The following is a 57,671-nucleotide window of genomic DNA, read 5'->3' on the forward strand; positions in this document are numbered from 1 at the left end:
AACCAAAAGTCTCTTTTTATAGCCGACGGTGCGAAAGCTCATAAAGACGAACTTTTTGATGCCAACAAATTAGTATTTAAAAAATTGCCGCCCGCTTGTCCTGAACTAAATCCTATTGAAAGATTTTTCAAGGAAGTGCGGAGGTATCTGAAAAACAAAGTTTTTGACAGCCTAGAACTCGCACAACAAAAAATTCAGAAAGTAGTAGAGAACATTTCAGAATCCATTGACAACGTGATTTCACTTACTTGTTTTCCCTATATCAGAAATACGTCTATTTAAATTGGATTTAGTATAACATCAATTTTAGTAATATTTCTGTCTTGTACAAAGACTGAACTGGGACCCGGGAATAACATCTACTTTGAAGGAGATTATATTTATAACCGACGTAATAATACAACTGAAAGAAAAATAGATCTTCAAATTACGGGAAGGTCGAACAACCGGGTAAATTTAAAACTGACGGGTTTTCCCGGGCCCTTTTCCGGAGATTCTACAATAAATGTAAATGACATAGAGCTGACATTTCTCAATGTCGAAGTGAAAAACAAATTTGTTTTGGAATTTGAGCAGACTCAGAACGCTTATAATAATGACAAATTTGTTTATAATGCGTGGTTTAAAGTCAAAGCCAGTAAAGTGGGAGAAGATATTACGTTGGATATTTATGTTGAAAGGAGAGATGTTGCCGGGCACATAATTAAATACATTTATCCGTTTGTAAAAAAGCTGTAAACCTCTGACATCACTTCTCATTCACCACACTAAAATTCACCCTCGTCTCCTCTGAGATTTTAGGAATCAGTTATAAAATAAGTTGTAACTCCGAAAATTGCAGCGAGGCCGTATAGGTCAAAGAATTTTGAAATAATATCTGTAAACCGAATTTAGAGATATTAGATTATTTTATTGCCTTAAGTTAACAATCTGATTTTAAACAAGAAAACGGGAAGAACTGCTTTTAAAAGCAATCCTTCCCGTTTTTCTATTCAGGCCAAACAAAGTAACGTTTGTTCAGCACCTATTTTAGTACAGCTGATTGAACAGCCATTTAAATGTTCCATGTGACTGGGCGCGGAAAGTGATTTCCGGACCGAAGGCGTACAATTTACCTTTACCCACATTGGCTTCAAATGCGGCTACTCCACCCTGCAGATAAGCCTGTCCCCATGCCCATCCACTGCGAAGCGGTGTGCTGTTCGGGAACCATGCAAGCGGTTTGATAACGCCTTTGGCAATTGCATCCGGTGAAACTGTGAAAACAGGGCTGTTATCAAAATAAACGTCCGTTTTTGAGCTCATACCCCAGCTTGCTTTTGCAGTCGTATCAACGCTTACATTGAGAAGACTTCCCGGAATAAAGAATTTCTCACCAGGAAGCGGTTCGCTGCTGCCATCCTTAGTAACCTCAGTAATTGCGTTGCGAATAGGCAAACCTAAGTGATAGGCAAGACCTGTGCTGCTTCCGATGGTAACGATCTTACCGCCTGCTTCCATGAATTTCTTCAATTGCGGAATAGATTTGGCAGCCGTGATGGATCCCATTGTAGAACGGAATTCCTCAGGAACTTCTTCTTCTTTTGGTCCTCTTCCTGCAAACATGGCATTCATAACAGAGTCACGTGCAGAAGGTGCAGAGATAGCGCGGGTTACAAATACGATCACATCATATTTACTTTTCAAATCACCGCCATCGATTTCTTTTGCAAAAATAACACTGAATGGAAAGCGATACTGTTCAAGCATCCAGCGTACCCAACCCGAGGGCATCGATCCACCGTAAGTATCCCAAAGCGCCACTTTCAAAGGAGCAACTTTTTCCATTGCTCCGGCTGGTTTTTTAGCAACCGCCCCGATCTGGATACCCAGTTCTTTTGTAGCTTTTTCAACGATTCCTTTTGACTTTGCACTCTGAGGAATGTAGAAAGTACCGTCAGCAAGACGACTAACTTCTGCTCCTGCTTTCAAAAGATCATTTACTACGATGAATGCATCGTTCACACTCGCCTTGATTTCGTAACCTGCTGAACCCGATGCAACTTTACCAACCGGTAACTGAAGCTGTCCGTATGGCATTTTTTCAAATGGTCCGTCGAATTTTTCCAGAATACGGTCAAACTTAACACTCATCTGGAAAGCAAGTGTCCATCCTGCTGCATCGTAAGGTCTGATCGGAGGTCCGCCCGGGTACTGGAAATCGTTAGGATAATCCTGCGGCTCGAACATATCGATTACGTGTGGACGGAAAGCCTGAGCAGTTTTAACCACATAAGAACCAGCAGGATAATTTTTACCGGCTACTGTAAATGCAGATGTTGCTTTTTCGATCTGGATACCTGTGCGAACCAATGCGTTGATAAATTTCACTGCTGTTGGAAAATCAGCCTGGTCTGCAGGAATGATGTATCCGCGCGGATCACGTTTGGCTGGTGCTTCAAAAACCGTGTTGTAATATTTAACAGGAACACCACCGCCTCCGCGGAACATACCTCCTCCGCCCGGGGTTGGTGCTTCTCCTCCGCGTGGTCTTGCTTTGGCCTGATCTGCTTTATAAGCTGAGTTGATCTCCTCCACTCTCTTTGGTGTTGGCGTCCAGTAATCACCGCTTCCACGTTTGATAGAGTTTTTACCCATCGTATAAATGTTGTAAAGCAAATGATCGCTGTTACGTGCCGCATAATCCAGAACCGAATAGTTCAATGACACCGAATAGTCAATAGACTGCTTGAAATGCCATGTCTTCTGAGGCGTTACAGGGAAAGGCGTATTGTTGTTCGGGATCAGACGTTCCGGAACCAAAGGTACGTCCTCTGGGGTTGGTCCGCCAATAATCTCTGTAAGCAAACCGATCATGTTGTGAAAATGCGTAGTTGTACGAAGACCGCCATTATACCAGGTCGAAAAGCTCGAACCAGTCAGACGTGTAAACCCTGGCTTGTTTTCGGCATTCAGACGGTTGTACATTGCTGCGCCCACTGCATCAATTCCTGTTACCATCATCGGATCAAAAACGTAGTTGAACGGATCACGGTAAGGAGGTCCTGCCAAAACGGAACCCGCAGGTCCTCTCTGATGGTGATTGTACATAATCTGAGGAATCCATTCAACAAAAAGCTGCTGCCCCATGTTACGGCTCTCCACCTGATTCTGAATAAAGAAATCGCGGTTGTTATCGTGACCGATGTATTTCTGATACAATCTCGGAAGCCCTTCGTTTTTACGCTTCAAAGGATCTTTTTCTCTCATATACCAGTTGGAAACCAACTCCTGTCCATCAGGATTAGCATGTGTGAAAAGAATAATCACATTATCAAGAATCCTTTTCGTCTCAGCATCATTGCGGCTAACTACGTTGTAAAGTGTTTCTATAAGCTGGTGAATACCTACAACTTCCGTAGCATGCAAACCACCATCGATCCATACGATTGATTTTCCTTCTGCTGCCATTGCCCGTGCCTGCTCTTCGCTAATACCATCGGCGTGCGCCATTTTCGTAGAAATTTCCTTATAGCGGTCAAGCTTTTTCAGGTTTTCAGGAGAAGAAACAATCAGCATGTGCTGGTCGCGATTCTCTGCGGTTTTACCAATCACAGTTAACTTAACACGATCCGAAGCTTTTGCAATTTTTTGAAAGTAAGCTTCTGTCTGTGTAAAATTGGCTAGCTGATAATCATCACCAATGCTAAACCCAAAGTGCTCTTTGGGTGTCGGAATCTGGGCCCAGGCCGACTGAATTCCTAAAAACAGGATCGCTAAAAACAGGCGATTAAATTTGTTTGTCATTTGGTCAGATTTGTTTTGTAAAGTTCATTAAACAATAACTTGAAAGTACCATGCGACTGTCCACGGAAAGTAATTTCAGGTCCGAAGGCATAAAGTTTCCCTTTACCAACTTTGGCCTGGAAGGCAACTACGCCATCTTTCAGATAAGTTTCTCCCCAAGCCCATCCACTCACAAGTGGTTTAGCAGTTGAGAACCATGCAAGCGGTGTAAGACCTTTCATAGCCGCATCCGGCCCGATGTGGAACACAGGACTATTGCTGAAAACAACATCTGCTTCGCTGGCCATACCCCAGTTTGCCGGTGCGTCTGTATCAAAAGCAACTTTAAGAATACTTCCGGGGATGTAATAGCGCTCTCCCGAAAGATTTTTGGTTTCTCCTTTTGCATTTACTTCTGTAAGTGCATTGGTTACAGGAAGCCCCAAATGATAAGCAAGTGCAGTGCTGCTGCCCACTGTAACAACCTGTCCGCCTGCTTCCATAAATTTTTTAAGTTCAGGAATTGATTTTGCAGGAGTAATGCTGCCCAGCCAAGGACGGAACTCTTCTGCTATTTCCTCTGGTTTAGGCTGTCTGCCAAAGCCGCCTCTGCCTTCACCACCACCGGTAGCAACCGCAGGAATACCTCCGCCAATGAACAGAATCACATCGTATTTTGAAGACAAATCGCCTTTGTCAATATCCTGAGGGTAAATCACTTTATAATCAAAATTGTATTGTTCCATCATCCAGCGAACCCAGCCTGATGGCATCGAGCCGCCGTAGTTGTCAAAAAGAGCGATACGCGCGGGCGTTACTTTAACCGATGTGGCCGGACGAGCCGAAACGGCTATTCCTTTTACACCATAACTTGCCGATGCTTTATCCAAAATCGATTTGCCTTTTGCAGGAACAAAAAACGATCCGGCAGGAGCAGTAGATGTGCTGTCGGTTGTACGATACACTTCAACACCTGCTTTCATCAGATCATTAACAGCTGTAAAAGCATTGTTTACTCTTGAATCAACAAGATATCCGCCTTTTGAAGATGGTGTTGAAACAACAGGCATCGCCTGAACCTGTCCGTAAGGAATACGTTCGAAAGGACCGTCAAATGCGTTTAAGATACGATCAAACTTAACACCCATCTGGAAAGCAAGTGTCCAGCCTGCTGCATCGTAAGGACGGATCGGAGGACCGCCCGGATATTCGAAATCATTCGGGTGATTTTGTGGCTCGAACATATCCATCACGTGCGGACGGAAAGCCTGTGCAGCTTTCACCACATAAGAACCAGCAGGATATTTTTTACCTTCCACAGTGAAAGGCGCTGATGCTTTGTGAATCAGAATACCTGATTTGATCAGCGCATTGATAAATTTCACAGCTGTTGGAAAATCCGCCTGATCAGCCGAAAGGATAAAACCTCTTGGATCTCTTAAAACAGGATTTGTATAAACACTATCAAAAAACTTCTGCGGAATTGTGTTTCCACCAAATCCGCCAAAGGCTGCGCCTGCTGCTGTGCTGTCCGGACGCGGACGGGCTGCCGGTGCTGCTTTTTTAGAAGCCTCAAAACCATCGGTTACAGCCTGAGAGTACTTTGGATAAAGTGTCCAGGTATCTTTGCTTCCTTTTTCGATAGAGCTTCTGCCCATTTTGTAAATATTGTACATCAGCTCGTCTCCGTTGCGAAGCGCATAATTCAGGATTCCGTAGTTAAGCGAAACTGAATAATCGATTGAACGGCGGTATGGCCATTTCTGAGGCATTACCGGGAATGGGTTTGCATTGTTTGGAATTAAACGGTCCGGTACCAGAGGAATGGTCATCGGTGTCGGATTTCCTGTAATCTCTGTCAGGATACCAATAATGTTATGGAAATAAGGTGTTGTACGAAGACCACCGTTCCACCAGGTGGAAAATACAGATCCTGCCAAACGTGTATACCCTGGTTTGCCTTCAACATGCAAACGGTTGATCATAGATGCAGCAACACCTTCAATACCCGTAATTATCTGCGGATCAAGAAGATGATTAAAAGGATCGCGGTAAGGAGGACCTGCCACAACAGCACCTGCAGGTGAAGTCTGGTGGTGATTATAAATGATCTGCGGAAGCCATTCAACATACTGCTGAGTAGAAGTGTTGGTGGTTTCTTTCATGTTCATCATGTAGAAATCACGGTTGTTATCGTGACCTACATATTTCTGATACAGACGCGGAATGTTCATGTTCCGTTTCTTAGGATCTTTTTCGTTCATATACCAGCTCGCAACGATTTCCTGTCCGTCAGGATTTACCTGCGAAAGCAAAATGATCACGTTGTCCAGGATTTTCATTGTTTCAGGATCTTTGCGGCTTACCAGTTGGTAATACGTTTCGATCAGCTGATGAGAACCCACGGTTTCAGTAGCGTGAAGACCACCGTCGATCCAAACAACCGGCTTGCCTTCACCAATTAAAGCACGTGCTTCTTCTTCGGTGATTTCGGCATGTGCCAGTTTCTGGGAGATTTCTTTGTAACGATCTAATTTTTTAAGGTTAGCGGGAGAGGAAACAATCATCATTGGCTGGCGCCGGCCTTCTTCTGTCGGACCAATGTCAACAAACTTTACCCTGTCCGAAACAGCGGCTACTTTTTTGAAGTAAGCCTCAGCCTGGGTGAAGGTAGCCAGGTTGTAATCATCACCGATGTTAAAACCAAAATGTTCCTTTGGCGTCGGGATGGTTTGGGCAAAGGATACCGATACTGAAAAAAATAACAGTACTATACATAAACGTATTCGTATCATATTTATAGGATTAACTTTTTGATCATTAAGTACAAATTTATAAACCATTAAGGAGTGAAGAAACATTAAGGAAAATGCTTAATAACCCTAACTCCTTAATGTTTCATTAAAAAATATTACTGGTTTTTGAACCTCACACCTACACGGCAGTCACAAGGCTCGCCACGTGACTCATCACAAGCATTTTCCTGATACTGAACGATCTTTCTGCCGTCACCCATCGTCAGGATAAACTTGAACAGGAAGTAGTCATTGGCAACCACAGTGCTCAGATTTGTACCTGTGAATGCAGCAAGCTGAGCCGGTGTAAGAGTAAAAGTTTTAGGAAAGGTTGTCACCTTTTCATACAACTTATCTGTTGCCAGGACGGTGCTCGGCAGCGGGAACTGACGGATACTTGGAAACTCACCGGCCAAAGAATAAACAATCGGGTACGCAGGCGGGCTGGATTCTTTTTTGTTGAAGCTAAGATATACGTCAATGGAGGTTACCGTGGTTCTCCCAAAATCGAAATAATCCAGCGTCCATTCAAATTGCTGCGTTGTTGCATAATTCGGATCCTTCAGGTTAAAGAAAGATACGTTTCCGGTTTGTACGGTTGGCAAAGCAGACTTCGCTATGTTCACCGTTACTTTTGGAGCAGCACCGGTTGTTGCCTTTTCCCAGTCGTACTCCACATCCTTGCACGAATCCATCCCAATAGCGATCAGCATCATGGCATATACAAAGAACTTTTTCATATCTGTTAATTTAAAATTGATATCAATATTTTTTTTGCCCGATCTTATTTATCCCAGAATACAGGTGTGGTCTGCTGAGCTCTCTGAATTGTTTCACGATCCTTAATCAAAGTTTCGTTCGATGTCAGTTCCGTTTCAGAATAGTAAAAACGCAAAGGGAACACGTCAAGCGGAGAAACAAGGTCGCCTAGTTTTGGAAGACCGGTTCTGCGGTAATCGTTGTAGGATTCTACGCCGTTACCAAACAGGGCAATCCATTTCTGCGTCATCAAAAGTTCCATTTTACCGGTTTCGCTGGCAGCTGTAAACTGTGTTTTAACCTTATTTACAAAACCTGTGATCGTTGCAGCAGGAATGGTAGTTCCTTTGTTGCTTCCTGCCAGCGTACTTACGGTAGTCAGCTGAGCAGTAACCGCATCAGCAAGAAGCTGTGCCGCATCCTCTCCTGTTCCCATTGTCAATGCAGCTTCCGCTCTGATGAATTTCACCATTGAGTTAGTAATCAAAGGAAGAATTCCCGCACCCGTTCCGTCTCCCGCAGTGGAGAGAGGAATTTTAAATGAATTTGAAGTAGAAGTTGAAACCGCACCTGTATTGTTCAAATACACGTTAGCAGCAGTCAAGGTTTTGATCGTTCCGTTGTCATACAAACCACCGGCCGGATAAATTCCGATCAATGCTCTTGTATTTGCATCTGCAGGAGAAGCAGCTCCATCACCCGGTTCACGGCCGTAGTAACCTTCACCGTTGTTTGAGTTTGCAAGACCTACTGTTGAGTTCTGGCGGAATACATAATAACGAAGACGCGGATCGTCACTGTCTTTCAGATTATTAACAAGTGGCATACTTACATAACCGCCTCTGCTGGATCCATACCAGCTCACGTACCATGGATGGCGTGCGTTTGGTGTTACGTTAGTTCCGTACTTAAAAGTAAAATCCTGAGCATTGTCTGCAATTAAAAGGGCACCGCTTGAAAGTAATGCTTTGATACCGGCACTGGCTTTTGCTGGATCTGAAAGGCGGATCTGATTAAACATTTTCAGTTTAAGCGAGTTGGCCATACGTGTCCAGTTAGTTTTGTTTCCCTGATAAAAAATATCGGAACCCGCAGCTACTGTAAAGCTTTTGTTCATATCAGCAAGCGCTTCATCGATCAGTGCAAAAAGACTGGTGTAGATATCAGCTCCTTTGTCAAGAGCCGGATCAGCAAATTCTCCCGCCGCCTGGGTGTAGGGTACGTCTCCCCACACATCAACCATAATGCTGTATAAATAAGCTTTTTCAAGCTTTGCGATTGCTACATATCCCCATGCTTCCTGAGCTGTACCTTCTCTTATTACCGTTTCAAGATCAGGAATGGTGGCAGTGTAGAAACCTGACCAGGGCGTAGAAAATGATGTTCCGCTTTGATTCCAACGGTTTAGAGCACCGGATGCAAAGTGTTGCATGGCAGAAGAACCTCCCGCATTAACTCCGTTGAAATAACCTGCCAAAGACATTTGGGTTGCAGGTAAAAGCAGACTCAGCGTAGGCTTTGTCGGGTTGTTTGGGTCACTGTTGATGTCCACAAAATCACTGCAGGAACTTGCCAGAAATAGCAGAACAAGTAACGCGGATATTTTAAATTTTCCTCTCATAATGTTTCCGGTTTTGACTGGATTAAAAGCTGATTCGTAAGTTTACACCATAGCGGCGGGTTGTTGGTACCCCGTAAGAATCCGCACCGGCATTGTTGGATGATCCTGTGCTAACTTCCGGATCATAATTCATGTATTTTGGAAAGTTTGGTGCATTGTACCAAAGGTTTCTTCCGCTGATCGAAAGCGAAGCAGATCCGAAAGGTGTTTTGGCAAGCAAACGTGCAGGCACTGAGTACCCAAGAGAAACTTCACGAAGACGGAATACAGTTGCATCGAATACTGATCCTTCTGCTACCCCACCCGGCCCGAAGCCGCTTGCGAAATAATAATCGATTACTGTAATGGCTGTATTGTTCGGGATTTTGTTACCCTCTCCATCCAGAAGTGGTTTCAGTGTATTTACATCACCCAGCACGCCTGGTCCGATAAGCATTCTGTAACGATCTTCTGTGTCTTTACTTACACCACGCGCCATGGCTTCACCAATGTTACTTGAATATATTGCTCCGCCTTGTTTCCAGTCAAAAAGAACACCCAAAGTGAATTTTTTGAAAGAGAAAGAATTGCTAAGTCCGGCCATAAAAGTTGGGTTTGGATTGCCGATCGGTCCGCTTGTTGAAGAAGATATTGGTTTGGCAGTCTGTGGATTAACTAAAATATTACCTTCTTCATCTCTTGCATAACGACTTCTGTAAATCTGTCCGTAAGGCTGTCCGGCAATGTGAACGTTGCTTCCGTAAACAAGCTGAGCATATCCCCCAAGGTCATCAACCATGTTCTTGTTTTTAGTAAAGTTGGCATCCACCTCCCATTTGAAACCGTTTTCAGTTTCGATAGGCGTTGCACCAAGGGTTACTTCAATACCTCTGTTGGATGTTTGTCCCAGGTTAATGATCCGGTCGGTGTAACCCGTTGAAGGAGCAGATTTTACAGTGAATATTTGAGAGGTACTTTTCTTGTGATAATAAGTTAAATCAAAAGAAAGACGTCCTTCAAAGAATTCAAGGTTTGTACCTGTTTCAAACTCTGTGATAAATTCCGGCTGAAGATTGGCATTGGTCAGTACATCCGACATGGTCAGCGTACTTACATTTGTAACCGTTCCGTTTGAGAAAGGCGCACCTAATCCACTTGCATCTGCATTGGCTGTGTACACATTGGCAGTTAAATAAGGACTGGCCTCGTTACCAACTTTTGTATAACCCAACCGCACTTTACCAGAGCTGAAAATTTTGTTTTGAATTTTTAAAGCTTCTGAGAATACAAACGACCCGTTTGCACCGCCGTAGAAGTAACTTCTGTTTGCCTTAGGTAACGTAGACGACACATCGTTCCGTGCTACCAGGTTCAAAGAAGCAAAGCTTTTATAGTCCAGTGTTACGTCCCCAAAAAATGCATAGTAACGCTGTTTGATCTTCGCACGGTTGTTAGGAAGACTTCCCAGAGTAATCGTTGAAGTATTGCTGATATCATTGATACCCGCTGTGATGATGTTGTCACCACTGAAAGCCGAACGCTCTGTTTTACGCTGGTTAATGTTATTTCCAAGAATGGCACGTAAAGAGAAATCTTTGTTAAAGCTTTTGGTGATGGTGAATAACAACGTGTTATCCAGTTCCTGACGGTAGATATTGTCGGTATTAATCGTTCCGTTTGCGTAAACAGAAGAACCTTTGCCTAAAACACTTACCCGGCGATCAGTGTAAGCATTAAAACCAGCTGTGTTCTGGATATTCAGCCATGGAGTCGGATCAAAACCCAACACGAAGTTACCGTAGTAACGATCTACGTTTGAAGTAGACGGGCTGTGTTTAACAGACCAATAAGGGTTATCAAGTCCGTCACGGTCATAGACGTTTGCACCTGTATTCGGATTTTCATACGGAAGACCGCTCAGATCGTAACTTGTTGGTAAATAATACAGGTTACTCATGATATCACCGCTTCCACCAATCGGAGGGCTTTTCTGATCAGTCATTACATAGTTTATCGTACCTCTTGCGTAAAATTTGTTATCCAGTTTAATATTACCGCCTACGTTAAAGGAAGTACGTGAAATTTCGTTTCCGGGGACAATACCCTTGTTACTTGTACGTCCAAGACCTAAGGTAAAGTTTCCTTTTTCGCTTCCGCTGTTGATCGTTAAACCGTTTTCAAATACAGAACCCGTTCTGAAAAAATCACGCTGCGCTTTTCCTGCATAAGACTTGTACGGAATTTGAGCAGCGGTAACGCCATCAGCCATATAAAACTGAGGAAAATCAGTTGAATTGTATCCCGGACGTGCAAGAGGATGGGGAATCGTTTCGCGGCTGCTGTATGCCGATCCGTTTGAACCATAAACCGCTGTACGAAAGTCAAAGTTGGTACCTTGCCCGTAAGTATGCTGATAATCAGGAAGTCCCGCAATTTCCTCTGCTGAGTAAGAAGTACTATAAGTAATCTCAGTACCTTTTTTGCCTTTTTTGGCAGATGCTTTGGTAGTAATGATAATCGCGCCGTTCGCTGCACGTGAACCATAAAGCGCAGCTGCCGCAGCACCTTTCAATACCGTTAAGCTTTGAATGTTATTAGGGTCAATGTCAAAAGCACGGCTTGCAGTAGACTGGCTGCTTTGCGTCTGACGGTCACCCGCAGGAGCGTAAGTAGAGTTGTCAAAAGGGACACCATCTACAACATACAAAGGCTGGTTGTTGTTTCCCAGCGAAGAATTCCCGCGGATTGTTACGTTGGTAGAACCACCCGCAACTCCACCACCACCCTGAATGTTAACACCTGCCATTTTACCTGTCAGTGCACGCATTGGATCCGGTTCGCTTTTTTGAGCCAGATCGTCTGATTTTAAAGTTGCCACAGAATATCCAAGTGTTCCTGCAGCTCTTTCGATACCAGCAGCTGTTACTACTACTTCGCTAAGCTGTCTGCTATCCGAAAACAACAAAACATCTATTACTGCTCTGTCTTTAACAGGCGTTTCATGCGTGGTAAAGCCCAAAAATGAAAAAACCAGAACCGACTCACCATTAGGTACCTGGATTGAATAATTTCCATCCTGATCCGTCGTAGTTCCGATCTGCGTTCCTTTTACGATGATGTTCACCCCGGCAAGTGCACTGGCGTCATCCTGAGCAGTTACTTTACCTTTTACACGAACATCCATCATGTTCGTTGACGTTGACACCGGAGCCTTTTTCACAGGGACGGTTTTAACGGGTTCAGCAATTACAAATGTTTTCTGAAATTTTTCAGCTGATAGGTTCAATGGTGTCAGAACCTCTTTTAAATAGGTTTCAATGTTCTCATTTTTCCCTAACGTACGCGATATACGTTTTCCTGTTACCTGGCCTTTCTGATAAGCAAAAGTAACATGATATTTATTCTCAATTTCCTGCAAAGCATCGGTTAGTGCGATAGGACGAGCCTTGGCGACCACCGGCTGCTTATCATCATTCCCACGTGCCCAAATGGCCCCCTGCCCGTTTACCTGGCAAACTGCACCCGGCAAAAGAAACATCAGCCACAGAAATTTCTTCCTGGATAACATTGATCTCATAAGTCTGAAAGTTTATTGTAGGTAAATTAGGTTAGATACTAATCTGCATGGCGGTAAACCTTTTCGGAATTTTCCATGATAATCTGATCTTTATGGTGCATGATATCAATGTTCAGCGTCCTGGACAGAATCTTAAGTACCATATCGATGTTGTTTCGGGAAATTTTCCCTGTAAAACGTAAACTTGCTAAAGACTCATTTTCGATGATTACATTTTTGTGGTAATAGTCTTCAAGCGTCTTGCCGATGTCCGAAAGTGTGGCATCGTCAAAGAAGAACATGTCGTTTTTCCAGGCAAGCCAAAGTTCCCCGTTAGCCTGCTGTACCGTTATCTGTCCGGTTTCTTTGTCATATTCGGCCAGTTCTCCGGGTTTTAAAACCGATTTCTGCCCATGCCGTTCTACTTTTACTTTGCCACTTTCCAGGTAAACTTTTGTTTGCCCGTTTTTGCTGGAAATATTAAATTCCGTCCCTAAAACATCAATTTTAAAATCATCCGGCGTGTGAACGATAAAGGACTGGTATTTTTTATTCTGCTTAATTTCAAAATAGGCTTCTCCCGACAGCAATTTTACATCTCTGGACTCACCACTCCATTTTTCAGGATAAGCAAATGCGCTGTTGCGGTTTAGAACAACCAGTGAGCCATCTGACAACCGGATTTGTTTTTCTTTAAACTGATCCGTCTGTACCTGAACATAATTCACCTCATTAATTCCCTTCAAAGCCCACATGGCCAGAAACCCTGTCAGGAGCAGTAAAGAAACAGAGGCTGCAATCATCATTAACTGGCCCCTTTTTGGCTGATGCTGAAATGACGCTTCCGGCTGAATTGCTTCCTCTTTTATTACACCTTCCAAATAATCGTTGAGTGCTTCGTCAAGTACTCCTTTTTTTTGAAGATCAATAAATACTTCCAGCTCCTCAGTTGTTGCCTGATTTGTATAATACCTTTCAACAAGCCGGCTAAGTAATTTAGGATCTGTCATAATTTTGCATTCTTAACTGTAAGACAACTCTGGATGACTGTAAGGATCCCCCCCAAAATATAATAAATTGAATATTTGCAAAAAGTTTATACTATTCTATCGATTAGTGCAATAACAAAGAATTATATTTTGATTTTCAATAAAAAGAAGAAATTTAAACAAATAACAACGACTCGAAGTCACCTAAAAAAAAGGTGATAGCAGAAAGTACATTAAAAGCAATGCCCAGATCCTTTTCCACTGCGACTTTAAAGATCTTCATGGATTTGATCATGTGCTTTTTGATGATATTGCGGGAAACACCCATCATCATGGCAGCCTCGTCATAAGACAAACCCTGCTGACGGCACAATTGAAATATTTTACGGCTTTGGGGAGTTAGCGTGATCAGTACTGAATTGATAAAATCCTGATATTCGTCCGATTGCATTTTTTCTTCCAGCTCGTTATTTACCTCATTGTAATTGCTGATAAAAGCAGAGAGTGTTTTTTCCTCAGAAAGGACTTTTTTTAAAACGTTCAGACTATGATTTTTACCAACCGTAAGCAGATAATACTTGAATGACATTACCTCATGAAGCCTGGTGCGGTCCTCCCAGATTTTGATAAAAATTTCCTGGCAGGAATCATTCGTCAAATCAGCCGATTTGAGAATGTTAAAAACAAAGCGGTAAAGCACCGGTTTGTAACGATCGTACATTTCCGAAAAGGCCTTTTGGTCTCCCTGAGAAATTTGCCTTATAAACGATCTTTCGTCATTATACGGACTCATGGTATCAAAAAAAGTAAAGTATAATCATTAAGAAGTCAATTTGATTATGAGTGTGGCTAACAAGAGATTCTTTTTAAAGTTATAATTAACAAATAAAATCTGCCTATAATTGAAATAAACAAATTTAAATCTTGTCAACTAATTTTAACTATAACAATTATATCGTTTTTTTTGATTTATGGCAAATATTATATAAAAGTTATAGTTTATTATTAGATAATCACCAAAACGCAAACTTTTGTCACTGGTTTACAGACTGTTCGCAATTTATGCCAGAATATTGAAAGTATATTCCAACTAACCTTGTAACTGATTTAACAATGTTTGTGACATAGTAAAAAACTTCAATAAACGTCGGCAGGAACATTGCCTTCAAAAATGAGAAAACGTGGAAGATTTCCGGGAAATTAACAGGTCAACCGCAATTGACTATCTGTTATACTTAGTGTTGCAAATTAGGTTTATCTAATTCAGATTTTCCAGGGAGATTTAAGCAGATAACTTTTTTCTTTCAGCTGTGTACAGAATTGCTGACAGGTTACAAACTCTCCCTTATTACTTTTTAAATACTGAATCAACCCGTCAAGGCGGTTTGTCAGTTTCTGACCATTATTGTTTTTCACAAATCCGGGAAGCTTAAAGCTGCTGATATCTGCAAACTCCCAGGGATGAAAGTAAAGCATCAGCGTTTTTCTCTTTCTTAGCGTTCGCAGGCACATAGACGAATAAATCGCAGGCGGAAGGTTTTTGAACGACAGCCAGAATAAAGGAAACCTCAAAAACGGCGTAGTTGAGCAGGGAAGCTCGATCAATCCTTTTTCAATATAAGGAAGCGGATTTTTATGGAGAAGATTGTATCGCCCGGGAAGATAAGTTGGATTTACAGAAGAATCATATTCAAAACCCCACTCCGTAAGTTTGCTTTCATCAAATGGTGCAAGCCTCGGCATACGAAATCCGGTTACCCTACTTTCGGAAACAGATTCCAGAATTTGTTTTGAAATCAAAATATCGTCCTGCTGAAAAATATGAGCGGGAGAATGATAAAGTGCATGAGAAGCGATTTCATGCTTTGCGGCAAGATTTCTTACCAGTTCCGGGTTTTTCCGGGCAAAATTACCGGTAGTAAAAAAGGTAACGGTTATGTCGTGTTTATCCAGCACTCGCATAAGCCTGTTCATACCTTCCAGCGTAACATCCATCTGGTTATTTTCAGATACTTTTTGCCCGTACTCCTCCGGTATGTCAAACTCCTCCAGATCGAAGGTTAAATTTATGAAATGTCGTTCCATATACTGCTCATCATAATAATACGCGCCAGGCTGACTGCCTCCCGGAATAAAACCTTCATACTAAAATCGCTGAACACAATGGCTGGGTTTGCTGAAACTTCAACAGATCTGATGCCTATTTTTTTACGGACCAGTTTACGTATTAGCTCAATTTCAAAAACAAAGGTATTGGTTTTTGTCTCCAGAACTTCCGGAAGGATTTCTCTTCTCAAACCTTTGATTCCAGCCTGTGTATCGGTAATATGTTTTGACAAAAAGATCCGGTTCAGGCGATGTAACGCCTTGGAAACAAGCTGTCTTTTGAAAGGTAATTTTTTGAAATATTCTACGTTTCTGTTTCCATAAACAAACCATGTTTGCGGATTTTCTTTAAATACATTTATCATTTCCACAATCGGTGCGGTACCGAAAGGAAAATCGATATCGGTGTAAATAATGATATCTCCGTCTGCACGGTTGGTTCCTTTCCTGATCGCCGAGCCTTTCCCTTCGTTAATCTCACTGTTCAGAAAAATCACATTGGGAGAAGCCATAAGCATATCAATTTTTTGCAGATCTAACCTGGTTGAACCATCATTGGAAATGATATACTGGATACTATAATCCGGTAATTTCCCGTTAAGCTCGGTCATATGATCCAGAAATGTCTGGCACCAGCCATCCAATGGATTATAACAGGGAAGAACAACGCTAATCATTTGATGATGAAGTATTAAATTATTTTTTTTCAACGCTAAACAATTGTATCAGTAATACGCACCACACCAGAAAACAAGGAATAACTTTAATCAGATTCGGCACGATAAAATCCCGTCTCCATGACAGGGGATAAATGTCCGTCGGAGCGAGAATACTGAAAAAGAACACCAGAAATATCAGAACCTTTGCCCAGGGATAAAGCTGCTCACGGCTGAAAAGATACCAGATCGCAACTCCCTGAATGGCTATAACATAAGTTGAAGACTCGGCCGCGTGATTGAACATGATTACCCACAGCGACGCGTAAGCAAGCAAAAGAAAACGATTTTCGATGGTTTTAAAATTCTGTTTTAATAAAGTCCATAACCAGGTAACAGCAAAAAGTAACAGCCCGGCATATTGCACTTTACTCACATCCTGATCGGTGAAAGCAGGATTCCAGACTTTGATTAATCCCATGATAGAAAAACCAAAATTCACCTTGTGGTCCTGAATCAGGCAGGTGTACCAATCTTTGTATAACTGACCGAAATGTTCTGAACCCACAACCGGTAAAGGCAGAAATCCCAGAACAGTCATCCATAATAATGAATAAAGGATGTAGTAGCCTTTTTTGGGATAAAACAAAAACAATGCAGCGAAAATAAGTCCGTAGCCCTTGATACAAAATGCAAGAATGGGAAATAGCGCAGCCCACTTAATTTTATCTTTTTCTAAAAACGAAAACGTAAGCAAACCCAAAGCTCCGATGATTGGATTTGTCTGCTGGTTGTGTAGTGAGGTCACCAGTTCAATTAGAATAAACCACCAGAAAAAAACCTTGTGATTGTCTTCCAAAGGCAAACTGCGGATTGCATAAAAGACCACCAGCGAACAGGTGATAAGCCAAAGAATGAGCCCCACAGAAACCGGCAAAAGACTGAAAGGACTAAATAAAATGCAGAAAGTGGGATGATAAAGAAACAGATCAAAATACTCGTTTGGATAACCAGTATGCAGATTGGATTTATCGAGCAAATGAAACAGCGACTGTCTGAAAATGATGTAGTTATTGTATTTACCAGGTCCGCCATGGTAGTGCTGCAGACCGATTACAATACTAACAATAATGTATACAATTAAAATCACCTTCTCCCGGGAGAAGAATGCAGTAAAACGCTTCATTAAATAATCACTGTTAGGGATAAGTATTTTATCTCAAATATAGTGACTACTCATGTGTACAAAACATTGGAAAGAGCTACAATCAATATTCTAATTTTTTCCTAATATAATGTTATTCAAACGAGGCCATTTATAGTTTAAAACTGAATGAAGTAACGCTGATCAGGTACAGTATTTTTATCTTTTTTTGTAAAAAGAACTAAAATTCCAAAACCATGTCTGACAACAAACTTGAACGGTACGCAACGGCTGCACTGGTGATCGGCAGCATCGTCGGCACTTATTTTTTCAGCCGCCCCCGCAAAAAGAATCCGGTTCAAACAGTTCTTGACCGAAAACAGCAAAAAAAGATCGATCGCAATTTGATGACTCCTGCGAATGAAACCTTCGGAATTGTATGGCCCGTTATTTACACCGGAACCATAGCGCTGGCAATACACCAGGCTTTGCCCTCACAACGTTTAAACCTAAGATATCAAAAAGCCCAGCCCTGGCTTCAGGCGAGTTATTTACTTACAGGTATTTTTAGTTATTTCTTTTCGAAGTCTGACAAAAAAAACCGCATAGGTGCTGCGGTTACTACCATCAACATGTTGCCAGCTGCCATCGGATTGCATCGGTCTCTGGAGATTGGCACCACGCGTGCACCAGAACCTGAAAACACCTTGCAAAAATCTATAAGCATTTATACAGGTTGGCTGACAGCAGCATCAGCAGTGAGTGCTACTACTCTTGTTCAGGAGGCAGGCTACTTTAAAAAAAACTCAGACGCAAAAAAATGGGCGACAGGATTAATACCGCTCACTTCTGCAATAGGTTTTCTGGTTTCCAAGAGATTAAACGACCCTTATTATCTGCTCCCTATTGTAGCCGCGCTGGCAGGAATTGCAGTAAAACAGAAGGATAAAAATCAGGAGTTAAGCGTTTTGTCGGCTTCACTGGCTACGGCACTATCAGGAATTGCTGTCGCAGAAATCAGGAAGCCGGATTTGTCCGGAATAAAACAATTATCTGCTCTTATTTAAAAAATTCTGAGCTTCCAAAAGCAGCGTATCGTCCTCTGTAATCCACTTATTTTCGCGGGCGGCATGCAGATAAACACTCATGGGATATTTGCCATCAAAAGCCGGATCAATTTCTACCATCGGCACTTTTAGCCGGGCATGTTTGATACTTTCCAAATCGTTGATTGACACGTAACTAAGTTCGGGTTTGCCCTGCCCAAGGTCGCAAAGCCCGAACGCAATGTTGTTGGCGGCATCAAGCTCAGATAACAGCCAGATCGCTCTGCCGTATTTTGAATGCAGTTTTACAACCGGTTCATGATCCTTGCCCAAATCGTTTTGCACTTCCATGGCATTATGGATCATGATTTCTGTAAGATTTTCAGGAATCATTTTTGACATGGGCCAAAGATAAGACATCGGGCTGTGTTTGCCAATGTCAGTACGTTATTGCGCACTTAGCTTTTTACGTACTTTACTTAAAAATTCAGGAGAAAAACCAAGATAAGAAGCGATATAATGCTGCGCAACGCGTTGTGGAATGGCGGGATAGCGGTTCAAAAAATCAAGATACTTTTCTACTGCGGTAGTGGAAATAGTCCTGAACAATCTTTCCTGCAATTGTGCGAGATTACGCTGCACCATCAACCGAAACATGCGCTCAAAACCAGGAACGGTGGCCAGCAGTTTTTCTTTGTTTTCAGGTGTCAGAATAAGTAGTTCGCAATCTTCAAGCGTTTCAATATAAACGAGACTCGGCGTCTGATTTTGAAAGCTCGTGATGTCACTTACCCACCAGTCTTCTATAGCAAATTGCAAAGTAACTTCTGCTCCTGACTGGTCAATGTGATAAGTGCGTATGCAGCCTTTCAAAATATATGCTTCAAACTGGCAAACTTCGCCTTCCTGCAAAAGAAATGTTTTACGCGGCTGTTTTTTGTATTGTAGTAACGTATCAAAATAGGCCAGATCATCGGGTTGAAAAGGCATACACCGAAGCGCGTAGGCATTTATTTTTTCAAACATAAATTTTATTGATTGTGGCGGCCTGCAAGCGCGTGCTGAATTTCTGAATAAAGCAGTCCGCTTCCACCACCAAAATGACGTATGCAGATCATATCCGGGTTTGTGCTTGTAAAACTGCTTCTAAGTACCAATTCGGTCTGATCATCCACACCCACACCTAACAGCACAAGATCAAATACATTTTCCTGAAAAACAGAAAGAGCGTCGGTAGCACTGGCTGCCCCTACCCCATTCCAAAGTTCGTTTTTATTAATTAGCCTTAATATGGTAGCCAGGATTTCCGGATGATCGGCCAGCACAAGAATGTTCGTTTTACCCATTATTAAATATAGTTGTAAAGTCTGCGATTGCCAAAAACATGTATGGGTGACAGCGATCCCCTAAGCTGTCTACCACTTTTGAGGCACTTCCATAACCAGTAATTTGGCCTCGTTCAGCACAGAAAAAACGAACGTTTCGGCATTCATGATACCAAATCCATCACGTTTGCCAAGTACCTGTTCACCGATTTGCAAATCACCTTCAATCACAAATATATAAATGCCGTTGTCTTTGTTTTTAAGATGATATTCTCCCTCAAAACCTTTGTCAAAGTCACCCAAATGAAACCAGGCATTTTGATAAATCCACACGCCTTCATCGCCGGCATCCGGAGAGAGGATTTGAAGCCATTTATTGTGTTTATCTTTTTTAGAAAAATCCTGCTGGTCGTAACGCGGGGTAACATTCAGCTGATTTGGGTAAAGCCATATCTGCAAAAAGCTCACCGGTTCGTCAGCATCCTTATTGTATTCAGTATGATAAATCCCTGTTCCGGCGCTCATTACCTGTATTTCTCCCGGCCTTATGAGCGCAAGATTGCCCATACTATCCTGGTGCTCCAAAGTACCTTCCAGCGGTATGGAGATAATTTCCATATTATCATGCGGATGTTCACCAAAGCCTTTTCCTCCGTTTACGGTGTCATCGTTAAGCACCCTTAGCGCACCGAACTGCAAACGTTCAGGATCATAATGTCCGTGAAAACTGAATGTCTGAGCGCTTTGCAGCCAGCCATGATCTGCTGAATGTCTTGTGTCCGCCTTGTGCAGAATGGTTTGTTCCATCTTTTATTACTGATTAACAGACTGTTATTAACTTAAAATTTCCTTATTAACGATTTCAATTTCCTCAGCTGAAATGGTGTGAGGACGGCCGGGATAAATCTCTGAGCTGACATTTGCTTTCAGGTTTTTGAAAATGTCAACACTTTCATTAACACGCGAAACAGGCACGTGGGGATCAGGATCTCCGGTAGAAATGAACACCGGCGTACCTTCAAAATCACCCTTATAATTACTTTCAACCAATTGCTTGCCAACCAGCCCGCCGGTAAGCGCAATAATACCTCCGTAGCGTTTGGCATGCCGGGCCGTATATTCCAGTGTCAGACAAGCGCCCTGAGAAAAGCCGGCAAAATAAATATTCTCAGAGCTGATACCCTCAGCCTCAATTTCCGCCACAAGGTCCTCAATTACGTTTAATGCGGAATCCAGCGCAGGCTGATTTTGGCCCACAGGTGCCATAAAACCATAAGGATACCAACTGTTATTTGTAGCCTCCGGTGCTAGGATCGCCATTTCATCCAGTTTGAGATAACGTTTCAATGAAATGATATCCCGCGCCGAACTACCTCTCCCATGCAGCATAATAATTGCCTTTTTTGCCTGACCAATTTCCTTCCCGCTTGTTGTTATTTGTTTTGTATGCGAATACATGATTTCGGAATTTAAGATCGTTTGGATCAATTAACTAAAATTACAAATCGGTCAAAGAAAACTCCCTGGCCGATTTGCCTTTAAAATTTAAACCAGTTTAGGCAACACTTTTACAATTTGTTCCCGGCGCGGTTCATATTGGGCTGGCAACATCAGGCCTGATCCCAACTGTTCAACCGTTTCATCTGTGGCAAATCCCGGGTTGTCACTTGCAATTTCAAAAAGAACACCACCCGGTTCACGGAAGTAAAGAGAATAGAAATAATTTCTATCAATTTTATCCGTAATCTGATGACCGGCCTCGATAACTTTTTTACGGAACTCCATCAAAATATCATCATTGGCTACCCGGAAAGCTACATGGTGAACAGAACCGCCTGCAACATGACCGGCTCTTTCTCCCGGCACTTCAACCAGATCCACTATTGCTGCATTTTCAACTGCGTCAGTCACAAACCGATAGCGGTTTACATGTTGTTCCAGCAATTTATAACCAAAAATATCGGTCAGTATTTTCGCAGTTTCCTCAATTTTATTGCTACTGATTGTAATATTATGAAAACCGCGTGTCGCATTTTCGGCAGTCACTTCGCTGGTTTCCCAGGGTTTGCGGTTATCTGCTTTTTTAGGCACTGTCAGCTCAAATTTCAAACCATCCGGATCCAGGAAAGTAAGATACTGTTCGCCGAATTTTTCAGCGGGTTTATTATAAGTTACTTTATTGTCGTGTAATCTTTTCAACCAGAAATCCAGACTTCCTTCGGGCACAGAATAACCAATTTCGGTTACCTGACGTGTTCCTCTTCTGCCGGCAGGGATTTGATCGCCCCAAGGGAAAAAGGTAAGGATGGTTCCCGGCGTCCCGTTTTCGTCACCGTAGTAGAAATGGTATGTGTTTGGATCGTCAAAATTCACCGTTTTTTTAACCATTCTCAAACCCATCACACGGGTGTAGAAATCATAATTTCTTTTGGCGTCACTTGCTATTGCTGTAATATGGTGGATGCCGTTGATTGTATTTTCCATGTCCTTATAAAGTTTAGTTGTTTTCGTTTTGATGATACAAATGTACCGGATCAGCCCAGGCGAAAGCATTGAACTAGGACAAGAAAAACGTAAGTTTGGATTTTAATTTTTCGGGTAAATAAAACATCAAATGAACGTAAAATGCCGATCTCTTTCTATTTAGTAAACTTACAACCCACTATAAAACAGAAGATTACACCGTAAAACCAGTCTGTAAATGAATATAAAACCCTGAGGATTTGGAATGAAAAGAGAAATTATGTGTTATATATTCGTGACAAGGACCAGTTAAAAAACTTGCTTTTAAAATCATGAATTGGATTGCGATAAAAGATGAAGACCAGATACAGGATATTTTCAAATCAGAAGAATACTCCATTATCTACAAACACAGCCCGCGTTGTATGACAAGCCTGATGGCTTATCGTCAGCTCAAATCTGAGGTTAGTGGTGTGCCTGATGTTGAAATACCGCTATATATTGTAGATGTAATCAGCAACCGCAGGGAATCGCAGCTTATAGCCGGCACTTTCCTGGTTCAGCATGAATCCCCTCAGATTTTGGTTGTTAAAAAAGGAATCTGCGTTTTTAACACTTCCCATGAAAATGTCTCGCTTCAAATAGCCATGGAGCACATTGATCAGGTAGCTTAAATCCAAGCATTGTTTTGAAACCCTAAGTCCGGGTACCAATCTATTTTGTCCAAATATTATTTATGGATTATCTCCAAATTAATGGAATTAATCCATAAATTTGGAGATCAATCAATTTGGCTATGCGAGAACTTAATTACATCATTATCTCAACGGAGATGGTCTGGCAGTGGTACTATGACCCATGCAAAGGAAAACACTTTAAAGAATTGCTCGGTAAAGAAGCAAGGTTCTTCATTAGTATTCTTGAAACAAAAAAAGACATTTATATAGAAGATATTTTGCCTCAGCTCAAATCGCCGGAGAATAACTGAAAACGATTCTATTTTGGTTTTAACGCACTGCCTGAATCTGGCAAAGGGATAAATCCCGTTTCACCCTCTATGACAGGAAAATTCTGCTGCTGCCAGTTTAGTTTTGCTGCTTCTATCAGGTCGCGATTTGTGGAAACAAAATTCCAGTATATCAGTCTTTCTTCGGGAAAAGGATCACCGCCAAAAATATAGATGGTGGTATTGGCATGCATCACAAACTCACAAAGCTGACTGTCTTTGGAAACCAGTATCCGCTTTGGTTCGTAGGTAATTCCTTCACTTTCAATGCTTCCTTCCAGAATATACAGCCCGGCTTCACCAAACAAGTCTGAGCCAATATTTACCCTTTGTTCAACAGTGCTTTTAATCTCCAGAAAGTAAAGATTGCTGTAAACCGGCACGGGGGAGTTTTGGTCAAAAGCCGAACCTGCAATTAATTTATAATTTACTCCATCCTGTTGCCATTCAGGAATCTGATCCGTTTCGGCATGAAAGAAATCTGGTTCCATTTCTTCCAGCTCCCTGGGAAGCGCCACCCAAATCTGCAATCCATGCAGCTTTTTATCAGAATGACGTAAATATTCAGGTGTGCGTTCCGAATGAACAATTCCTTTGCCGGCGGTCATCCAGTTAACTTGTCCCGGTTTAATTTCAATGTTGTTGCCCAGCGTATCCTTATGCATAATGGCACCTTCGAAAAGGTATGTCAAAGTCGACAGTCCAATATGCGGATGGGGTCCGATGTCGATATTTTGAAATTCTTTCAGATTTGCCGGGCCCATGTGATCAATAAATATGAATGGCCCTACCTTCCGTTTGCCCCGAAATGGCAGAAGCCTGCCAACAAGAAAATTGCCAATGTCAGCGGGCCGCTCCTCGATAATCATATTAATATTTGACATCCTAAGATCAGTTAAGTGGGGAAGTTCGGTCTCAGTATATAAAACCTGACATAACGATTGATGGTATAATATCGAAATAAAAAGCTGAATTTCGGTGGAATTGACAATATACGTCGTAAAACTTACTGGAATGATTTTTGTTAGATGACTATCATTCAGAATTCGCTAACTTTCCAATTCAGGTTTGATATAAGATTTGTACTGCCACAATATGACTGAATACGAAGAGAAAATAAAGCATGAATTGCAAAAATGGCAATTGAAAATGCAAAAACATCCTTCCCGCGTGGACAGGATCTCCAAGACCGTTCAGGACAAAATTAACAGTTTCATTCCCGATAAGATCCACGATACGATTACATCTGCGATTAAACAGATGACACGTGCCGTTCTTTTTGGTGCTGAGTTTACAACTTCTGCACCCGTGTTCATGAGTTCTTTGGAACAGGTTGATAAAGCAGTACAATCGAAAATCGAATTTTATAAAAAAGCCGGTGCGGCGGAAGGTGGCATTACCGGTGCAGGCGGCTTTTTGCTGGCAATGGCCGAATTTCCGATTTTGATCGGCATCAAGATGAAACTGCTTTTTGATATTGCCGCACTATATGGAAAGCAGGTTGATGATTACCGCGAAAGACTTTTTATTTTACACATTTTTCAGCTTGCCTTTTCAAGCCAGAAGAACCGGCAGAAGGTTTATAACCAAATGGCTGACTGGAACACAATCAATCAGGCGCTGCCCGAAGACATTCATCAGTTTGACTGGAAGAGTTTTCAGCAGGAATATCGTGATTACATCGACCTTGCCAAAATGGCCCAGCTGATCCCGGGCATTGGTGCAGCTGTTGGACTTGTAGTCAATTACCGTCTTTTAAACCAGCTTGGTAAAACAGCAATGAATGCTTACCGGATGAGATGGCTCCAAGAAAAAAATATGTTAAACCCGCAATCCGGTCAGCCGCTGATTACCGGATAATGATATCAAAAAGTATACAAACCATAGTTATATGTCGATTCACTTGCCAAACAGATTTTAATGGGCTCAACGAATAAAGATAAGGTTTTTAGTAAAGGGCTCGATTCCGCCTTTCTGGCTGTGTACAACGGCTATAATTTTTTCACCCGATTTTTTCGCGAAGCTTTTCGAGGCCGGATGGAACTACAGGAGCTTGTAAAGCAATGTTACGCCATTGGTTATAAATCGTTATTTCTGATAAGTTTAACCGGCTTTATTACCGGAATGGTTTTCACCAAACAATCACGGCCATCGCTTGCAGAGTTCGGGGCTACATCCTGGCTGCCTTCGCTGGTTTCAATCGCAATTGTGCGTGCACTTGCCGCTTTGGTAACTGCGTTAATTTGTTCCGGAAAAGTCGGATCAAGTATTGGCGCTGAACTTGGCTCGATGCGTGTTACCGAGCAAATTGACGCCATGGAAGTTTCTGCGGTTAATCCTTTTAAGTTCCTCGTTGTTACACGCGTTTTAGCGTCTACAATCACCATTCCAATTTTGGTTTTTTACTGTACGCTTGTTAGTTTATTGGGTGCTTTTTTAAATGTAACATTAAATGAGGGCACCAGTTTTAGGGCATTTTTTGAAAACGCCTTTGAACAGATCACCTTTCTGGACATCGGGACATCGGTTGCCAAGGCTGTTGCCTATGGTTTCACAATCGGTATAGTAGGCTGCTACCAGGGTTACAATGCCAGCAAGGGTACCGAAGGTGTGGGTAAGGCGGCAAATTCTGCGGTCGTTATTTCTATGTTCCTGATTTTCATCGAGGAAGTTATTATAGTTCAGGTGTCTAATTATTTTAGAATATAGGTATGGAAGAAACCGCGAAAAATACCGAGCCGGTCATTTCGATCAGGGATTTATATAAATCCTTTGGTGATCTCCATGTATTGCAGGGTGTAAACCTTGAAGTTTTAAAGGGAGAAAATGTTGTTGTACTTGGCCGGTCGGGAACGGGTAAATCCGTTTTAATAAAAATCATTGTCGGCCTGCTGACTCAGGATAAAGGAGAGTGCAATGTATTGGGAAAGGAAGTTTCATCACTCAACGAAAAAGAGTTGCGCGATTTAAGACTTAAAATCGGATTCTCTTTTCAAAACAGTGCGCTTTATGACAGTATGACCGTCCGCGAGAACCTGGAATTTCCGCTTGTCAGAAATGTTGCAGGGTTGTCAAAAGCAGATGTGAAAGAAAAAGTAGAGTCTGTTTTAGATGCGGTGGGCCTTCTTAAAACAATTAATCAGGCGCCTTCTGAGCTATCGGGCGGACAACGAAAAAGGATCGGTATTGCCCGAACACTGATACTTGAACCGGAAATTATGCTGTATGATGAACCTACGGCGGGTCTGGATCCGATCACCTGTATTGAGATCAATGAACTGATCAATGAAGTTCAGGAGAAATACCATACAAGTGCCATAATCATTACCCATGATTTGACCTGCGCAAGACAAACGGGCGACCGGATTGCGATGCTGCTGGACGGCCATTTTACAAAACAAGGCACATTTGAAGAAGTCTTTGAAACACAGGACGATAGAATTAAAAGTTTTTACGATTACAACTTTATCAAATAATGGAAACAACGACCAGAAAACGCTCTATCACGGTAGGAGTATTTGTAGTTATAGGTATACTTATTTTTTTAGTAGGTATCCTCACGATTGGAAGCATGAAAAAGGCATTTTCAACCAACATCGTGATCAAGACGATCTTTCACGATGTAAACGGATTGAAACAGGGAAACAACGTCTGGTACTCCGGTGTGAAAATCGGGACAGTGAAAAAGATCCGGTTCCTGGACAATTCGCAGGTAGAAGTAATGCTTAACATCGAAGAAAAATCTCAGGAGTTTATTCGTAAAAATGCCAAAGCAAAGGTAAGTACCGACGGATTGATTGGTAATAAAATCATTGTGCTTTATGGTGGTACCCAAAAGGTGCCTGCCATTGAAGACGGAGATCAGCTGGCGGTTGAGAAAATCGAAAGTACAGAAGAAATGCTGGCCGTTTTGTCTGAAAATAATAAAAACCTGCTTGGCATTACCAGCGCGTTTAAGACAATAAGTAAAAATATTCTCGAAGGAAAAGGTACTGTGGGTATGCTGCTAAACGATGAGAGACTTTATAATGAAGTGGATCAGACATTGCTTGCTTTGAAAAAAGCATCCTTGAACGCACAGACCATGACCGCCTCGCTGTCGGGTTTTACTACGAAACTAAATCAGAAAGGCGGATTGGCTAATGATTTTGCTACGGATACTGTGATCATGCGCGACATCAGAACGACAATCGGCAGGCTGAACGAAACGGTGTCAACAGCTAATGTAATGGTTACGAATCTTAAAACAGCCAGTGAGGATCTGAACTCAAATACGACAAGCCCGCTGGGAGTTTTGCTGCACGATGAAAAAACAGCTTCAAACCTGAAAGGAACACTTCAGAATCTTGAAACAAGTACTGAAAAACTTGATGAAAATATGGAAGCGCTTCGTTCTAACTTTTTGTTCCGCCGTTATTTCAAACGCAAAGCCAAAGAAGAAGCTAAACAACCCGCGAAAGAAGAAGTGAAGGAAGTAACTAATTAAATAATTATTACTTTTGCCGGGGTAGAAAAATTTCTACGCAGAATGTTAAGATCATCCAATCTCGTATATTTGCACTACTACCTCCTAAATAAGCAAGAGAAAAGACCGAATGGCTTTAAATATTAATCCGGTACTGGATATTAATTATCTGGACCAAGTTTATGGTGACGATGCATCAATCATTCATTTGATTTTTGACGCATTCCTTAGTGATTCTTTGCCTAGGTGGCATACACTCAAGACAGCGATTGACAATGAAGATCTTACAGAAGCGGCAAGTATTATACATGGACTTAAACCGTCATTTACCATGGCTGGCCTGACATGGCTTAGACCAAAGGTCGAGGATTTGGAAAGAGCGATTAAAAGCAATGCCGATACGTCCTTTTTACAGGAATCCTACAAATATCTTTCTGATCAGCTTAATCCTGTTTTGCCTATTTTAAAGACGGAATCGGAGCGACTGGCTCAGATTTAAATCCGGATTTACCAATATAAAATATTGAAAAAGCGCCTTTCAGGCGCTTTTTCTTTTTGCCTTTTCCCACACAGCGCTCTGGCTTCCTTTGATGTACCGAATAATTCCGGCAATCACTGCATAGTTCATCACACAAAAATAATAGGGTACAAACAGCAGCTTCACCTTAATTTTTCTTTTTTCCAAAAGCCATCCTGCAAAAGCAGAGAGATAAAACAGGACCTGTGCTGCTAAAATGAGCGCATAAAAAATACTTTGGTCCTGAATACAAATGACGATGTTTACAAAAAAAGCAAGTATCATCAGAAATGGTGTCACTGTCCACCGCAGCACACGATGACTGATATACTGAAAGCTAAGGACAGGATAAGCAAACGGATTGAGAAGCGGCTTTAATCTCATAATGGACTGAATACCACCGGCGGCAATTCGGATTTTTCGTTTTAACTCTTCCCTGATATTATCAGAAGAAAGCTCGGAAGCATAAGCATCAGGCTCATAAATGATGCGGTAACCTTGTCCGGCTATCAACATGGAAATCATGAAATCATCCAGAATGGTGTCTGATTCCACGTGCCTGTACAATGACCTGCGAACGCTGAACAGCTCTCCTGCCGCACCTACGACTGAGTACAATTCTGAATCCCACTTTTTCAGTGTCGATTCGTACTTCCAGTAAAAACCCTCGCCTGCCGTAGCATCTGCGACTTCATCCTGCATCACCCGTTTTTCACCGGAAACAGCTCCTACGGTTGGATCTGCGTAGTGTCTTGCAATGTACAGGAGGGCCTCGCTATTCAGGAAAGTATTGGCGTCGGTATAAACAACAATTTCAGAATCAACCTGTTCCATAGCACGGTGTATGGCGTGAATTTTACCATTTCGTGCAGGAGAATGCAAAAGCTGAATCTGCTCGTATCGGCTTACAATTTCAGGTGTTGCGTCCGATGAACCGTCGGTTATAAAAAGAAGTTTGAGCTTGTCTTTTTGATACTGAAGAGCGAGTGTATTTTGGATTTTCTCCTCCATCAAACTCTCCTCGTTGTAAGCAGCAACAACCAGGGTAAGGCTGGGGAAATGTGTACCAATTGCCTTAACGGCTCGTTTTCCTTTGATCCAACGTCTTATTTTAACAAGAAAATAAAGTACAAACGCGTAGCCAACGAATGTGTAAAAAACAATGAATAAACTGATCCAGAAGAAAATTTTCATAATTAACGTTTTATCGGATAGCCAAGGTTACTGCTGTCTGATTTATTAAAGAAATGCCAGGTGATTGCTTTCAGGAATACAGGGATGAAGTTATACTCACCATTTTTAATATATGCCAGCAGATTTCGGGGAATTACAGCCAGTAAGAAGTAACAGCAAAAAATAAAAAAAGTAACAGCTGACGTATTTTTACGGATAAATAAAATCCTGTTGCGGTTCATAAAAAACTCCTTCAAAGCGGAACGCTTCCCGACAGATACCGATTCTTTATGGTAAATCAACGCCTGCAGATTGGTATGGATTTCATAACCTGCCTTTTTTACACGTTCACACCAGTCCAGCTCTTCATAATATAAAAAGTAATTTTCGGCCATTAAGCCTGCTTTCTCTATAACATCTTTTCTCAACATCATAGCCGCCCCGTGCGCATAACCGGTTTTTCCCGTACGGTCATCATACTGGCCCTTATCCTCTTCAAACTGCCCGATACAATGATTGCGCGCCAGATAATAATTCATGTGGGTATAACCGGCATACTGAAGCATTCCGGGCTGGTCAAAGTAATGTATTTTGGGAGAAATAATTCCGATTCGCTGATTATTGTCCAGAGATACCATCAACTGTTCAATCAGCGTAGCTGTCACTTCGGTATCATTATTGATCAGAAACAAATAATCGCCTTTTGCCTGACGGATACCGATATTGTTGCCGCCTGCAAAACCTTCATTGGTATCTGACCTAAGAAAAACCACATCGGGATATTTCAGTTTCCAGGCCGGAACGTAGTTTTCAGTGCTACCATTGTCAACCACGATGATCTCAATGGCCTTGTAGGTATTCACTTCCTGCAGAGATTTCAACAAGGCTTCGGTAACGGCAGGCTGGTTGAAATTTACCGTTACAATTGAAACAAGTTTCATGAATTTTAATTAGACGACGTTGAGTGGAACACTATTAAAGCTTAACAAAGATCCGCTAAGATTTGTAGAATTATTTCAAAATTAATAATATTCGTTTAGCTTTAAGTAAAATGTAGGATTAGCTCCCATATTTTGTAATCAGGTTACCGGCAACGTTATAAAAAGTTCTTAAAATCTAACCCTTACTTGAAAAAGTGAAAATTAAAAGACTTCTTGATATTAAGAAGATTTCAAAAAGTAACAACTATAATTTCAGTCAGCTTGCTACTTCGGGAGAGATTGAACTGGAGACTAAAATTCAGGAACTTACCTCACTGCTGGAAACTACCCATTTGACAAAAGACCAGATACGACATTATCAAAGCCGTATTTCACAGGCCTTTGAGAATGCGGTGTTTTCTGAGAACCCAATTAAGCCATTTGAAAAACTTGATCAAAACCATAATCTTTCCAGAGAAGAGTTGCTGGATGGTTTTGAAAAGCTGCTTTCACAAAACCAGATCGACAGCGAGCTGGGAAGAAAATATATACGGAAAAATGCATTTCAAAAAATCATCGTGTGTCTTATTGCCACGGTGCTGATCGCAGCCGGTTTTGCCATGATTATTATGCCGGCACCACCCAGTTTTGAGCTTTTTACTATTTTTTACTTTAATCCCAACGATGGCGTCACGGTCATGGACCTGGTGTCATTGCTGATAATTCTTTCAGGCGTTTTTCTTTTTGTACTAACTTTCAGTAAAAAATGATCTTATTTCCTGAGCCGGCGACCAACATCAAAACCATACTTCTGGTCGAAGACAATTTGTTTTTTCGCAACGTGATGAGCGCTTCACTAACGCGGGCCGGTTATAATTGCGTTCTGGCAACCTCTGCATCAGAAGCACTTCAGTTATTGCTGCGCCAGGAACCTCACCTGATCCTGTCAGACTATGAAATGCCCGAAATGAACGGCTTTGATTTCAGGCAGGCGGTACTGCAAAACCCCAGATTTTCGGACATACCCTTTGTTTTTCTTACTTCACATACAGACAACTCTCTGATTCTGGAAGGTTTAAATCTGAATGCGCTGGATTATATCAACAAAGAAACACCGCTTCCGGTTATCATTTCCAAGCTCGGAAACATTATTAAATCACTGGAAAATGAGCATCAAAAGTCGATTCGCGAACTGAGGATCGCTGCCGATGCCTTGAATGTAAAATCAATCCCGTCAAAAAATCCACAGGTTGCCGGGTTCAGAATTAATTTTTGGCACAGAGGCTACCGGGGCTATCCCGGCGGAGATTTTATTGATTTTGTAAAAGTCGATGATCGCTACTGCTTTGCATTTCTGGGCGACATTATGGGTAAAAAATGGAAAGCCTGGTTTTTTACTTTTGGATTTTTGAGCTATATCCGGGCCGCCATCCGGTTTTGCGTACTCGACGGCGATTTAAGACTGGACAGCATTGTACAGAAAATTAACAAGCTTATTTATCTGGATGAAAGTCTGCAAAATATTTTATCAAGCCTATCGCTGCTGTTGATAGACAGCCATACAGGCCATATACACTACACAGGAGCAGGCGATCTTCCATTGATAAACCATGGATTTGAAAATAAAAAAACCGATACCCTGATTTCTTCCGGACTATTGCTTGGTCTTTTGGAAGACGGCTTTTATGATGATCAGACAATAGAAATGCAGTCGGGAGACCAGCTTGTGATTTTTACCGACGGCATGATCGATATACCTTCCAACGGTACTAAAAAAAGTGATTACCCGTTTTTTGTTGCTAAAATAAGCCCGTATCTGGGTCTTACCGGCAGCTTTGATCTGATACGGGAAAATGTTCTTGACCGCATTACAGATCAGAATCAGCTGGATGATGCCAGTATTATATTTATAGAAAAATTATAACTCCTCATGATACTTCAAACAACCGAAATTGGCAGTACAATACAGGCAACGATTTTGCCACAGGAAGCTAATCTGCAGCATGCAGAAATGTTTAAGGAAGAAATGATTACCATCATTGCCAATGGCGCAAAACTGGTGATTGTTAGTTTCGAAAATGTTACTTACATCGATAGTTCTTTCCTGGGAAGTCTCGTCGTAGCTTTAAAATACGCCATGCCACGCAACGTAGACATTTATCTGGTTTCGCTTAAACCGGATGTAAAAAACCTACTCACCCTGATTAGAATGGATAAGGTCTTCAAAATATTCAAAGACTATAAGCAGGCTATGGAAACAATCAATTCATGAAGCAAAATCCGGATCATTTTAAGTTTGTTTTTAATAGCCGGCAAGAAGATATTCCGGCTGTGTTGGAGCGATGTCAAAACTATATCAATCAAAATGCAGGTGAAAATCCGGTTGATATCTCACTTTTGTCCAAGGTGAAATGGGTGATAACAGAGCTCCTCACCAATGCGGTAAAACACTCAGGTGCAGATGAATGTCTTTTAAAGATGGATGTCCGGAATGCCCAGCTTGTGATTGAAAAAGAAGATAACGGAACACCGCTTTCGCTACACGACTCTGACAATGAAAAACAAATCGCCTGGCCGATTCAGGCAGACCAAACCATTGAAGATTTTCAAATTTATCACAACGGAATGGATTCACTGCGGGTGTCCATTGATAATTATAATCTGGCAACATTCTATACAGAAGAGCTGCCTGAATCACAGATGCCGGCATTACTGCTTGATACAAGCGAGCATTTTGGTTTACTGATTATTACAAAAGCTTCTGATGAATTTATCTATGAATATAACAATGAATCCGGAATGAGCAAGTTCCGGGTTACATTTAACTTAAACGCCTAATTATTTCAGCCAGATTCGGCAACTCTAACCGATTTTTTCTTTAACGCATTAAATAGGATTTCGGCAATTTCATCGATACGCCGGCCCCAGGTATTTGCCGATGCAACCGCCAGTCTCTTTTCAACCTCTGAGGGCGAATTATCAAGCAATGCCTCGTTGATGGCTTTGGAAAAACCATCTGCATCGCTGGAAAACCGGACGGTATCACCGGTAAATTCGGCCAGGTCCGGATTAAAATCAGTGCAAACCACAGGCTTACCGGCTCCGAGGTATTCAAAAAGTTTTAAAGGAAAAATTGTCCTGCTGACATCATCTTTTTTAAAGGGAATCAAAGCTACATCAAAGCCCTTCACAACCGAGGGCATTTCACTGTAAGGCACCGGACCGGTAAATTTTACATTTTTTAAAGATTTAAAATCCTCAGGTACAAACTCCTCTGAAACCGGACCGACAAAAACGAAAGTTTTATCAGTATTTAGTTTCGCTACTTTGGCTAGCATTGCATAGTCGATTCTTCTTTCAATAGCTCCGAAATAACCAATCGCAGGTTTAGGAACATCCAGCAGCTTGCTTACCTGCGTCTGCGGATCAAGCACTTTCATGCTATGTGTCAGATCAGCGGCGTTAGGAACGAAAAAGGTATTCGGATTAATCTTAATTTTTTCCTCGTATAACGCTTTACTGCTGCACAAAACTATGTCACTGCGTTTGATCAGATATTCTTCCGAAATGAGTCCATGTTTACTGTCAAAAGGCAGTATCAGCGGATCCAGACTATGATAAACCTCCAAAACCGGTTTAAAATAAGAGGCCAGCGCAGGATAATGAAAGTTGAAGGAATTGATAAAAATGAAGTCTTTTACAGCATATTTACGCCAGAAACGTTTCAGTTTAAAGGCCAGCAAAACTTCATTTACCTTTAAAGCTGCTCTAAAAATTGCTCCTTCCGGTAAAAAATTAATTGACAGCAGAACCGGAGGCACGATGACTGAAAGGCCTGGCAATTCGGTCTCAATAACATCAGTATTAAAGATCGAAAACAGACCTTTACGCCTCTGCCCCGCCGGTGAATTTTTCAGTTTAAAATAGTCCTTGATCGTGTAAGGATTTTCCACATAAAACACCTTGTTTGTTTTTGCAAGATATTTTGCGGTAGTATAATTGGTAGATTCTATTTGCGAATCAAGCCTGGGCAAGCCGAAAATTACGATCTGTTTTCCGTTGAGTATCATTTTTAAAAAATTATCAGGAAATCCTGTATGATTTGTCTGAGGTGCCAAAGCCGGTTTCTATATAAATCCTTATATTTATGCTCAAACTAATTCGGAGCAATTTATAGAATTGTCAAGCTCGCGTAAAGATGAAAAAATATTTTTAAGATTATCATCAAAGCAGCCGCCGACACGAAAATATTGCCATTGAACGCCCAAAGAACACTAATACGACTCAACGTTACATCTTATTTATCTAAATGGCTGACTTTACACGCATTTTAAATCAAAAACTCAAAGGCAAAAAAATCCTGCTCATCGGAGTTAAGTTCTACCATTTTACCGATGAAATTATAGCCAAGCTTATACATTACGGAGCAGAAGTAACCTTTCGCTATGAACGCGACACGACGATTAAATTTGGCCTCGCAAAAACCTTTAAGCCCGAGTTTGCTGACGTATTACAGGAAAGACATTACCGTAAAGTTGCCGCCGAGGCCGAAGGAAAAAATTTTGATTATATGCTCGTCATCAGGGGTTATACGATGCAGCCCTGGTTTGTTGAAAAGATCAAGGCGGATCATCCTGGCATTCAAACGATCCTTTATCAGTGGGACTCGTATACAAACTGGGAATGTGATTACCGGTATCTGATTTCTTCCTTTGATGTCGTAAAAACATTTGATCTCAAAGACGCCGAAGAACTCAATCTTCCTTACGTACCGACCTATTCGAGCGATGAGTATGCTGATTTACCCGCAACTGAAACAGAGTTTGATATTTTTTATTCAGGAGGCTACACAGACCCCAGATATGAATTCTTAAAACAGATCATATCTTATTCAGCTGCAAACGGGCTCAAATTATATGCTCACCTGGTGATGAATCAGGTTTCTTATATCAGAGGCTTTTTAAAAAATGACAAACCCGACCGCTCTCTGCTGTCTTTTAAAAATCTGACCAAGGAGGAATATCTTGATATTTTCAAGCGGTCTAATGTGATTATCGATTATACAAAGGATACGCAGGCCGGCCTTACCATGCGTACGCTTGATGTGCTGGCAGCAGGTAAAAAGCTTTTAACGAACAATAAATACATTACTGCTGAACCGTTTTACAATCCTGCTCAGGTTCAGCTTTTTGACCCTGCAAATTTTTCTGTGGATACCGATTTTGTAAAAGGGAAAGAGTTATTTCCAAAACAGGATTTTTCAATAGACAAATGGCTTAACAATATTTTTTAAGGCTGCTCAAAGTCTTGACTTCTTTCCTTTTGGCAAAATACGACATATGAAAATTTTATTCGATCACCAGAAATTTACTACCCAGCGTTACGGAGGCATCAGCAGATATTTTGCCAATATCATTCAGCAAATAGAAAAGTCGGATGAATTCAGCTGTGAGGTAGGATTGCTTTATTCCCAAAACCATTACCTGAAAACCGAGTTTAGCAGCACCGATAAATTTCTTGCCAAAATACTAAAATCAGAGCGGGTAGCCCGAAAACTGTATAGTCTCAATGAGCGCTATTCCAATCGTCTGGTCGCTAAAAATGATTTTGACGTATTCCATCCAACTTATTACGACCCATATTTTCTTGATACGCTGAAAAAGCCGCTGGTGACCACCATCCATGACATGACGTATGAGAAACTTCCGGAATACTTCTGGGCGCAGGATCCGCTTTCTTACCACAAAAGGCTGCACGTTGAAAGGGCTGATGCGATTATTGCCATTTCGGAAACAACCAAAAGTGATCTGCTCAAATTCCATGATGCGGATGAAAGCAAAATATCAGTTATTTATCACGGTATAGATCCCGACAGTCCTCTGGGTTTTCGGCCGGTTCCTGATCTTCGTGAAAATTATATTCTTTACGTAGGAGACCGGGGCGGATACAAAAACTTCTATTTGTTTATAGACGCTTTCAAACGACTTTCTGAGAAATATCCGGAGCTTAATGTGGTACTGACAGGCGGGGGAAGCCTGGGTATCGCAGACCGCGAACTGCTGCTGCGATTGAAACTGACCGACCGGGTTAAACATGTGAATGTGACCGACGAACAGCTAAATTTTCTTTACCAAAACGCAGTACTGTTTGTTTACCCTTCACTTCACGAAGGTTTCGGATTACCGATTCTCGAAGCGTTTAAAGCCAGGTGTCCTATTTTGCTTAGCGATACACCTTGTTTTAGAGAAATTGCAGTGGATGCGGTAGAGTATTTTTCCGCTCACGATATGGAAGACATGGCCGGTAAAATAGAATCATTTCTGACAGATTCTTCCAAAAGAAATGTTTACATCGACCGTGGTTTGAAACGTCTGAGAGACTTCCCACTGGACATTTCCATTAAAAAAACGCTGGATCTCTACAAATCGCTGGTTTGAGACAGCAGCACATCGCGCCAAACAAAACGGTCTGTCATGATACCTTTTGGATGTTCCCGTCCAATCCTGAATCCAAACCAGTTCTTTGGCGCGATGACAAAGTTTTTCTTCGGGCACATGTAGGCGGCCCACCAGGCGAAGGTGCTATTTGAAATAATTGCTACATCTGCATTTAAGATCAGCTGAAAATCAATAATTTCAGAGTTAGAAGAAAAGATAAAATTGGGCCTTTGCTCAAATTCTTTTTTTACAAATTCCATATCATCGCTTACAAAGTAAACCTGATAGGTGTCCAGATTCTCTACTGAGTTTAATTGCCTTTTGAAATAATCAATCGGCAGGGAAATATCTCTTTTACCGTATGCCAGATAATCGGTGCGGCGTATGTGAACAACAACTGTTTTATTGTTTTTAAAAGAATCACCGAACTGTTTATCAAACTGCTCGCGGAACTGCGGAAGTATAGACGGCAATATACTCTGAGGCAATTGACGAACATAAAAATCAGATTGAAAAAAGCCGTTATAGATCGTTGAATCGGCAGGGTTATGATTTTTTGGTGCGAAAAAATTATGCACGTAAATATCTTTAAACCCAATGATTTTAGGCAATCCTCTTGCAAAAATTGAATACAATTTGGAGCCCAACGTCAGATTATGGTAGGTTCCGAGATCAAAGTACTTTGTAAGATAGGCATGATGCGGATTGGTAAAAAAATATATTTTACTGCCATCCTTTGATTTCAGATACAATAGAAAAATGTACTGAAATATCTGATTCCCAAGCCTGCCATTAAACTTAACGCCTACCATAAAATACTATTTTTGTGAGTGATCCACACGGCCCTGACGCCTTTTCCAAACCGGAATGATATACTTCTCGAAAAACTCTGGATAAAAACGGAACAGGTAAATAATCGTATTCCAAAGGCTTACATCTACTTCTCTTTTGAGGATGGCCTGCGCTACGATAAAACCAACTACATTCGAGATCAGTGTTGCATAGGCTGCTCCCATTACACCATATTTTACGATCAGCAGGTAATTCAGTCCCAGGTTAATCACAGTTGTTCCTACTACTACCAAAAAGGTAACCCGGGTTTTTCCGATAGAATCGAGGATGGTGCCAAACTGGCGGCCGTAAGGAATCAAAAGACAGTAAAGAAGCGTAACATGAAGCAGCGGAATCGAGTCAACGTATTTTTCGCCGGCAATAAAATGAATGACAAAATCGGAAAAGAAATAAAGAAAAAGCACACCCGGAAGCACCAAGGCAAGCGTAGTTCCAACCGATTTTTCATACAAATATTTGATAGCACCTTTGCCTTCTTCTTCCATACGACGAGAGCTCTGCGGAAAAACTACTACGGCGATGGCGTTACCGGGAATATCGATCAGGTTGGTGATGCGGACCGCGATGTTGAACGCCCCGGAAGCCGCCGGAGAAAGAAGCGCACCCAGCATCATCTGGTCAACCGTGCCGGATAAAAGTGAGCTTACCGATGTACCAAATGAATATTTTCCGTAACCAAACAATTTGCCGAGCCAGGGTTTATCCATTGAAAAAGAAAACTTCAGATTTTCTCTTACAAAACCATAGGCGACGATTGTACTTACAGCCACACTGCAAAGCTGCACCCAAACCAAATAAACCAATTTAACCTGAAAATCGGCCAGATAACAAACAAGAACAAATCCAAAAAACGATGATTGACGGATCAGGTTGTTGATAAATATGCCGTTGAATTTAAGATTTGCCTGTTCGACGGCATTAAACTGGGTCAGAATACCTGAGCAGGCGAATACCAGAATATAAATGTAAAGCAGATTGATCAGTTGCGGAGATTCCCAAACGGAACTTAAATACGGTGCAAAAGCAATAATGGCAATAATACTGACACCGGTTACTAAAATGCTTATAACCGTGGATGCAGAAATTATGACCGGATGTTCTGATTTTTCAGCCGACGAAAGATACTTCACCAACGCATTTTGAATAAGCCCGCTTCTGATCGCTTCCAGTATGGTGGTAGCCGACATAAACAGAGTCCAGACACCAAAGTCCTGCTTGCTTAATACCCGTACCAAAATGTAAAATCCAGCAAAGCCAAAAAATACCCCGGAAAAATTCTGAAGTACATTGATGATTCCTGACTTAATCCAGTAGTGATCCTTAGACTTAACCTCCATGTTTTATCGGTGTCATTCGAAATATGTTCCGATATAGTTTTTCACTTCTTCGTCGGTTTTAGCGTGCAGTATGGTAGCTCCCGAAAATTGCGGGTATAGCTTTTCAAAGCATTTGAAGTGGTGTTCAGGCCCTTTTTTGGAAAGGATGAGGTTTGTGCCTCCGAAATAACTTGCCAGCGTGGCTGTGCCGCCATGTATCGAAATAAACTTTGAAGCATTGGCATATACCATCATCTGCAAATGATTGAAATTGTTGGCTTTACCTTTATTTTCAACAAAAAGATCTTCCATTAAAATCACTTCGGGATACTCTTTTTGCAGCCAGCCAAATTCATCCATATCATAAATATCGCTGTTATCCATAGTGATATTCTGCGGCCTTGGGCGGTTGTAAATAATTGTATATTTATCTCTGAGCCTGTCGAGCATATAACCAAGCATTTCAATGCTGTAAAAGCTCACCGGGGGCCCGTCCCATTCCATATTGTAGCGGTTGGCAATGATCAGCACCGGCTTATCGAAAACATATACATTATTGGTGTACGTCTCTTTCAATGGGACCGGAAGCCATTTTTCCATGTCGTAATTCTGGCTGTACAACACACGGGGCATTTCGTAGTTGTAATTTCCTTCGTTAGTCCTGGTCTGAAAATACTCTTCATGATTTTCAGAAAAGAAGTACATTTCTTTTGTATATGTTGAAGAACGTGTACTCTTTAAGGTTCCATTCTTATAGTGCCAGTAAGCAAAAGGAAGTGTAAACTGAAGTTCAGGAGCAAATTCACCGTGAAAAGACAGTTCCTTATATTTGGGCTTAAAGAGATAGTCTTTAAGGGTATATTTAAGCTGATTAAGCTGGCAGATGTACGTATCCCTATAGTAATATTTGATATCAATAGGAAGCCGTCCATACCTGAGCAGTATAATTAAGCTTAAAAATTTATTTAACATATCTTTTCGTTGAGTAATCAGTCCTTTGTCGTGATCCAAACCCTGACAGGAGCCACATAATGCGTAACAGGCCCCGGAGTTCGTGAATTCAAAAGTAGAATTAATTTATCAAAATAAAACAGTGTGCTAGAATTATTGTGGCAATATTTCGAAACTTTTTTTTTGTTAATGCCAATTAAAATTAACTTTGGGTAAAAAACCAGTTTGCAAGTTTACTCAACAACCCGCTCTTAACTGTTTATGTCTCTTTTCAGCCTTCCAGGATGGGTAAAGCCGCATTTATATTCTGACAAAAAATTCGTTGATCTTTCACCTTCGGAAATTGAAATCCTGAAAAACAGGCTCAGTTCGTTTAAAAGCGATACCCCGGAGGTATCTGTGGTGATACCGGTTTGGAATGAGCAGGACAGCGTTTTTAAAACATTGTCTTCTCTGTCAGCAAGCATAACGGACTACAAAACAGAGATAATTGTGGTCAACAATAATTCCTCGGATAACACACAGAAAGTTATCGATACGCTGGGTACAAGAAACTATCTTCAGGAAAAGCAGGGAACACCATACGCAAGGCAAATGGGCCTTGACAAAGCAAAGGGTAAATATTATCTCTGCGCCGATGCGGATACGCTTTATCCTCCTCATTGGATCAATCTGATGGTTTCTCCTATGGCAAAAAGCCAGCAGGTAACCGGAGTTTACGGACGCTATTCGTTTATTCCCCCCGCCGGTCAGGGAAGGTTTGGTTTATGGTTTTATGAGTTCATTACTTCATTTATAATAAGAATCCGTCAGCGCAAAAGAGAATATCTTAACGTTTACGGTTTTAACATGGGCCTTGTGACTGACATCGGGCGTGAAACAGGCGGATTTAATGTCATCAGTGACCGCAAGTACAACGACGTTGTAGGAAGTGATTATGACAATGATGCTGAAGACGGACGTATGGCCAGAAATCTGATGTCAAAAGGAAAACTGGAACTTGTCACACATCCAAAAGCAAGGGTTTTTACATCGTCGAGAAGACTAATGGACGACGGAAGTATCTGGAATGCTTTTACGAACAGGATAAAACGCCAGTTAAAGATTTTCCGGGAGTTCACCTAGTGGCTTGCCTCCGTTTTAATATTCGCTTAGTGATTGATAGCCACGCGGTAACTGAATTTTAACTCAACGTTATGAATAAAAAGGACAACATTAATATTGTAGTGGCAAGTAACAACCACTATGCAATCCTGCTCGGTGCGCTGATCAAATCCATTGAGGTTAACCATAAAACCCCGGAGAAGATATCGCTCTACATTCTCGATGATGGTATTTCGAAAGAAAATCAGGAAAAGATACGTGGCTCGGCAAGCAAGGACATGGTTGAAATGTATTGGCACAAAACCAACAGCATCATTCCTGCCAATGTAAAAATCCCGGTTGATAAATCTGCATTTCCTATCACAACCTATCTGCGGCTTTTTGCTACCGAAGTAATGCCTGCTGACACCGAAAGATACATCTACCTGGATGTAGATATGATTGTTCAGGAGGATATCAGCAAATTATGGTATGCAGATCTGGATGGAAAGCTTATTGGCGCGGTGCTCGATCTGAGTGAAACAGCCGGAAGCGAATGGGGCGGAATTCCAAATTATAAAGAATTAGGTATTGCACCCGAATCCAAGTATTTCAATGCCGGAATGATGGTGGTGGATGTGATTCAGTGGAAAGCGGGAGATATTGGTAATAAGGTAATCCAATGTCTGCACGACAACCTCGAGTCGGTCAACTTTGCCGATCAGTATGGTCTGAATGTAACGCTTGTAAATCAGTGGCACGCATTGGACCCGAAGTGGAATTCTTTCGCCATACTTGATATCGAAGATCCGTACCTGATTCATTATCTGGATATTAAGCCGATTTTCCGTTCCTATAACAGCATCCCGCGTTATCAGGAAGATTTTTACAAATACCTCAGACTCACACCCTGGAAAAATCACAAGCCTATTCCGGACTACGTAAGATTATCCAGAAAAGTCGTCAATAAAGTAAGAAAAATCGTGTCTGCCTATCTTAAATAATTTTACATGTTCAATTTTCCTGACGTAACACTGCTCATTACGCACTATAACAGAAGCAGTTCTTTGGAAAGACTATTGAAGGCATTCACCCACCTGGGATGCCAGTTTGGCGATATTGTGGTTTCTGATGACGGGAGCAAGCCCGAACACCTGCTTCGTCTGCAGGAGATTAAAGAGGTTTATCCTTACCGCCTGGTTGGCACACCGGTTAACAAAGGCCTTGGTAATAATATCAATAAAGGCCAGGATGCAGTTAAAACGCCCTTCACGCTCTACGTACAGGAAGATTTTGTACCGCAACCGATATTTCCTGCCCATTTTGAAACTGCACTCTCACTGATGCACAGATCGGACGACCTGGATATGGTCCGTTTTTATGCTTACTTCCAATATCCATATCTGAAACCGGTTGAAGGCGGTTATTCGGAAATGGTATTTAATTTTACAGACCCCGGTTACAAGAAATTTTATTACTACAGCGATCACCCTCATCTTAGAAGAAGCACGTTTTTCGAGAAATTCGGAAGATATCCCGAAGGCATCAAAGTAGAGGCAACCGAGTACCAAATGATGATTTCGTTTCTGAAAAAGAAAGGAAAAGCACTTCAGTATGAAGACTGCAAGGCTTTGTTTGATCAGCTAAATTCGCCGGACGAACCCAGCACTGTGCAGCGTAACATGTGGCGTGGCAATAAAAACCCGGCCGTTTCCTTCATAAGACACCTGTACCGACATTTAAAATTTAACTATAACTACCTCAGGTAGATGTCACAAAAGAAATACATCAATAACCTGAGAGGGCTTGATTTCCTGCGCTTCATTCTTTCAATATCGGTAATCGTCTGGCACTACCAGCATTTTTTTTATCCCTTTGTTTCTTTTAAAGACAGAGATCTCTTTCTAACGGACCAACCGTTTTTTAACTTTTTCAAATTATTTTATACCGAAGGATATTACGCTGTTCAGGTTTTCTGGCTGATCAGCGGTGTGATCTTTTATAAGGTCTATCAGGAACGGATCATGTCCGGAAACGTTACCTTTTATCAGTTTATCTGGAACCGGTTTTCACGGCTTTACCCCCTTCACCTGCTGACGCTGTTTATCGTAATTGCTTTGCAGTACTTTTACTTTGGCCAGCATAACAGTTATTTTATTTACGAGAAAAACTCACCTCAGTCCTTTTTCCAAAACCTGTTTTTCGTGCAGGCCTGGGGAGAAAACCGTCTTTCCTTTAACGGACCAACATGGAGTGTTTCGATTGAAATCCTGGTTTATTTTATCTTTTACGGCGTTTGCGCTTCGGGGCTGATCCGTACAGCCAAGGGGCTTCTGGGGACTTTCATCTTTTTTATGGTTATTAAAAAGTGGGAGCTTGTTTTTGCAGGAGACGATATTTCTTCCAGCATCTATCTTTTCTTTGCCGGATGTATTCTGGTAAAACTGTTTGATATGATCCAGGATCGTGTCCGTTTGCAGTTTGTGATCGTGATCGTATTGTTTTCTTCCTGGTTTTTCACCCAGCATACTCCTCGTATCATCGAACCGCTTTACGAAAGGGTAACCGGGTTTCTTTATCCCGATCTGCTGACATTTTCATGCTTTGCTGTCTGGACTGTCATTGTTGTATTCAACCTGAGAATTTTCGACCGGATACCTGACGCTGTTTTCCAGTTTTTCGGAGATATTACCTACTCTACTTACCTGACACACTTTCCGGTTCAGTTGTTATTTTACATGATTATCAACCCGATTTCTTACACAGAATTCTTTTCACCAGTGATATTTCTGACTTATCTGATTACTGTTTTTGTGACGGGACGAATTGTGTTTAAATACTTTGAACTTCCCGTTCAAAGGAAATTGAGAACTCTGATGACAAATCCGGGAAAATCCTGAAATCAGTCTTTTAACTTCAATGTCTGTTCCTGCTGATCAAGCTTGTAGGAAATTTGAATAATGGCGATGGCCAGATAAAACAAAATATTGTTGGGGTACTGCACCAAAGCTTCCTGCGGAAAATTGCCAATGTTGAGAGCAAAAAGTACCAATGTCATCGCAAGACAGTAAGTTCGGAGTTCAGGGTTATGTATCCTGTAAAAGTTTTCAATGCCGCTTTTAAGAACAATAAACATCAGAAAGCAGAATATAAAAAGCCCTATCCACCCCATTTCAACAGCAACTCTCATATAACCGCTGTCCGGCGGGAAATTCGCCAAAAACGAATACGGAGCGAACCTCACTCCCCACATCCCCGTGGCACCAAGTCCTCCACCCATCGGATGTTTAAGGATATAGGGCTGTATACGCTTCTGATTTTGTTTACGCACATTATAGGAAGCATCTTCTGACGGGCGAAAAGCACTCTGAAAACGTACTAGTGAAGGATTTCCTGTTGGCATATAAATCATGACCACGATGAAAAATGCGGCAACTGAAGAAAAAAGCATAATCCGGCGGCTAAAATGCAGAATAGCAAACAGGATCAGCGCGGCAGGAACCAGCACGTAAGCACCTCTTGTTCCTGAAAATAACATCGCATTCAGCATCAGCAGAGCGAATATTGCCAGGACAATTTTCTTCCAGTTAAGAATGGGGCCTGATATCAGGGCAATACATAACAGGGCTGTAATTACCATGTTATAAGAAAATTCCACCGGGTCGGAGAAGATCGAATACTTCCGCCAATGGCCATCTATAAACATCAAACTCACCGAAAGCGGATCGCTGCGCATACCTTCAAGCTCCGCCTCGGCTATTCCTATGTACTCCTGCTTATAGGCATACACCATCGCTACAAATGCCAGAAGCAGCCATACCTTCAAAATGATACGCAGGGAGGTGATGTTCTTGATCTGGTAGACAAAAACGAAGTACATCAGTGTCAATATGGCAATCGTCCGAACTGTGTAGACCCAGGCAAGACGAGACTCTGCTGTCGGATTGATTACTTCAAGTATGTTGTATCCGATCCAGATCAGCAGCATGGTAGCAACGGGACCTTTGAATACACTCCAGTCCGGACGTTGTTTTTGTTTGATGAAAAAGCCCAGTAACAGCAAAACCTGCATGCCATCCAGAACCGTTCCCATCGGGTAGTCAATACCAAAACGGACTATAAAAAACAGTCCAAAGGCCATCGCAATCAGGCAAATGATACCAAAAACGGGGTATACAACCATTCCGTAAATAACAGGAATTCCGATCATGACTACCAGTGTCAGCAAACCTACAATCATGCCGCCGTTGATAGCTGCTGCTCCCAAAGAAACGGCAATAGCCGTCAGCAGCAAAAGTCCCACCGGTGTTTTTGCCAGTGAGCTTAAAGATCTACCTTTCAGCGATATACGTAAATTTGAAAGCATTTTAAATTAAGAAAGCTAAAAGAACAAAATCTTAAAGAAGAAGAAGAACACACTCAGCAGGGCCACGATTAAGGCGATGATGCGGGTAATCACCTGAATTTTTGATAATTCCGGCTCCTGCTTTATTTTCCGTGTTTTATTATTTGGAAAAACCCTCATCTGTTCAACCGGTTTAAATTACCTTTTTAACATTGTGTCGTGTTGCTACGGATATTTTATTCGCTTTTTTTGCTTTAAATAACGAAACCATCTGCAGATACATAAACTGCGGAATACGTTTCAGTGAATGATAAATCTTCGGATCCGTTTCGCTGTTGAACAGCGCAATGAAAAAACCTGCTACGAAAACCAAAAGCGCGGCGAACCAGCTAAGAGAAACAAGCGGAGCGAAAGCAAGATTAATTAGCATCATCAATACCGACAGCACCAGAAAGATAAAAAGCGGAGGCCTCAGCAGCACGATTCCAAAAAGAAAGCGGTTCCAGTCCAAACGAATTATGCCAGCCGCTACCAGACCAAAACCCAGCGAGAAATATTTAAACCATGTATTGATCCATCTCGCCCGCTGGTTAACCAACTGCTCGGAGCCCGACGTTTTTTCATCATAAACAACAGCTTCTTCGGCAAATGCGATGCGCTGTCCGCGACTGACAATAGCATGCTGCAAGACTTTATCAAAGCCGGCGCCGGAAACATCCAGTTTTTCGAGGCATTCCCGGTATAAAGAAGTAGTGAAAGCCATACCGGAACCTGCCAGAGTCGCCGAAGATCCGGCTTCAAACAACATCTGACCGTCATAATAATGATAATAAATATCCCTTGCTGCATCAAGCTGAGCGTACATCGTATCAATATTCTTCGCCTTCCGAACACCCTGAACCGCCTGATAGCCCTGCTGAAAATAAGAATTCAGCACAGACAAATAATCTCTTTCAACCAGGTTATCACTATCGATAATTGTTAAATGCGAATGTGGCCGGATGAAATTATGGATAGCATAAAAATGAGACCGCACGTTACCAGCCAAAACCTGCTCCGGCCGTAGGAGTACCACCTTGTCAGAATTGAAATGCAGATTTGAAATATCACAATTATCAGCTACTACATAAACGAGGTAATTGGAGTATTCCATCGCCAGAATAGAATCTACAACCTCTGGCAACTGGTCTGTCTGTTCATAAGCAGTCACAATTACAGCATAATCCGGAAGTACCGGCAAACTTTGTTGTATTTTCTGCCTGCCAATCAGCGTTTTAATTATCAAAAGCAAAACAGGAAACAACAGGTGAAACCCGATCAGCAACTGCAAAATGATCCACAAAAGATTAATGATGGCCATAAAGTTGCTGTTTACTTGGTTTTAGCTGCCTTAACTGAAACTTCCCTTGCCCCTGTAAGCACCCATCCCGGAAACTTGCTGCCAAGACTTTTGAAATAATCGATCTTTGATTTATCATCGGCCTTGATGGACTTTCCTGCTTCAAAAACGGAAACTACAATATCAGCAAATGAAATCCATTCTTTTGCCTTGTTCATCGCTTCCATCGAATCGGCTTCTACCAGGATCACATCAAATTTTGTTCTCAAATAATCCAACACCTGTTTGATGTGATACACATCCGCAATTTCATTCAACGAAGTATCTCCGCCTCGGTTTCCCAGGATACCGATCCCGTCTGCACCAACGTTTGCGAGAGCAAGGTTTTTGTCATGAAACAAATCCTCTACAAACGCACCTGTTGGATTTAACGAGGTAATGTTTGAATAGGAGAAGTTACCATCAATAACCAAAACGCGTTTGTTTATTTTTGAAAAAGCCCAGGCAAGTCCAATCGTTAACAACGTTTTATCCTGCCCTTCTTCCAGTCCTGTCAGGACGATGATCTTTGATCCCGGTGTTTCCGAATCCAGTTCATACCGTATGGAACGGACCAGATTTCTGAAAATGGTATGTGATTTTTTCGATCCTCCTTCATTCTTGATTTTTTCCAGATCAATTCCATCCGATAAATAATTCAGATGGCCAATCACAGGCAGGTCGGTCTCATTAGCAAGCTGCAGGGGATAATTAACCGACTTATCAAAGAAGTAAAGTATAAAGAACACAAACAAACAGAAAGCAAAACTGATCACACCGGACAGAATCAGCAGCACCATCTTCTTGGAAGGCTGAATATTACCAGGCAAAGCTTTTTCAGCCTGCTTTAAAAACACCGGAAAATTAGACTCCAGAGTAGCGTTGTTGTAACGCTGAAGCGCTTCCATGTATTCCTTACTAGCAATGTCTATACCGGTTTCATATTCCTGAATTTCCGCCTCATTTGGCACCAGGGCATCAAATTTACGGTTCAATCTTCGTAGCTCCTGCTGAATGGAAGAAACACTGTTGGAAGAAAGTTCAAGCTCAATTTCGAGATTCAGCTTCTGTGTGACAAGCCCTTCCTTAATGACCATCGGACTGTAAATGTACTTATCAGATGCATTGGTTATCTGAAGGCTCAGTTTTGTTTGAAGTGAATCCAGTTTGCCTTTGAATTTCGGATCAAAATTATTTCTGATATACAATTCATTAACAGACCGAAGCTGTTCTTTGGTTGTAATGATATCCTGGTTAACACTTGTGAGCGCGCTTTCAAGATAACGCCTGTCGGCGGGATTAAACTTATCATCTATTCTGCGGATGGCAGCAGCATAGGCAATAATATCCTTCTCGGCAATTTCCCTTTTTGTCTCGTACTCCGAAATCTGACCGTAAAGACTTCTGGCCTGTTCATTCAAATTTAAAACCCTGTTTCTGATCTTGTAATTACGAAGGCCGTTCATTTCCAGAGTCAGCGCATTCTTTTTCCGGTTCAGAAATTCCGTCAGGAAGGTGATGGCACGGTTGCTGTTTTCAAGCAAACGATTGGAATAAAAAGATATAAATTCCGTAGCGAGCGTATTAATCAAAAAGGCAGATAACAGCGGATCTGCCGCTTCCGCATCGATACTGATATAATCGCTGTTTTTGACACGATAAACTGAAATTTTGGAAGCGATCGAACCATGATCGTATCCTGTTTCTTTAAGCATGGAAATGATCACATCGCTATCTTTGTTTCCCGGAAGCAACTCTTCCCTGGATTTCAGTTTCTTATCAATGAGCGAAACGTATTTTTCCAGGGTCTTTTTGTCCATAGACTCAATGACCTTTCCCGGCTTGGTAAATTTTTGATTGGCGGGTGACCGAAGATCGTGTAGTAAGAGCTGATATGAAACCTGATCAAGGACTTTCTTGAGCATCAGCATTTGCGTGAGGTTATCAAATTTCCGGTTGATCTCCGACTCCTGATCATCATCAGCCAAAGTTAACACCTGTTCCGTTTTATCGACAAGTCCGGTGGAAATGCTGCCATGAGATTTGTAGATATCAGGCAATTCTCTCACGAGGAAAAAACAAATAATCAGAGTAACGACAGGCACCGCAATAAGCGCGATCCGGTTGCGGTATAGCAGTTTAATAAATTGTAAAAACTCCGTCATTTGATGTCTTCAAGTTTTTGTCCCAATAACTCTTCCAGGCTGCTCTTAGCAATGTAAACATCCGCTTCCGAGGTAATTTTAGTCTGTTGCTGCGTAGAGTACATCAGCAGTGCCGTATTATAGTTTTGCAGCGGAAGTTCTCCTTTTTCAAATTTGTACTTGGTATCCTTCAAAGCACTTTCGATGTCAAGCAGCGCTTCTGATTTAATTCTGAGAATTGTCAGGTGCTGGATATAGGTGATGTAGCGTTTTTTAACATCTGCCACAAGCCCCAGTTCATAAGTTTCCTTTTCATAAACACTTACCTGCGCCTCTGCCCTGGCTTGTTTTATGATGGTAGGTTTCTGAATGATGGAGCCAATATTGATAAAAAAACCAAACTGATACCCCTGCAGGAGAACCGGGGTAGTGACATTAACAGCCTGGTTAGGACTATACAAATAAGAGAAAGACAATATATCAAAGTAAGATAAACGGGCCTTTTTGACTGCCATATTACCCATTTCGATCCTGGCATCATACATTTTTCCCCTTGGAAAATTTTGCTTGGCAACTTCAATAAGTTTTTCCAGATAGGGGTAAGATATTTCCTGCGCCAATGTTTGCTGAGCACGGGCTCTGCCAAAAAAAAGTAACAGAGGTATTAGTAAAATTAAGTATCTCATTTACCTTAAATATTGTAAGAATTAAGTTTCTGAAAGCGCGAAAAGAAAAGACATGAGACCGGGAAATTCTGATAAATCCAAATCAAACGTTTTCCGACTGCAACAAAGCCGGGAAGGTTTTCAGGATAATCATCATGTCCATTTTGAAAGAAAAGTTTTTGGCATAGGTAATATCCAGCTCAGCTCTTTCCTCTTCTGACATGTCCGCTTTACCCTTTCCTCGTTTGGTTACCTGCCAAAGCCCGGTCAGTCCGGCAGGTCCGGCAAAACGAAGGATCTTGTCGTCAGTTGTCATTTTTTCAGCTTCGTATAGTGGTAACGGTCTGTTACCAACCAGCGACATATCGCCTTTAAGAATGTTGATTAACTGAGGAAGTTCATCCAGACTCGAATTTCTCAAAAACTTGCCAATTCTGGTAATTCGCGGATCATTTTGGAATTTCATAAAAGCCGCTTTTTGTTCTTTTTGGTTTTGAAATACCTTTTCACAGATTTCTTTACCGTCAAGAAATAAACGTCTGTTACAGAATCCGCCGCTCCTGCATTCCTCACATAGGTTGGCATCTTCCGGTTTAACAGCACTTTCGGCAGGTTTGTTGTTATACATATTAAACGCTGCCATTTTGCGGATCATCTGATCTGCGTCAGTACGCATGGTCCGGAACTTATACAGATCGAAAATTTTGTATCCGCTTCCTACTCTTTTGGATTTGTAAAAAACAGGGCCCTTCGAATCGAGGCGTATCGCCGCAGCAACAAGTAGGAAAACCGGAGATAAAAGAATTACAGCACCGCCGGTTGACACAACATCAATGGCCCTTTTCCAAAATGGAGTTTCTGTATGGTTTATAGCCTGGATTTTTTGAGAGGCTTTTTGCGCTACATACCACTGCCGTTTTGTAAAATAGTGCAGCCTGGTTAGCAGATCGCCATCTGTAAAGTCAGTAGCAAATATATCGTCTGCCTTTTTTTCCTTTGCATTACGCACAAGCGCTGGGCTTAATTTATCGACAAGGATAATAAAAGGAAGATTGCCCAGTCCGGCATTTCCTCGAATAATATCAAGCAGAGCCCACCCCTCACTTTTTACATGCGCAATGATGACATCTGCCGGAAAATAATCCTGCAAAGCGTTTAGTAAATCGTCCTTTTCTTCGAAATATTCTATTTGCAGATAGCTTCCGTAATTGGCCGAAAACCAAAGATACTGCTCAAAATCTTTCGTTAAATAAGCAACTCTGTACAGAGCTGCCGGGGGAACTTTTGTATCAACAAAAGTAACCGTAGACTTGTGACCTAGCTCCATAAAACCGATGGATTATAGAATTATGAATATTTTTTACTACGTCGCAAAATCGCGTTGATTTTTGCCTGTACCTCCATTGGATTAAATGGCTTAAGCATAAAATCATCCGCTCCCAGGTTTAAACACTGAATGCGTTCACTGCTTTCGTCAGAGCCTGAAAGTATGATGACGGGGATATCCGCGTATAGATTACTTGCCTTAGCCACCTTTAGGAATTCCTTGCCGCTTAAATTAGGCATATTTAAATCTGCGATGATCAAATCAGTTTCGTTACCCTGTTCAAGCCAGAGCATTCCTTCAGATCCGTCATGCTTTACAATAACATTGAAGTCTTTTTTTAGAAAATGTTCCAATATTTTACAAATACTGGGTTCATCATCAATAATTAGTAGAGTTTGTTTAACATTCATCGCGTTGAGTAAAATATCAGTTCATGGAGGCTGTATAATATGACCAAATGTTTTTTAAAACACGTTTTATCAACATTACATTCAAGTATCCGATCCCGAAACAATTAACTAAGATAAAATTTGTCGATGTCGAATAATTATCACAAGCAAGTATTTCTACAAAGATGCAAATAATAGGCAAGAACCGAATTGAATTAGTAATAAATTCTCTTCAACCATAGGGTTACTTTCGTTCGTTATAAACAAAATCTAAATAATTTAAAGGAAAATACAGTTCAGTCCGGCCGTTAACTAAATTTAAGTTCACAAAACCGAAGATTTTTGGTAAGCGTGCAAGATGAATAGAAAATACTACATTTGAAAAAATATTTCAAATTAATTCTACCTGTAAAGTATCTGTGAGCGCAAGCTGACGTATTTTACGATGTCCGAAGTATTAGAATTTATTTTTCCTGATAGGGCAAAGTTAGCGATACCCTTTTGTCGATGCGATTACCGAGTTCGTTACGTGCCGGAATCCAGGCCGGTCCCGCTTTAATAAGCTGAACTGCCCGTTCAAAATTTTCACTTTTTTCATTGCTTTTAAAATCAGACAACTCACCTTTTTCTGAAACCATAAAGGTGATTTCAAGTTGTGCTTTACCAGTGGATTCCTCTGCGGTTCTGTTGAGGTAAAGCCCAAAAGCCTGCCATCCGCCTGTCGGGCTAGGCTCACCAATGACCGCTGAAGCTGTTCGGAATGACCGTTTGTATTCCGCTTTACCGTACCCAACCACCACAACTTCACTCAGCATTTGTGTATCTTCTTCAAGTTTGATATTTGCCAAATCGGTCTTTGTGATAGGTTGTTTATGTGTTTTGTACCCAATAAAAGATAGCATAAGCGAATCGCCTATCTTGCCCGTTATCAAGAATCTCCCGTCCTTATCTGTTGTATAGGACTGTCTTGGAGATAAGGCAACCGACACACCTGGCAGCGGATTGCCCTGCTGGTCGGTGACTTGTCCCGATATGGCCCGTTTCGTATACGAATAAACCGAAAGGCCAGCTGTCGGCACACCTTTGATCGCAAATGGTTGGCGTTGCGGAGCGGACTGCACGATCCGCTCTGTCCTGATATCCAGGGTTGGCAATGAATCCAAAACTCGAAGCTGGGCGTCAGCAGGAGTTAATTCTGGTGCCTGTGTTGGGCTCACTTTTTTTAGTTTTGATAATTGCTGAATTTTCGGTTCGGCAAGTACAAGGAAGGAATCGGCACGTACAGATAAAACCCCTTCAGGCTTTGGTTGCTGTACTGCTACATTCTGGGGTATTTTCCGATTGTCCTGAAGATAACCCAGCCAGACAATCCCAAAAGTAATGAGGAAGATGGCGGCTGCAACAGTTAACCAAAGCGGCAGACTTTTGCTTTTTTTATCCTCCACCCTGTTCTCAAAACGGAGACGCAGATTTTCCATCGCATGCTGATGATCCGATCCGGTATCATGAAGCTCTGTAAATCCCTGATACGCCTCTGCCAAAAAAGGATCATCCAACAGTCTTTTTTCAAAACTATGCTGTTCGGCAAAGGACATAGAGCCAACCTGATAGCGCTGAAAATCTGTTAAATCATATTTGCTTTTATCGTCCGCCATTATTTTCCATGCAAATTTTCAAATTGCGTTTTCCGTTCTGGATATAGCTCTTCACTTTATTAAAATCAAAACCGGTTTGATCGCTGATTTCCCGGTAACATTTTTCCTGTAAAAAAAACAGGTCGATACTTGCTTTCTGCTCGGCCGTGAGCGTTTTCATACATCTTTCCAATTTGTCCAGTTTTGTATCAAGATTTGTCAAATCAAAATCGTCCATGAATTCGACTAAATCTGTTGGTTCTTCCATTTTATCACTAAAAACAAAAACCGGCCTCACACGGAGCTCCATCAGACAATAATTTCGGGTCACGCTATGCAACCAGCTTTTGAAATTTATAACTTGGTTCGTCCGAAGATCCACAATCAGTTTTTCAAAGATATTCATTACAGCATCTTCACTTTCCTGACTGTCTTTCAAATACTTAAAGCAAATTGTAAAAACCATCTGCATGTATGGCTGATACAATTCCGAGACAAAACGTATCTCATCTGTCTGTTTGTAAGCAGTCAGTAATTCACTTTCCGTCAAAGGTTTTTCCTCTTTACTAAACAGTTTAAAAAATTTCACTAAGATCTGTGGTGTTATAGCCAGCTTGCAATGACTTGATGCAAATGGACATAAATTTCCATAAAACTTTAAGATTAATTTATGGAATTTAAAATGGTTTTGCATCCAGCAATAAACTAAACGATTCAAAACCATGAAACCAAACCAATTGCTGCTGATCGTGCTGCTTCTCTGCGGTTTTTCTCAAAGCCCTGAAAGAAAAATAACCGGTATTGTTACTGACAGAAATCAAACGCCTTTGCCGGGAGTAACAATCTCTGTAAAAGGTTTCAAATTGGGGACAACCACCGACCGACTCGGGCGTTACCAGATTTCAATACCGGTAACAGCTTCCAAGCTGGTTTTCTCTTTCGTCGGATATCTATCAAAAGAAGTTTCGTTTGCTTTTGACAACATATTAAACGTCACTTTAACCGAAGACTACAAAGCGCTTCAGGAAGTAGTTGTGGTTGGTTATGGAACTCACCACAAGAGATTCGCCTCAGCTCCGATGTCCATCTCAAATCACAGCATGAATGCGCCAGTTTATTCGAATAACCAATATCAGAATACAGAAAATTATAAATCAGTTAATGAAAATATTTTTCAGCTGACGTGTCAACAGGCTGTAACTACATTTTCTGTTGATGTCGACCGGGCTTCATACAGCAATGTGCGTCGCTTTTTAAACTCCGGACAAATGCCGCCGGAAGATGCGGTAAGAATCGAAGAAATGATCAACTATTTCGATTACGATTATCCTCAGCCAAAAAACGAACATCCTGTTTCGGTGACCACGGAGCTATCTGATTCGCCCTGGAACAGGCAGCTCAAGCTTTTGCGTATTGTTCTTCAGGCAAAAACAATTTCAACAGCCGGGCTACCGGCTTCCAATCTGGTATTTCTTGTTGATGTATCGGGATCGATGATGGATTTCAACAAACTTCCGCTTCTTAAAAATGCTTTCAAACTACTGGTTGATCAGCTTCGCCCACAGGATAAAGTTTCTATTGTGGTTTATGCAGGAGCTGCCGGTCTGGTACTTGAACCAACATCCGGAAATGAAAAGGCAAAAATCAGAGAAGCGCTTGACAACCTTTCCGCAGGCGGGTCTACTGCGGGCGGAGCAGGTATCGAGCTTGCCTACAAAATTGCCCGCGAAAACTTCCTACCAAAAGGAAATAACCGGGTTATTCTGGCAACTGACGGGGATTTTAATGTGGGAGTTTCATCGGAAGGGGCACTTGAACGATTAATCGAAGAAAAAAGAAAAGATGGCGTTTACCTGAGTATTGCGGGTTTTGGAATGGGGAATTACAAAGACAGCCATATTGAAACCCTCGCTGACAAAGGAAACGGGAATTATGCTTATATCGATAATATTCAGGAAGCCAGAAAGGTTTTTGTAAGTGAATTTGGCGGAACGCTGTTTACCGTTGCCAAGGATGTGAAACTTCAGATCGAATTTAATCCTGCCAAAATGAAGGCTTACCGGCTGATTGGATATGAAAACCGGGCACTAAAAAATGAAGAATTTCATGATGATAAAAAGGATGCAGGTGAAATGGGTTCAGGTCATACCGTTACTGCCATCTATGAAATTGTACCTGCAAACGTGGAAAGCCGTTATCTAACCAAAACCGATGAGCTGAAGTATCAAAAGACAGCTCCGTCTGAAAATGCAAAAAGCAATGAATTACTTACCCTTAAGATCAGATATAAAAATCCGGAAAGCGATAAAAGCATTTTGTTCCAAACCGTCGTTTCTGATATGGCCAAACCGATGAACTCGACCTCTGACAATTTCCGTTTTGCAGCTTCCGTAGCTGAATTTGGTCTGCTTTTAAGAAAATCTGAATTTAAGGGAACTGCCGGTTACGATCATGTCATAAGCCTGGCTCAAAGCGCAACAGGAAAAGATCAGGAAGGATATCGTTCTGAATTTATAAGTTTGGTCAAAGCGGCAAAACTTATAAATGAAGGTTCAGAAACGGCTAAGAGATAAAGGAATACGGTCTTGAAAAACAGTTTTTGAATGTTATTTCAAGACCGTGTTGGATCTTAACTTAAAGCTTTATTGATTAGAGCAGTTCCCTCCTCGCTGAATTGAAGACTCAAAGCTGCCTCTCTGCCCGGTTCTGACATTTTCGCCCAGGTTTTTCTCAAAATATCGATCATTTTCTCTTCCGATAATTTCTCAATCAATTCATCGAATTGAAATTCCAGAAATACGAGACATAAAGCGTTTTCCATGGTTTGCACGTCGGGATCCGTTTTAAGCTTTGACTTACGAATAATCTCACCCACACGTTCGGTCATTTCCTGATCGTAACCTACCGACTGTAATATTTCGCCTGCTTTCGCGGCATGAAATCTGGACAAATCACTTCGCCATTTCAGGTATCCGGCTCTGCCATCAGGGTAAGTTTTCCGGGCTATTTCCCATCGTCCAATATGCTGGCTGCGGGAGGCTAGCAAAAGTGCCTCACTGGCATTTCCATCGAGTTTTATAACCCATTCGTACAATTTAAGGGCATAAAAATATTCGGAGGGAAATTGTTTTCCGTCCCAGGTTATGGACTCGGGAGCATTTTTGTTGTATTCATCAAAGCGCCCGAAAGCTGTTTCTAATTTCGCCATTATCTATCAATTACTCTTCCTGAAACGGAGTTCAATTTTGGTCATTCTTGGGTAATCGTATGCTGTGCTTTTTGTGCTCATCGTAAATGACTCATAGGTAACGTCATCAGGGACAATAGTCCAGGCTCCGCCTTTCTGGTCGGCAGCAGTTAGCGTTATGTCATTTGCGTTCAATTTCCAGCGAAGCAACATCGGCTTTGTGTCTCCTTTGAAATAACCCTCAAAATCACCGTTGGATTTAAATTTTACAGTTTCCATGTAACGTTCAAAATCGATTCCGCCAAATTGCTGAATCATTTTTCCATCCTTAAAATTCACCGCATCATTGACCAAAATCTGTTCGATTTTCCATCCATCACCAGCCAGCAGCTTTTCAGAAGCATCTTTTGGATCTTTCGCGGTATTGCTGCACGCGGTTAACAATATCAAAAGACTGTAAATTATCAGGAATGTGATAGTTTGTTTTAGTTGCATAGATTTTCTCAGGTTTCGTATGTGTTTATAAAACCAGATTTTTAAACAATTCTTCCAGGGTCTGCTGCGGATCTGTACAAAATCCGGGATGGACTTTCGATGACTGTACAACACTGCTGCGGGTTGCCGTCAGCCATCTGAAACGGGACGCAACCGGCAAAGCGCCAATCGTTCCTGAACCTTTGGCTCCCTGACAGATTTTCTCCAAAGCCTGTAAATATCGTTCAAGATCAGCGATATCGGTTTCACTGCACAAAGCATGGATTTTGGTATCATTCAGCTGATATAAAACTTTTAAAAAACGCTGCGATGCGCAGTATAGAATCACACCTGCATTCACAAACTCCTCACGCTCAACCCTTGGTACAACGCGGATAACGGCGTACTCAAATAAGTGCTTTTCTTGCATTTTGCGCTTCGATTACAAAAATATTCGATACAGAAAGCCTGGTAGTCAAAAAATTAGCATATACCTGGCGCAGCTGTTGTGGCGATTCATCTGAATTACTGATCAGCCATTCGTCAGGAATCAGTGAAACAACAGCAAGAATGTTTTCCTCCGTCAGAACAGAGCGAAATTCTGCATCAACTACATCAAGCTCTGAGGCCGTGGAAAGCAAAACATGGTCCTTCACCTGAACAAAAGGACGTTTGGCCTGCTCTTCCCAGTTCTGCCAGGAATGATGGAAATATAACGATGCACCGTGGTCGATCAGCCACAACTCTTTGTGCCACATCAGCATGTTGGTATTGCGGGCAGTTCGGTCTACATTGGTCAGCAGACAGTCCAGCCAAACAATCTGCGATGCAAGTTTAGCATCCACTTTTGTCACCAACGGATCAAAGGTAATCGCACCGGACAGATAGTGCATGGCCAGGTTCAAACCTGTACTCGAACGAAGCAGATCCTGAATTTCTTCATCTGCCTCAGTCCTTCCGAATGCCTCGTCCAGATTGGCGAAAACAATTTCAGGCATCCTTAACCCGAGCATGCGGCAAATTTCTCCACCAATCAGCTCGGCAATAAGTGCTTTGACCCCTTGTCCTGCGCCACGAAATTTAAGAACATATAAGAATTCATCGTCCGCCTCAGCGATCGCAGGCAACGACCCTCCCTCACGAAGGGGCGTAACATACCGGATCACATTGACTGTGCGTAATTCAGGTATTTTATTCATTGTCA

Annotated in this window: 56 protein-coding genes; 21 read left to right on the forward strand and 35 right to left on the reverse strand. The window is 41.7% G+C overall.

Features of this window, described 5'->3' with window-relative positions; translation table 11 throughout:
* Nucleotides 1-282: transposase (locus E0F88_RS28285; RefSeq protein ID WP_181956071.1), on the forward strand; the 282-nt coding region annotated here is incomplete at its 5' end.
* A gap of 261 nt (nucleotides 283-543) precedes the next feature.
* Nucleotides 544-738: a hypothetical protein gene (locus E0F88_RS28290; protein WP_131961706.1), complete on the forward strand. Its 195-nt coding sequence runs from the start codon at nucleotides 544-546 to the stop codon at nucleotides 736-738.
* A 291-nt stretch (nucleotides 739-1,029) separates the two neighbouring features.
* Here the strand turns inward: E0F88_RS28290 and E0F88_RS28295 are convergent, their stop codons facing one another.
* The 10 genes from E0F88_RS28295 to E0F88_RS28340 form a co-directional block, all read right to left on the reverse strand.
* On the reverse strand, nucleotides 1,030-3,786 hold the full coding sequence (locus tag E0F88_RS28295; RefSeq protein ID WP_131961707.1) for a M14 family metallopeptidase: 2,757 nt from the start codon (nucleotides 3,784-3,786) through the stop codon (nucleotides 1,030-1,032).
* Entirely contained in the window at nucleotides 3,783-6,560 is a 2,778-nt protein-coding gene (locus tag E0F88_RS28300; protein WP_131961708.1) for a M14 family metallopeptidase, read from the reverse strand. The genes E0F88_RS28295 and E0F88_RS28300 overlap by 4 nt, the downstream gene beginning before the upstream one ends.
* A gap of 116 nt (nucleotides 6,561-6,676) precedes the next feature.
* Nucleotides 6,677-7,300 carry a hypothetical protein gene (locus tag E0F88_RS28305; RefSeq protein WP_131961709.1) on the reverse strand — a complete coding sequence of 208 codons (624 nt, stop codon included), beginning with the start codon at nucleotides 7,298-7,300 and terminating at the stop codon, nucleotides 6,677-6,679.
* Nucleotides 7,301-7,344: 44 nt separating this feature from the next.
* Complete coding sequence (locus E0F88_RS28310) at nucleotides 7,345-8,940, reverse strand: SusD/RagB family nutrient-binding outer membrane lipoprotein (RefSeq protein WP_131961710.1); 1,596 nt, start codon at nucleotides 8,938-8,940, stop codon at nucleotides 7,345-7,347.
* A 22-nt stretch (nucleotides 8,941-8,962) separates the two neighbouring features.
* Nucleotides 8,963-12,496, reverse strand: coding sequence for a SusC/RagA family TonB-linked outer membrane protein (locus tag E0F88_RS28315; RefSeq protein WP_229213943.1), 3,534 nt, complete (start codon nucleotides 12,494-12,496; stop codon nucleotides 8,963-8,965).
* A gap of 38 nt (nucleotides 12,497-12,534) precedes the next feature.
* Nucleotides 12,535-13,485: a FecR family protein gene (locus tag E0F88_RS28320; protein WP_131961711.1), complete on the reverse strand. Its 951-nt coding sequence runs from the start codon at nucleotides 13,483-13,485 to the stop codon at nucleotides 12,535-12,537.
* 154 nt (nucleotides 13,486-13,639) lie between these two features.
* A complete protein-coding gene (locus E0F88_RS28325) occupies nucleotides 13,640-14,257 on the reverse strand; it encodes an RNA polymerase sigma factor (protein WP_131961712.1) in 618 nt (205 codons plus the stop codon).
* A 470-nt stretch (nucleotides 14,258-14,727) separates the two neighbouring features.
* Nucleotides 14,728-15,549 carry a polysaccharide deacetylase family protein gene (locus E0F88_RS28330; RefSeq protein ID WP_131961713.1) on the reverse strand — a complete coding sequence of 274 codons (822 nt, stop codon included), beginning with the start codon at nucleotides 15,547-15,549 and terminating at the stop codon, nucleotides 14,728-14,730.
* On the reverse strand, nucleotides 15,531-16,247 hold the full coding sequence (locus E0F88_RS28335) for a glycosyltransferase family 2 protein (protein WP_131961714.1): 717 nt from the start codon (nucleotides 16,245-16,247) through the stop codon (nucleotides 15,531-15,533). Before E0F88_RS28335 ends, E0F88_RS28330 begins: the two co-directional genes overlap by 19 nt.
* Before the next feature lie 19 nt (nucleotides 16,248-16,266).
* Entirely contained in the window at nucleotides 16,267-17,412 is a 1,146-nt protein-coding gene (locus E0F88_RS28340; RefSeq protein WP_131961715.1) for a glycosyltransferase family 87 protein, read from the reverse strand.
* Nucleotides 17,413-17,627: 215 nt separating this feature from the next.
* On the opposite strand from E0F88_RS28340, the gene E0F88_RS28345 reads away from it, so the two are divergent.
* Nucleotides 17,628-18,437: a TspO-related membrane protein gene (locus E0F88_RS28345; protein ID WP_131961716.1), complete on the forward strand. Its 810-nt coding sequence runs from the start codon at nucleotides 17,628-17,630 to the stop codon at nucleotides 18,435-18,437.
* Here E0F88_RS28345 and E0F88_RS28350 read toward each other — a convergent pair.
* The 6 genes from E0F88_RS28350 to E0F88_RS28375 form a co-directional block, all read right to left on the reverse strand.
* Entirely contained in the window at nucleotides 18,420-18,818 is a 399-nt protein-coding gene (locus E0F88_RS28350) for a DUF2958 domain-containing protein (protein ID WP_131961834.1), read from the reverse strand. The genes E0F88_RS28345 and E0F88_RS28350 overlap by 18 nt on opposite strands.
* 45 nt (nucleotides 18,819-18,863) lie before the next feature.
* A complete protein-coding gene (locus tag E0F88_RS28355) occupies nucleotides 18,864-19,442 on the reverse strand; it encodes a Crp/Fnr family transcriptional regulator (protein WP_131961717.1) in 579 nt (192 codons plus the stop codon).
* Nucleotides 19,443-19,447: 5 nt separating this feature from the next.
* Nucleotides 19,448-19,762, reverse strand: a complete 315-nt coding sequence (locus E0F88_RS28360) for a response regulator (protein WP_131961718.1) — start codon at nucleotides 19,760-19,762, stop codon at nucleotides 19,448-19,450.
* A 69-nt stretch (nucleotides 19,763-19,831) separates the two neighbouring features.
* Nucleotides 19,832-20,548: a pirin family protein gene (locus tag E0F88_RS28365; protein ID WP_131961719.1), complete on the reverse strand. Its 717-nt coding sequence runs from the start codon at nucleotides 20,546-20,548 to the stop codon at nucleotides 19,832-19,834.
* Between the two features lie 27 nt (nucleotides 20,549-20,575).
* A complete protein-coding gene (locus E0F88_RS28370; RefSeq protein ID WP_131961720.1) occupies nucleotides 20,576-21,199 on the reverse strand; it encodes an alpha/beta hydrolase in 624 nt (207 codons plus the stop codon).
* Nucleotides 21,200-21,286: 87 nt separating this feature from the next.
* Nucleotides 21,287-22,225: a ring-cleaving dioxygenase gene (locus E0F88_RS28375; protein WP_131961721.1), complete on the reverse strand. Its 939-nt coding sequence runs from the start codon at nucleotides 22,223-22,225 to the stop codon at nucleotides 21,287-21,289.
* A 311-nt stretch (nucleotides 22,226-22,536) separates the two neighbouring features.
* Here E0F88_RS28375 and ytxJ point away from each other — a divergent pair, with 311 nt between their 5' ends.
* Both ytxJ and E0F88_RS28385 read left to right on the forward strand, forming a co-directional pair.
* Nucleotides 22,537-22,878, forward strand: coding sequence for a bacillithiol system redox-active protein YtxJ (ytxJ, locus tag E0F88_RS28380; protein WP_131961722.1), 342 nt, complete (start codon nucleotides 22,537-22,539; stop codon nucleotides 22,876-22,878).
* Between the two features lie 122 nt (nucleotides 22,879-23,000).
* On the forward strand, nucleotides 23,001-23,192 hold the full coding sequence (locus tag E0F88_RS28385; protein ID WP_131961723.1) for a hypothetical protein: 192 nt from the start codon (nucleotides 23,001-23,003) through the stop codon (nucleotides 23,190-23,192).
* A gap of 8 nt (nucleotides 23,193-23,200) precedes the next feature.
* Here the strand turns inward: E0F88_RS28385 and E0F88_RS28390 are convergent, their stop codons facing one another.
* Entirely contained in the window at nucleotides 23,201-24,094 is an 894-nt protein-coding gene (locus E0F88_RS28390) for a pirin family protein (protein WP_131961724.1), read from the reverse strand.
* A gap of 211 nt (nucleotides 24,095-24,305) precedes the next feature.
* Here E0F88_RS28390 and E0F88_RS28395 point away from each other — a divergent pair, with 211 nt between their 5' ends.
* The 5 genes from E0F88_RS28395 (at nucleotide 24,306) to E0F88_RS28415 (ending at nucleotide 28,174) form a co-directional block, all read left to right on the forward strand.
* Nucleotides 24,306-25,070, forward strand: a complete 765-nt coding sequence (locus E0F88_RS28395) for an EcsC family protein (protein WP_131961725.1) — start codon at nucleotides 24,306-24,308, stop codon at nucleotides 25,068-25,070.
* A gap of 60 nt (nucleotides 25,071-25,130) precedes the next feature.
* The gene (locus E0F88_RS28400; protein WP_131961726.1) at nucleotides 25,131-25,919 is read left to right on the forward strand and encodes an MlaE family ABC transporter permease; all 789 of its coding nucleotides are present in this window, start codon (nucleotides 25,131-25,133) and stop codon (nucleotides 25,917-25,919) included.
* A 2-nt stretch (nucleotides 25,920-25,921) separates the two neighbouring features.
* Nucleotides 25,922-26,686, forward strand: a complete 765-nt coding sequence (locus tag E0F88_RS28405) for an ABC transporter ATP-binding protein (protein WP_131961727.1) — start codon at nucleotides 25,922-25,924, stop codon at nucleotides 26,684-26,686.
* Entirely contained in the window at nucleotides 26,686-27,696 is a 1,011-nt protein-coding gene (locus E0F88_RS28410; RefSeq protein ID WP_131961728.1) for an MlaD family protein, read from the forward strand. Before E0F88_RS28405 ends, E0F88_RS28410 begins: the two co-directional genes overlap by 1 nt.
* Nucleotides 27,697-27,805: 109 nt before the next feature.
* Entirely contained in the window at nucleotides 27,806-28,174 is a 369-nt protein-coding gene (locus tag E0F88_RS28415; RefSeq protein WP_131961729.1) for an Hpt domain-containing protein, read from the forward strand.
* Nucleotides 28,175-28,213: 39 nt separating this feature from the next.
* Here the strand turns inward: E0F88_RS28415 and E0F88_RS28420 are convergent, their stop codons facing one another.
* Both E0F88_RS28420 and E0F88_RS28425 read right to left on the reverse strand, forming a co-directional pair.
* On the reverse strand, nucleotides 28,214-29,386 hold the full coding sequence (locus E0F88_RS28420; protein WP_131961730.1) for a glycosyltransferase family 2 protein: 1,173 nt from the start codon (nucleotides 29,384-29,386) through the stop codon (nucleotides 28,214-28,216).
* A gap of 2 nt (nucleotides 29,387-29,388) precedes the next feature.
* Complete coding sequence (locus E0F88_RS28425; protein WP_131961731.1) at nucleotides 29,389-30,306, reverse strand: glycosyltransferase family 2 protein; 918 nt, start codon at nucleotides 30,304-30,306, stop codon at nucleotides 29,389-29,391.
* A 194-nt stretch (nucleotides 30,307-30,500) separates the two neighbouring features.
* Between E0F88_RS28425 and E0F88_RS28430 the strand changes: the two genes are divergently transcribed.
* Genes E0F88_RS28430 through E0F88_RS28445 form a run of 4 tightly spaced genes read left to right on the forward strand, consistent with a single transcriptional unit; the run spans nucleotide 30,501 to nucleotide 33,123 of the window.
* Entirely contained in the window at nucleotides 30,501-31,055 is a 555-nt protein-coding gene (locus tag E0F88_RS28430; protein WP_131961732.1) for a hypothetical protein, read from the forward strand.
* Nucleotides 31,052-32,209, forward strand: coding sequence for a response regulator (locus tag E0F88_RS28435; protein WP_131961733.1), 1,158 nt, complete (start codon nucleotides 31,052-31,054; stop codon nucleotides 32,207-32,209). Before E0F88_RS28430 ends, E0F88_RS28435 begins: the two co-directional genes overlap by 4 nt.
* Before the next feature lie 6 nt (nucleotides 32,210-32,215).
* On the forward strand, nucleotides 32,216-32,557 hold the full coding sequence (locus E0F88_RS28440; RefSeq protein ID WP_131961734.1) for an STAS domain-containing protein: 342 nt from the start codon (nucleotides 32,216-32,218) through the stop codon (nucleotides 32,555-32,557).
* Nucleotides 32,554-33,123, forward strand: a complete 570-nt coding sequence (locus tag E0F88_RS28445; RefSeq protein ID WP_131961735.1) for an ATP-binding protein — start codon at nucleotides 32,554-32,556, stop codon at nucleotides 33,121-33,123. Before E0F88_RS28440 ends, E0F88_RS28445 begins: the two co-directional genes overlap by 4 nt.
* A 5-nt stretch (nucleotides 33,124-33,128) precedes the next feature.
* Here the strand turns inward: E0F88_RS28445 and E0F88_RS28450 are convergent, their stop codons facing one another.
* Nucleotides 33,129-34,355, reverse strand: coding sequence for a glycosyltransferase (locus tag E0F88_RS28450; protein WP_131961736.1), 1,227 nt, complete (start codon nucleotides 34,353-34,355; stop codon nucleotides 33,129-33,131).
* Between the two features lie 239 nt (nucleotides 34,356-34,594).
* Here E0F88_RS28450 and E0F88_RS28455 point away from each other — a divergent pair, with 239 nt between their 5' ends.
* Nucleotides 34,595-35,578, forward strand: coding sequence for a WaaS/CpsH family glycosyltransferase (locus E0F88_RS28455; protein WP_131961737.1), 984 nt, complete (start codon nucleotides 34,595-34,597; stop codon nucleotides 35,576-35,578).
* 46 nt (nucleotides 35,579-35,624) lie between these two features.
* Nucleotides 35,625-36,722 carry a glycosyltransferase family 4 protein gene (locus E0F88_RS28460; protein WP_131961738.1) on the forward strand — a complete coding sequence of 366 codons (1,098 nt, stop codon included), beginning with the start codon at nucleotides 35,625-35,627 and terminating at the stop codon, nucleotides 36,720-36,722.
* Here E0F88_RS28460 and E0F88_RS28465 read toward each other — a convergent pair.
* From E0F88_RS28465 to E0F88_RS28475, 3 genes are read right to left on the reverse strand one after another with little or no spacing between them, the layout of a single operon-like run.
* Entirely contained in the window at nucleotides 36,704-37,534 is an 831-nt protein-coding gene (locus E0F88_RS28465) for an alpha-1,2-fucosyltransferase (RefSeq protein WP_131961739.1), read from the reverse strand. The genes E0F88_RS28460 and E0F88_RS28465 overlap by 19 nt on opposite strands.
* Before the next feature lie 6 nt (nucleotides 37,535-37,540).
* On the reverse strand, nucleotides 37,541-38,911 hold the full coding sequence (locus tag E0F88_RS28470) for a flippase (protein WP_131961740.1): 1,371 nt from the start codon (nucleotides 38,909-38,911) through the stop codon (nucleotides 37,541-37,543).
* Nucleotides 38,912-38,923: 12 nt separating this feature from the next.
* Nucleotides 38,924-39,862: a hypothetical protein gene (locus tag E0F88_RS28475; protein WP_131961741.1), complete on the reverse strand. Its 939-nt coding sequence runs from the start codon at nucleotides 39,860-39,862 to the stop codon at nucleotides 38,924-38,926.
* Between the two features lie 240 nt (nucleotides 39,863-40,102).
* Here E0F88_RS28475 and E0F88_RS28480 point away from each other — a divergent pair, with 240 nt between their 5' ends.
* From E0F88_RS28480 to E0F88_RS28495, 4 genes are all read left to right on the forward strand, one after another.
* The gene (locus E0F88_RS28480; RefSeq protein ID WP_131961742.1) at nucleotides 40,103-40,966 is read left to right on the forward strand and encodes a glycosyltransferase family 2 protein; all 864 of its coding nucleotides are present in this window, start codon (nucleotides 40,103-40,105) and stop codon (nucleotides 40,964-40,966) included.
* A 71-nt stretch (nucleotides 40,967-41,037) separates the two neighbouring features.
* Nucleotides 41,038-41,928, forward strand: a complete 891-nt coding sequence (locus E0F88_RS28485) for a glycosyltransferase family 8 protein (RefSeq protein ID WP_131961743.1) — start codon at nucleotides 41,038-41,040, stop codon at nucleotides 41,926-41,928.
* Nucleotides 41,929-41,934: 6 nt separating this feature from the next.
* Nucleotides 41,935-42,693 carry a glycosyltransferase family 2 protein gene (locus tag E0F88_RS28490; protein WP_131961744.1) on the forward strand — a complete coding sequence of 253 codons (759 nt, stop codon included), beginning with the start codon at nucleotides 41,935-41,937 and terminating at the stop codon, nucleotides 42,691-42,693.
* Nucleotides 42,694-43,824 (forward strand): acyltransferase family protein, encoded by a 1,131-nt coding sequence (locus E0F88_RS28495; RefSeq protein ID WP_131961745.1) that lies wholly within the window; start codon nucleotides 42,694-42,696, stop codon nucleotides 43,822-43,824. It abuts the gene before it with no gap.
* A gap of 2 nt (nucleotides 43,825-43,826) precedes the next feature.
* Here the strand turns inward: E0F88_RS28495 and E0F88_RS28500 are convergent, their stop codons facing one another.
* The 8 genes from E0F88_RS28500 to E0F88_RS28535 all read right to left on the reverse strand — a co-directional run bounded on the left by E0F88_RS28500 (nucleotide 43,827) and on the right by E0F88_RS28535 (nucleotide 53,395).
* Nucleotides 43,827-45,290, reverse strand: a complete 1,464-nt coding sequence (locus E0F88_RS28500; protein ID WP_131961746.1) for an O-antigen ligase family protein — start codon at nucleotides 45,288-45,290, stop codon at nucleotides 43,827-43,829.
* 172 nt (nucleotides 45,291-45,462) lie between these two features.
* Nucleotides 45,463-46,629, reverse strand: a complete 1,167-nt coding sequence (locus E0F88_RS28505; RefSeq protein WP_131961747.1) for a glycosyltransferase — start codon at nucleotides 46,627-46,629, stop codon at nucleotides 45,463-45,465.
* 11 nt (nucleotides 46,630-46,640) lie between these two features.
* Nucleotides 46,641-48,812, reverse strand: coding sequence for a lipopolysaccharide biosynthesis protein (locus E0F88_RS28510; protein WP_131961748.1), 2,172 nt, complete (start codon nucleotides 48,810-48,812; stop codon nucleotides 46,641-46,643).
* On the reverse strand, nucleotides 48,809-49,477 hold the full coding sequence (locus tag E0F88_RS28515) for a TolC family protein (protein ID WP_131961749.1): 669 nt from the start codon (nucleotides 49,475-49,477) through the stop codon (nucleotides 48,809-48,811). The genes E0F88_RS28510 and E0F88_RS28515 overlap by 4 nt, the downstream gene beginning before the upstream one ends.
* Before the next feature lie 82 nt (nucleotides 49,478-49,559).
* Entirely contained in the window at nucleotides 49,560-50,783 is a 1,224-nt protein-coding gene (locus E0F88_RS28520) for a sugar transferase (RefSeq protein WP_131961750.1), read from the reverse strand.
* Nucleotides 50,784-50,803: 20 nt separating this feature from the next.
* Complete coding sequence (locus E0F88_RS28525) at nucleotides 50,804-51,193, reverse strand: response regulator transcription factor (protein WP_131961751.1); 390 nt, start codon at nucleotides 51,191-51,193, stop codon at nucleotides 50,804-50,806.
* 443 nt (nucleotides 51,194-51,636) lie between these two features.
* Nucleotides 51,637-52,827 carry a carboxypeptidase-like regulatory domain-containing protein gene (locus E0F88_RS28530; protein WP_131961752.1) on the reverse strand — a complete coding sequence of 397 codons (1,191 nt, stop codon included), beginning with the start codon at nucleotides 52,825-52,827 and terminating at the stop codon, nucleotides 51,637-51,639.
* Nucleotides 52,814-53,395 (reverse strand): RNA polymerase sigma factor, encoded by a 582-nt coding sequence (locus E0F88_RS28535; RefSeq protein ID WP_220466396.1) that lies wholly within the window; start codon nucleotides 53,393-53,395, stop codon nucleotides 52,814-52,816. Before E0F88_RS28535 ends, E0F88_RS28530 begins: the two co-directional genes overlap by 14 nt.
* A gap of 133 nt (nucleotides 53,396-53,528) precedes the next feature.
* Between E0F88_RS28535 and E0F88_RS28540 the strand changes: the two genes are divergently transcribed.
* Nucleotides 53,529-55,379: a vWA domain-containing protein gene (locus E0F88_RS28540; protein WP_131961753.1), complete on the forward strand. Its 1,851-nt coding sequence runs from the start codon at nucleotides 53,529-53,531 to the stop codon at nucleotides 55,377-55,379.
* 56 nt (nucleotides 55,380-55,435) lie between these two features.
* On the opposite strand, the gene E0F88_RS28545 is transcribed toward E0F88_RS28540, so the two are convergent.
* From E0F88_RS28545 to E0F88_RS28560, 4 genes are read right to left on the reverse strand one after another with little or no spacing between them, the layout of a single operon-like run.
* Entirely contained in the window at nucleotides 55,436-56,014 is a 579-nt protein-coding gene (locus E0F88_RS28545) for a DUF4202 domain-containing protein (protein WP_131961754.1), read from the reverse strand.
* A gap of 6 nt (nucleotides 56,015-56,020) precedes the next feature.
* Nucleotides 56,021-56,488, reverse strand: coding sequence for a hypothetical protein (locus tag E0F88_RS28550; protein WP_131961755.1), 468 nt, complete (start codon nucleotides 56,486-56,488; stop codon nucleotides 56,021-56,023).
* A 25-nt stretch (nucleotides 56,489-56,513) separates the two neighbouring features.
* The gene (locus E0F88_RS28555) at nucleotides 56,514-56,897 is read right to left on the reverse strand and encodes a DUF3037 domain-containing protein (protein WP_131961756.1); all 384 of its coding nucleotides are present in this window, start codon (nucleotides 56,895-56,897) and stop codon (nucleotides 56,514-56,516) included.
* Nucleotides 56,875-57,666, reverse strand: a complete 792-nt coding sequence (locus tag E0F88_RS28560) for a HipA family kinase (protein WP_374756330.1) — start codon at nucleotides 57,664-57,666, stop codon at nucleotides 56,875-56,877. Before E0F88_RS28560 ends, E0F88_RS28555 begins: the two co-directional genes overlap by 23 nt.
* Between the last annotated feature and the right edge of the window lie 5 nt (nucleotides 57,667-57,671).

The sequence above is a fragment of the Dyadobacter psychrotolerans genome, assembly GCF_004349265.1.
Classification (GTDB): Bacteria; Bacteroidota; Bacteroidia; order Cytophagales; family Spirosomataceae; genus Dyadobacter; species Dyadobacter psychrotolerans.

What these genes read in the sequence shown, in the direction of transcription:
- E0F88_RS28500 (WP_131961746.1), bottom strand. Translation starts at nt 45,290, where the DNA reads ATGCTTTCAAATTTACGTATATCGCTGAAAGGTAGATCTTTAAGCTCA.
- E0F88_RS28445 (WP_131961735.1), top strand. Translation starts at nt 32,554, where the DNA reads ATGAAGCAAAATCCGGATCATTTTAAGTTTGTTTTTAATAGCCGGCAA.
- E0F88_RS28480 (WP_131961742.1), top strand. Translation starts at nt 40,103, where the DNA reads ATGTCTCTTTTCAGCCTTCCAGGATGGGTAAAGCCGCATTTATATTCT.
- E0F88_RS28460 (WP_131961738.1), top strand. Translation starts at nt 35,625, where the DNA reads ATGAAAATTTTATTCGATCACCAGAAATTTACTACCCAGCGTTACGGA.
- E0F88_RS28375 (WP_131961721.1), bottom strand. Translation starts at nt 22,225, where the DNA reads ATGGAAAATACAATCAACGGCATCCACCATATTACAGCAATAGCAAGT.
- E0F88_RS28335 (WP_131961714.1), bottom strand. Translation starts at nt 16,247, where the DNA reads ATGATTAGCGTTGTTCTTCCCTGTTATAATCCATTGGATGGCTGGTGC.
- E0F88_RS28340 (WP_131961715.1), bottom strand. Translation starts at nt 17,412, where the DNA reads ATGAAGCGTTTTACTGCATTCTTCTCCCGGGAGAAGGTGATTTTAATT.
- E0F88_RS28350 (WP_131961834.1), bottom strand. Translation starts at nt 18,818, where the DNA reads ATGTCAAAAATGATTCCTGAAAATCTTACAGAAATCATGATCCATAAT.
- E0F88_RS28450 (WP_131961736.1), bottom strand. Translation starts at nt 34,355, where the DNA reads ATGATACTCAACGGAAAACAGATCGTAATTTTCGGCTTGCCCAGGCTT.
- E0F88_RS28435 (WP_131961733.1), top strand. Translation starts at nt 31,052, where the DNA reads ATGATCTTATTTCCTGAGCCGGCGACCAACATCAAAACCATACTTCTG.
- E0F88_RS28390 (WP_131961724.1), bottom strand. Translation starts at nt 24,094, where the DNA reads ATGTCAAATATTAATATGATTATCGAGGAGCGGCCCGCTGACATTGGC.
- E0F88_RS28360 (WP_131961718.1), bottom strand. Translation starts at nt 19,762, where the DNA reads ATGGGTAAAACGAACATTCTTGTGCTGGCCGATCATCCGGAAATCCTG.
- ytxJ (WP_131961722.1), top strand. Translation starts at nt 22,537, where the DNA reads ATGAATTGGATTGCGATAAAAGATGAAGACCAGATACAGGATATTTTC.
- E0F88_RS28410 (WP_131961728.1), top strand. Translation starts at nt 26,686, where the DNA reads ATGGAAACAACGACCAGAAAACGCTCTATCACGGTAGGAGTATTTGTA.
- E0F88_RS28310 (WP_131961710.1), bottom strand. Translation starts at nt 8,940, where the DNA reads ATGAGAGGAAAATTTAAAATATCCGCGTTACTTGTTCTGCTATTTCTG.
- E0F88_RS28455 (WP_131961737.1), top strand. Translation starts at nt 34,595, where the DNA reads ATGGCTGACTTTACACGCATTTTAAATCAAAAACTCAAAGGCAAAAAA.
- E0F88_RS28560 (WP_374756330.1), bottom strand. Translation starts at nt 57,666, where the DNA reads ATGAATAAAATACCTGAATTACGCACAGTCAATGTGATCCGGTATGTT.
- E0F88_RS28530 (WP_131961752.1), bottom strand. Translation starts at nt 52,827, where the DNA reads ATGGCGGACGATAAAAGCAAATATGATTTAACAGATTTTCAGCGCTAT.
- E0F88_RS28490 (WP_131961744.1), top strand. Translation starts at nt 41,935, where the DNA reads ATGTTCAATTTTCCTGACGTAACACTGCTCATTACGCACTATAACAGA.
- E0F88_RS28465 (WP_131961739.1), bottom strand. Translation starts at nt 37,534, where the DNA reads ATGGTAGGCGTTAAGTTTAATGGCAGGCTTGGGAATCAGATATTTCAG.
- E0F88_RS28555 (WP_131961756.1), bottom strand. Translation starts at nt 56,897, where the DNA reads ATGCAAGAAAAGCACTTATTTGAGTACGCCGTTATCCGCGTTGTACCA.
- E0F88_RS28520 (WP_131961750.1), bottom strand. Translation starts at nt 50,783, where the DNA reads ATGGAGCTAGGTCACAAGTCTACGGTTACTTTTGTTGATACAAAAGTT.
- E0F88_RS28505 (WP_131961747.1), bottom strand. Translation starts at nt 46,629, where the DNA reads ATGGCCATCATTAATCTTTTGTGGATCATTTTGCAGTTGCTGATCGGG.
- E0F88_RS28355 (WP_131961717.1), bottom strand. Translation starts at nt 19,442, where the DNA reads ATGTTTGAAAAAATAAATGCCTACGCGCTTCGGTGTATGCCTTTTCAA.
- E0F88_RS28305 (WP_131961709.1), bottom strand. Translation starts at nt 7,300, where the DNA reads ATGAAAAAGTTCTTTGTATATGCCATGATGCTGATCGCTATTGGGATG.
- E0F88_RS28420 (WP_131961730.1), bottom strand. Translation starts at nt 29,386, where the DNA reads ATGAAAATTTTCTTCTGGATCAGTTTATTCATTGTTTTTTACACATTC.
- E0F88_RS28510 (WP_131961748.1), bottom strand. Translation starts at nt 48,812, where the DNA reads ATGACGGAGTTTTTACAATTTATTAAACTGCTATACCGCAACCGGATC.
- E0F88_RS28415 (WP_131961729.1), top strand. Translation starts at nt 27,806, where the DNA reads ATGGCTTTAAATATTAATCCGGTACTGGATATTAATTATCTGGACCAA.
- E0F88_RS28425 (WP_131961731.1), bottom strand. Translation starts at nt 30,306, where the DNA reads ATGAAACTTGTTTCAATTGTAACGGTAAATTTCAACCAGCCTGCCGTT.
- E0F88_RS28330 (WP_131961713.1), bottom strand. Translation starts at nt 15,549, where the DNA reads ATGGAACGACATTTCATAAATTTAACCTTCGATCTGGAGGAGTTTGAC.
- E0F88_RS28320 (WP_131961711.1), bottom strand. Translation starts at nt 13,485, where the DNA reads ATGACAGATCCTAAATTACTTAGCCGGCTTGTTGAAAGGTATTATACA.
- E0F88_RS28395 (WP_131961725.1), top strand. Translation starts at nt 24,306, where the DNA reads ATGACTGAATACGAAGAGAAAATAAAGCATGAATTGCAAAAATGGCAA.
- E0F88_RS28300 (WP_131961708.1), bottom strand. Translation starts at nt 6,560, where the DNA reads ATGATACGAATACGTTTATGTATAGTACTGTTATTTTTTTCAGTATCG.
- E0F88_RS28550 (WP_131961755.1), bottom strand. Translation starts at nt 56,488, where the DNA reads ATGCAACTAAAACAAACTATCACATTCCTGATAATTTACAGTCTTTTG.
- E0F88_RS28545 (WP_131961754.1), bottom strand. Translation starts at nt 56,014, where the DNA reads ATGGCGAAATTAGAAACAGCTTTCGGGCGCTTTGATGAATACAACAAA.
- E0F88_RS28385 (WP_131961723.1), top strand. Translation starts at nt 23,001, where the DNA reads ATGCGAGAACTTAATTACATCATTATCTCAACGGAGATGGTCTGGCAG.
- E0F88_RS28325 (WP_131961712.1), bottom strand. Translation starts at nt 14,257, where the DNA reads ATGAGTCCGTATAATGACGAAAGATCGTTTATAAGGCAAATTTCTCAG.
- E0F88_RS28405 (WP_131961727.1), top strand. Translation starts at nt 25,922, where the DNA reads ATGGAAGAAACCGCGAAAAATACCGAGCCGGTCATTTCGATCAGGGAT.
- E0F88_RS28365 (WP_131961719.1), bottom strand. Translation starts at nt 20,548, where the DNA reads ATGGAACAAACCATTCTGCACAAGGCGGACACAAGACATTCAGCAGAT.
- E0F88_RS28400 (WP_131961726.1), top strand. Translation starts at nt 25,131, where the DNA reads ATGGGCTCAACGAATAAAGATAAGGTTTTTAGTAAAGGGCTCGATTCC.
- E0F88_RS28470 (WP_131961740.1), bottom strand. Translation starts at nt 38,911, where the DNA reads ATGGAGGTTAAGTCTAAGGATCACTACTGGATTAAGTCAGGAATCATC.
- E0F88_RS28345 (WP_131961716.1), top strand. Translation starts at nt 17,628, where the DNA reads ATGTCTGACAACAAACTTGAACGGTACGCAACGGCTGCACTGGTGATC.
- E0F88_RS28295 (WP_131961707.1), bottom strand. Translation starts at nt 3,786, where the DNA reads ATGACAAACAAATTTAATCGCCTGTTTTTAGCGATCCTGTTTTTAGGA.
- E0F88_RS28540 (WP_131961753.1), top strand. Translation starts at nt 53,529, where the DNA reads ATGAAACCAAACCAATTGCTGCTGATCGTGCTGCTTCTCTGCGGTTTT.
- E0F88_RS28485 (WP_131961743.1), top strand. Translation starts at nt 41,038, where the DNA reads ATGAATAAAAAGGACAACATTAATATTGTAGTGGCAAGTAACAACCAC.
- E0F88_RS28475 (WP_131961741.1), bottom strand. Translation starts at nt 39,862, where the DNA reads ATGTTAAATAAATTTTTAAGCTTAATTATACTGCTCAGGTATGGACGG.
- E0F88_RS28525 (WP_131961751.1), bottom strand. Translation starts at nt 51,193, where the DNA reads ATGAATGTTAAACAAACTCTACTAATTATTGATGATGAACCCAGTATT.
- E0F88_RS28440 (WP_131961734.1), top strand. Translation starts at nt 32,216, where the DNA reads ATGATACTTCAAACAACCGAAATTGGCAGTACAATACAGGCAACGATT.
- E0F88_RS28495 (WP_131961745.1), top strand. Translation starts at nt 42,694, where the DNA reads ATGTCACAAAAGAAATACATCAATAACCTGAGAGGGCTTGATTTCCTG.
- E0F88_RS28515 (WP_131961749.1), bottom strand. Translation starts at nt 49,477, where the DNA reads ATGAGATACTTAATTTTACTAATACCTCTGTTACTTTTTTTTGGCAGA.
- E0F88_RS28370 (WP_131961720.1), bottom strand. Translation starts at nt 21,199, where the DNA reads ATGTATTCGCATACAAAACAAATAACAACAAGCGGGAAGGAAATTGGT.
- E0F88_RS28315 (WP_229213943.1), bottom strand. Translation starts at nt 12,496, where the DNA reads ATGAGATCAATGTTATCCAGGAAGAAATTTCTGTGGCTGATGTTTCTT.